This is a genomic window from Amycolatopsis sp. NPDC049868, assembly GCF_044461365.1.
In the GTDB taxonomy this organism is placed as follows: Bacteria; Actinomycetota; Actinomycetes; order Mycobacteriales; family Pseudonocardiaceae; genus Amycolatopsis.
Genome location: NZ_JBITKV010000002.1, coordinates 221,334 through 276,834, shown reverse-complemented (window position 1 = coordinate 276,834; position 55,501 = coordinate 221,334). Strand labels below are relative to the sequence as shown.

General features: G+C 69.6%; 53 protein-coding genes, 2 tRNA genes and 1 other RNA gene (1 of these 56 running past the window's edge). 30 read left to right on the top strand and 26 right to left on the bottom strand.

Annotated elements, in window-relative coordinates:
* Positions 1-63, bottom strand: the 5' end (the start) of a protein-coding gene (locus ACIBTM_RS09420) for a glycosyltransferase family 2 protein (protein ID WP_395876045.1). It extends 954 nt beyond the left edge of the window; the window shows 63 of its 1,017 coding nt (coding positions 1-63); its start codon is at positions 61-63; its stop codon lies beyond the left edge, outside the window.
* Between the two features lie 61 nt (positions 64-124).
* Between ACIBTM_RS09420 and ACIBTM_RS09415 the strand changes: the two genes are divergently transcribed.
* A complete protein-coding gene (locus ACIBTM_RS09415; RefSeq protein ID WP_005166261.1) occupies positions 125-1,237 on the top strand; it encodes a UDP-N-acetylglucosamine 2-epimerase in 1,113 nt (370 codons plus the stop codon).
* A gap of 188 nt (positions 1,238-1,425) precedes the next feature.
* Here the strand turns inward: ACIBTM_RS09415 and recR are convergent, their stop codons facing one another.
* The gene (gene recR, locus ACIBTM_RS09410; protein WP_395876044.1) at positions 1,426-2,022 is read right to left on the bottom strand and encodes a recombination mediator RecR; all 597 of its coding nucleotides are present in this window, start codon (positions 2,020-2,022) and stop codon (positions 1,426-1,428) included.
* Position 2,023: 1 nt separating this feature from the next.
* The gene (locus tag ACIBTM_RS09405) at positions 2,024-2,380 is read right to left on the bottom strand and encodes a YbaB/EbfC family nucleoid-associated protein (RefSeq protein ID WP_007035126.1); all 357 of its coding nucleotides are present in this window, start codon (positions 2,378-2,380) and stop codon (positions 2,024-2,026) included.
* 89 nt (positions 2,381-2,469) lie between these two features.
* Between ACIBTM_RS09405 and ACIBTM_RS09400 the strand changes: the two genes are divergently transcribed.
* Positions 2,470-3,312, top strand: coding sequence for an N-acetylmuramoyl-L-alanine amidase (locus ACIBTM_RS09400; RefSeq protein ID WP_395876771.1), 843 nt, complete (start codon positions 2,470-2,472; stop codon positions 3,310-3,312).
* Between the two features lie 7 nt (positions 3,313-3,319).
* Here the strand turns inward: ACIBTM_RS09400 and ACIBTM_RS09395 are convergent, their stop codons facing one another.
* Positions 3,320-4,879, bottom strand: coding sequence for a helix-turn-helix domain-containing protein (locus ACIBTM_RS09395; protein WP_395876043.1), 1,560 nt, complete (start codon positions 4,877-4,879; stop codon positions 3,320-3,322).
* A gap of 250 nt (positions 4,880-5,129) precedes the next feature.
* On the opposite strand from ACIBTM_RS09395, the gene ACIBTM_RS09390 reads away from it, so the two are divergent.
* Positions 5,130-6,110: an ArsR/SmtB family transcription factor gene (locus ACIBTM_RS09390; RefSeq protein ID WP_395876042.1), complete on the top strand. Its 981-nt coding sequence runs from the start codon at positions 5,130-5,132 to the stop codon at positions 6,108-6,110.
* Positions 6,107-6,868: an endonuclease/exonuclease/phosphatase family protein gene (locus tag ACIBTM_RS09385; protein WP_395876041.1), complete on the top strand. Its 762-nt coding sequence runs from the start codon at positions 6,107-6,109 to the stop codon at positions 6,866-6,868. The genes ACIBTM_RS09390 and ACIBTM_RS09385 overlap by 4 nt, the downstream gene beginning before the upstream one ends.
* A gap of 59 nt (positions 6,869-6,927) precedes the next feature.
* On the opposite strand, the gene ACIBTM_RS09380 is transcribed toward ACIBTM_RS09385, so the two are convergent.
* Positions 6,928-9,006 (bottom strand): DNA polymerase III subunit gamma and tau, encoded by a 2,079-nt coding sequence (locus ACIBTM_RS09380; RefSeq protein ID WP_395876040.1) that lies wholly within the window; start codon positions 9,004-9,006, stop codon positions 6,928-6,930.
* 29 nt (positions 9,007-9,035) lie between these two features.
* Here ACIBTM_RS09380 and ACIBTM_RS09375 point away from each other — a divergent pair, with 29 nt between their 5' ends.
* Positions 9,036-9,869 (top strand): spermidine synthase, encoded by an 834-nt coding sequence (locus tag ACIBTM_RS09375; RefSeq protein ID WP_395876039.1) that lies wholly within the window; start codon positions 9,036-9,038, stop codon positions 9,867-9,869.
* A gap of 7 nt (positions 9,870-9,876) precedes the next feature.
* Here the strand turns inward: ACIBTM_RS09375 and ffs are convergent.
* Positions 9,877-9,973: signal recognition particle sRNA small type (gene ffs, locus ACIBTM_RS09370), an RNA gene on the bottom strand.
* Positions 9,974-10,018: 45 nt separating this feature from the next.
* Here ffs and ACIBTM_RS09365 point away from each other — a divergent pair.
* Complete coding sequence (locus tag ACIBTM_RS09365) at positions 10,019-10,909, top strand: serine/threonine dehydratase (RefSeq protein WP_395876038.1); 891 nt, start codon at positions 10,019-10,021, stop codon at positions 10,907-10,909.
* On the opposite strand, the gene ACIBTM_RS09360 is transcribed toward ACIBTM_RS09365, so the two are convergent.
* A complete protein-coding gene (locus ACIBTM_RS09360) occupies positions 10,910-12,382 on the bottom strand; it encodes a sensor histidine kinase (protein ID WP_395876037.1) in 1,473 nt (490 codons plus the stop codon).
* Positions 12,360-13,109, bottom strand: a complete 750-nt coding sequence (locus ACIBTM_RS09355; RefSeq protein WP_016337950.1) for a response regulator transcription factor — start codon at positions 13,107-13,109, stop codon at positions 12,360-12,362. Before ACIBTM_RS09355 ends, ACIBTM_RS09360 begins: the two co-directional genes overlap by 23 nt.
* Before the next feature lie 169 nt (positions 13,110-13,278).
* On the opposite strand from ACIBTM_RS09355, the gene ACIBTM_RS09350 reads away from it, so the two are divergent.
* Positions 13,279-13,848, top strand: a complete 570-nt coding sequence (locus ACIBTM_RS09350; RefSeq protein ID WP_395876036.1) for a hypothetical protein — start codon at positions 13,279-13,281, stop codon at positions 13,846-13,848.
* On the opposite strand, the gene ACIBTM_RS09345 is transcribed toward ACIBTM_RS09350, so the two are convergent.
* Positions 13,842-14,906, bottom strand: a complete 1,065-nt coding sequence (locus tag ACIBTM_RS09345; RefSeq protein ID WP_395876035.1) for a hypothetical protein — start codon at positions 14,904-14,906, stop codon at positions 13,842-13,844. The two genes, ACIBTM_RS09350 and ACIBTM_RS09345, sit on opposite strands and share 7 nt — an antisense overlap.
* 52 nt (positions 14,907-14,958) lie before the next feature.
* On the opposite strand from ACIBTM_RS09345, the gene ACIBTM_RS09340 reads away from it, so the two are divergent.
* The 3 genes from ACIBTM_RS09340 (at position 14,959) to ACIBTM_RS09330 (ending at position 17,187) form a co-directional block, all read left to right on the top strand.
* On the top strand, positions 14,959-16,128 hold the full coding sequence (locus tag ACIBTM_RS09340) for a sensor histidine kinase (RefSeq protein ID WP_395876034.1): 1,170 nt from the start codon (positions 14,959-14,961) through the stop codon (positions 16,126-16,128).
* Positions 16,125-16,778, top strand: a complete 654-nt coding sequence (locus ACIBTM_RS09335) for a response regulator transcription factor (protein WP_016337954.1) — start codon at positions 16,125-16,127, stop codon at positions 16,776-16,778. Before ACIBTM_RS09340 ends, ACIBTM_RS09335 begins: the two co-directional genes overlap by 4 nt.
* Positions 16,779-16,971: 193 nt before the next feature.
* Positions 16,972-17,187, top strand: a complete 216-nt coding sequence (locus tag ACIBTM_RS09330) for a hypothetical protein (RefSeq protein WP_395876033.1) — start codon at positions 16,972-16,974, stop codon at positions 17,185-17,187.
* Positions 17,188-17,302: 115 nt separating this feature from the next.
* Here ACIBTM_RS09330 and ACIBTM_RS09325 read toward each other — a convergent pair whose 3' ends face one another.
* Positions 17,303-17,755: a nitroreductase family deazaflavin-dependent oxidoreductase gene (locus ACIBTM_RS09325; protein ID WP_395876032.1), complete on the bottom strand. Its 453-nt coding sequence runs from the start codon at positions 17,753-17,755 to the stop codon at positions 17,303-17,305.
* A gap of 117 nt (positions 17,756-17,872) precedes the next feature.
* On the opposite strand from ACIBTM_RS09325, the gene ACIBTM_RS09320 reads away from it, so the two are divergent.
* Positions 17,873-18,562 (top strand): TetR/AcrR family transcriptional regulator, encoded by a 690-nt coding sequence (locus ACIBTM_RS09320; RefSeq protein ID WP_395876031.1) that lies wholly within the window; start codon positions 17,873-17,875, stop codon positions 18,560-18,562.
* On the opposite strand, the gene ACIBTM_RS09315 is transcribed toward ACIBTM_RS09320, so the two are convergent.
* Positions 18,546-19,169, bottom strand: a complete 624-nt coding sequence (locus tag ACIBTM_RS09315) for a TetR/AcrR family transcriptional regulator (protein WP_395876030.1) — start codon at positions 19,167-19,169, stop codon at positions 18,546-18,548. The two genes, ACIBTM_RS09320 and ACIBTM_RS09315, sit on opposite strands and share 17 nt — an antisense overlap.
* Positions 19,170-19,178: 9 nt before the next feature.
* A complete protein-coding gene (locus ACIBTM_RS09310) occupies positions 19,179-19,373 on the bottom strand; it encodes a hypothetical protein (protein ID WP_395876029.1) in 195 nt (64 codons plus the stop codon).
* A gap of 169 nt (positions 19,374-19,542) precedes the next feature.
* Between ACIBTM_RS09310 and ACIBTM_RS09305 the strand changes: the two genes are divergently transcribed.
* Entirely contained in the window at positions 19,543-21,066 is a 1,524-nt protein-coding gene (locus ACIBTM_RS09305; protein WP_395876028.1) for a 3-hydroxyacyl-CoA dehydrogenase, read from the top strand.
* 128 nt (positions 21,067-21,194) lie between these two features.
* Here the strand turns inward: ACIBTM_RS09305 and ACIBTM_RS09300 are convergent, their stop codons facing one another.
* The 5 genes from ACIBTM_RS09300 to ACIBTM_RS09280 form a co-directional block, all read right to left on the bottom strand.
* Positions 21,195-24,017 carry a PQQ-dependent sugar dehydrogenase gene (locus tag ACIBTM_RS09300; protein ID WP_395876027.1) on the bottom strand — a complete coding sequence of 941 codons (2,823 nt, stop codon included), beginning with the start codon at positions 24,015-24,017 and terminating at the stop codon, positions 21,195-21,197.
* 87 nt (positions 24,018-24,104) lie between these two features.
* A complete protein-coding gene (locus ACIBTM_RS09295) occupies positions 24,105-26,927 on the bottom strand; it encodes a PQQ-dependent sugar dehydrogenase (RefSeq protein ID WP_395876026.1) in 2,823 nt (940 codons plus the stop codon).
* Between the two features lie 427 nt (positions 26,928-27,354).
* Positions 27,355-27,990, bottom strand: a complete 636-nt coding sequence (locus tag ACIBTM_RS09290) for a L,D-transpeptidase (RefSeq protein WP_395876025.1) — start codon at positions 27,988-27,990, stop codon at positions 27,355-27,357.
* A 94-nt stretch (positions 27,991-28,084) separates the two neighbouring features.
* Positions 28,085-28,969: a serine/threonine-protein kinase gene (locus tag ACIBTM_RS09285; protein ID WP_038521243.1), complete on the bottom strand. Its 885-nt coding sequence runs from the start codon at positions 28,967-28,969 to the stop codon at positions 28,085-28,087.
* Positions 28,969-30,621 (bottom strand): N-6 DNA methylase, encoded by a 1,653-nt coding sequence (locus tag ACIBTM_RS09280; protein ID WP_395876024.1) that lies wholly within the window; start codon positions 30,619-30,621, stop codon positions 28,969-28,971. The genes ACIBTM_RS09285 and ACIBTM_RS09280 overlap by 1 nt, the downstream gene beginning before the upstream one ends.
* 77 nt (positions 30,622-30,698) lie before the next feature.
* Here ACIBTM_RS09280 and ACIBTM_RS09275 point away from each other — a divergent pair, with 77 nt between their 5' ends.
* The 6 genes from ACIBTM_RS09275 (at position 30,699) to ACIBTM_RS09250 (ending at position 35,371) form a co-directional block, all read left to right on the top strand.
* The gene (locus ACIBTM_RS09275; RefSeq protein WP_395876023.1) at positions 30,699-31,445 is read left to right on the top strand and encodes a PP2C family protein-serine/threonine phosphatase; all 747 of its coding nucleotides are present in this window, start codon (positions 30,699-30,701) and stop codon (positions 31,443-31,445) included.
* Between the two features lie 72 nt (positions 31,446-31,517).
* Positions 31,518-31,602 (top strand) — tRNA-Ser (locus tag ACIBTM_RS09270).
* A 140-nt stretch (positions 31,603-31,742) separates the two neighbouring features.
* A complete protein-coding gene (locus ACIBTM_RS09265) occupies positions 31,743-32,003 on the top strand; it encodes a hypothetical protein (RefSeq protein ID WP_005167132.1) in 261 nt (86 codons plus the stop codon).
* A 1-nt stretch (position 32,004) separates the two neighbouring features.
* Complete coding sequence (locus ACIBTM_RS09260; RefSeq protein ID WP_395876022.1) at positions 32,005-32,250, top strand: hypothetical protein; 246 nt, start codon at positions 32,005-32,007, stop codon at positions 32,248-32,250.
* 15 nt (positions 32,251-32,265) lie between these two features.
* The gene (locus ACIBTM_RS09255; RefSeq protein ID WP_395876021.1) at positions 32,266-35,007 is read left to right on the top strand and encodes an FtsK/SpoIIIE domain-containing protein; all 2,742 of its coding nucleotides are present in this window, start codon (positions 32,266-32,268) and stop codon (positions 35,005-35,007) included.
* On the top strand, positions 35,000-35,371 hold the full coding sequence (locus ACIBTM_RS09250; RefSeq protein ID WP_395876020.1) for a hypothetical protein: 372 nt from the start codon (positions 35,000-35,002) through the stop codon (positions 35,369-35,371). Before ACIBTM_RS09255 ends, ACIBTM_RS09250 begins: the two co-directional genes overlap by 8 nt.
* 172 nt (positions 35,372-35,543) lie before the next feature.
* Here the strand turns inward: ACIBTM_RS09250 and ACIBTM_RS09245 are convergent, their stop codons facing one another.
* A complete protein-coding gene (locus tag ACIBTM_RS09245; RefSeq protein WP_395876770.1) occupies positions 35,544-37,946 on the bottom strand; it encodes an endonuclease/exonuclease/phosphatase family protein in 2,403 nt (800 codons plus the stop codon).
* A gap of 271 nt (positions 37,947-38,217) precedes the next feature.
* On the opposite strand from ACIBTM_RS09245, the gene ACIBTM_RS09240 reads away from it, so the two are divergent.
* Together ACIBTM_RS09240 and ACIBTM_RS09235 are read left to right on the top strand one after the other, a co-directional pair.
* Positions 38,218-39,546: a BNR-4 repeat-containing protein gene (locus ACIBTM_RS09240; RefSeq protein ID WP_395876019.1), complete on the top strand. Its 1,329-nt coding sequence runs from the start codon at positions 38,218-38,220 to the stop codon at positions 39,544-39,546.
* A 124-nt stretch (positions 39,547-39,670) separates the two neighbouring features.
* Complete coding sequence (locus ACIBTM_RS09235; protein ID WP_395876018.1) at positions 39,671-39,841, top strand: hypothetical protein; 171 nt, start codon at positions 39,671-39,673, stop codon at positions 39,839-39,841.
* A 127-nt stretch (positions 39,842-39,968) separates the two neighbouring features.
* On the opposite strand, the gene ACIBTM_RS09230 is transcribed toward ACIBTM_RS09235, so the two are convergent.
* Positions 39,969-40,427, bottom strand: coding sequence for a limonene-1,2-epoxide hydrolase family protein (locus ACIBTM_RS09230; RefSeq protein ID WP_395876017.1), 459 nt, complete (start codon positions 40,425-40,427; stop codon positions 39,969-39,971).
* Positions 40,428-40,520: 93 nt separating this feature from the next.
* Here ACIBTM_RS09230 and ACIBTM_RS09225 point away from each other — a divergent pair, with 93 nt between their 5' ends.
* Both ACIBTM_RS09225 and ACIBTM_RS09220 read left to right on the top strand, forming a co-directional pair.
* Positions 40,521-41,066: a DUF305 domain-containing protein gene (locus ACIBTM_RS09225; RefSeq protein WP_395876016.1), complete on the top strand. Its 546-nt coding sequence runs from the start codon at positions 40,521-40,523 to the stop codon at positions 41,064-41,066.
* Positions 41,067-41,108: 42 nt separating this feature from the next.
* A tRNA-Ser gene (locus ACIBTM_RS09220) sits at positions 41,109-41,196 on the top strand.
* Positions 41,197-41,242: 46 nt separating this feature from the next.
* Here ACIBTM_RS09220 and ACIBTM_RS09215 read toward each other — a convergent pair.
* The 3 genes from ACIBTM_RS09215 to ACIBTM_RS09205 all read right to left on the bottom strand — a co-directional run bounded on the left by ACIBTM_RS09215 (position 41,243) and on the right by ACIBTM_RS09205 (position 42,493).
* Entirely contained in the window at positions 41,243-41,449 is a 207-nt protein-coding gene (locus ACIBTM_RS09215; RefSeq protein WP_063271745.1) for a CsbD family protein, read from the bottom strand.
* Positions 41,450-41,534: 85 nt separating this feature from the next.
* Positions 41,535-41,987 carry a nucleoside deaminase gene (locus ACIBTM_RS09210; protein ID WP_395876769.1) on the bottom strand — a complete coding sequence of 151 codons (453 nt, stop codon included), beginning with the start codon at positions 41,985-41,987 and terminating at the stop codon, positions 41,535-41,537.
* A 23-nt stretch (positions 41,988-42,010) separates the two neighbouring features.
* The gene (locus ACIBTM_RS09205; protein WP_197684721.1) at positions 42,011-42,493 is read right to left on the bottom strand and encodes a tRNA adenosine deaminase-associated protein; all 483 of its coding nucleotides are present in this window, start codon (positions 42,491-42,493) and stop codon (positions 42,011-42,013) included.
* Between the two features lie 76 nt (positions 42,494-42,569).
* On the opposite strand from ACIBTM_RS09205, the gene ACIBTM_RS09200 reads away from it, so the two are divergent.
* From ACIBTM_RS09200 to ACIBTM_RS09170, 7 genes are all read left to right on the top strand, one after another.
* Positions 42,570-43,799, top strand: a complete 1,230-nt coding sequence (locus ACIBTM_RS09200) for a M20 family metallopeptidase (protein ID WP_395876015.1) — start codon at positions 42,570-42,572, stop codon at positions 43,797-43,799.
* Between the two features lie 33 nt (positions 43,800-43,832).
* Complete coding sequence (locus tag ACIBTM_RS09195; protein WP_395876014.1) at positions 43,833-44,303, top strand: heme-degrading domain-containing protein; 471 nt, start codon at positions 43,833-43,835, stop codon at positions 44,301-44,303.
* Between the two features lie 175 nt (positions 44,304-44,478).
* Entirely contained in the window at positions 44,479-45,414 is a 936-nt protein-coding gene (locus ACIBTM_RS09190; RefSeq protein WP_395876013.1) for a dihydrodipicolinate synthase family protein, read from the top strand.
* Between the two features lie 427 nt (positions 45,415-45,841).
* A complete protein-coding gene (locus ACIBTM_RS09185; protein WP_395876012.1) occupies positions 45,842-46,867 on the top strand; it encodes a fatty acid desaturase family protein in 1,026 nt (341 codons plus the stop codon).
* 43 nt (positions 46,868-46,910) lie between these two features.
* Complete coding sequence (locus ACIBTM_RS09180) at positions 46,911-47,069, top strand: DUF6307 family protein (protein ID WP_395876011.1); 159 nt, start codon at positions 46,911-46,913, stop codon at positions 47,067-47,069.
* A 141-nt stretch (positions 47,070-47,210) separates the two neighbouring features.
* On the top strand, positions 47,211-48,554 hold the full coding sequence (gene lysA, locus ACIBTM_RS09175) for a diaminopimelate decarboxylase (RefSeq protein WP_395876010.1): 1,344 nt from the start codon (positions 47,211-47,213) through the stop codon (positions 48,552-48,554).
* 168 nt (positions 48,555-48,722) lie between these two features.
* A complete protein-coding gene (locus tag ACIBTM_RS09170; protein ID WP_016337981.1) occupies positions 48,723-49,217 on the top strand; it encodes an Lrp/AsnC family transcriptional regulator in 495 nt (164 codons plus the stop codon).
* Between the two features lie 79 nt (positions 49,218-49,296).
* Here the strand turns inward: ACIBTM_RS09170 and helR are convergent, their stop codons facing one another.
* Both helR and ACIBTM_RS09160 read right to left on the bottom strand, forming a co-directional pair.
* Entirely contained in the window at positions 49,297-51,501 is a 2,205-nt protein-coding gene (helR, locus tag ACIBTM_RS09165; protein WP_395876009.1) for an RNA polymerase recycling motor ATPase HelR, read from the bottom strand.
* A 180-nt stretch (positions 51,502-51,681) separates the two neighbouring features.
* Positions 51,682-53,493: a LamG-like jellyroll fold domain-containing protein gene (locus ACIBTM_RS09160; protein WP_395876008.1), complete on the bottom strand. Its 1,812-nt coding sequence runs from the start codon at positions 53,491-53,493 to the stop codon at positions 51,682-51,684.
* Positions 53,494-53,570: 77 nt separating this feature from the next.
* On the opposite strand from ACIBTM_RS09160, the gene ACIBTM_RS09155 reads away from it, so the two are divergent.
* Positions 53,571-54,107: a hypothetical protein gene (locus tag ACIBTM_RS09155; RefSeq protein WP_395876007.1), complete on the top strand. Its 537-nt coding sequence runs from the start codon at positions 53,571-53,573 to the stop codon at positions 54,105-54,107.
* Here ACIBTM_RS09155 and ACIBTM_RS09150 read toward each other — a convergent pair whose 3' ends face one another.
* Positions 54,108-54,572: a DUF6328 family protein gene (locus tag ACIBTM_RS09150; protein ID WP_395876006.1), complete on the bottom strand. Its 465-nt coding sequence runs from the start codon at positions 54,570-54,572 to the stop codon at positions 54,108-54,110.
* Positions 54,517-55,479, bottom strand: a complete 963-nt coding sequence (locus ACIBTM_RS09145) for a DMT family transporter (protein WP_395876005.1) — start codon at positions 55,477-55,479, stop codon at positions 54,517-54,519. The genes ACIBTM_RS09150 and ACIBTM_RS09145 overlap by 56 nt, the downstream gene beginning before the upstream one ends.
* Between the last annotated feature and the right edge of the window lie 22 nt (positions 55,480-55,501).

The window sequence follows — 55,501 nt, the reverse complement described above, 5'->3', positions numbered from 1 at the left end:
GTCCTGCTCGTTGTAGACCGGTATCACGACGGACAGGGCCGGGAGGAGCGAATTCGCACTCACCCCGGCGAGGCTACCTTGCGCGGCCCACCAGTATCCTTCGGGCACCGCAGACCCCGACAGAATGGCTCTTCCGGTGATTTCCTTCATTCTCGGCACCACGGCGGAACTGATCAAAATCGCGCCGGTCTACCACGGCATCCTCGAACGCGGGGTCCGGCCGAAGATCTGGTTCACCGCACAGCACGTCGACGAGGTCTCGGACGTTCTCGCCGACCTGAACCTCCCGGAGCCCGACGTCTGGCTCGTGCCGAAGGAGAAGGCGCACAACCTGGAGTCGCCCGCGCAGGTGCCGGGCTGGGCCGCGCAGGTGCTGCGGACCGCGTGGAGCCGCCGGGCCGAGCTGAAGGCCGCGCTGGTCGAGGACGGGCGTCCGCCGCTGGTGCTGGTGCACGGCGACACCTTCACCACGCCGTACGGCTCGCTCATCGGGAAGCGGATCCTCAAGTCGCGGGTCGGGCACGTCGAGGCGGGTGCGCGGTCGGGCAGCATCATGTCGCCGCTGCCGGAAGAGCTGAACCGGAAGATCGCCGCGAAGATCGTCGACATGCACTTCGCGCCCAGCGCGCGTGAGGTGAACAACCTCCGCAACGCCCGCGGCGTCGTCGTCGACACCGAGGCGAACACCGCCATCGACGCGATGCGGATGGCCATCAACGGGCCGCTCGACGTCGAGGGCCTGCCGGAGAAGTTCGGCCTCGCCACCCTGCACCGCTTCGAACTGGTCTCGCGCGCGGACAAGTACCGCGAGGCGCTGGAGATCCTGCGCGAGCAGAGCAAGCAGATGCCGATCCTCTACATGGCGGGCGCGCCCGAGCGCGAGAAGATCCGCGCGCTCGGCCTGGCGAACCTGTTCGACGAGAAGAACTTCATCATCCAGCCGAAGATGCGGTACCTGAAGTTCCTGCCGCTGGTCGCGCGTGCCGAGTACGTCGTCACCGACTCGGGCGGCCTTTCGGCCGAGTGCTACTACCTCGGCCTGCCGTGCGCCGTGCACCGCGAGCGCACCGAGACGCCGCAGCACCTCGGCGAGACCGTCGTGCTGACCGAGATGCGCGGGGACAAGCTGCAGAACTTCCTCGACACCTACCAGAACCGCCGCGGCGAGTCGTGGGTCGACAAGTTCCACCCGTCGGAGATCATCGTCGACACGCTGGCTCGCCTGGGCTACTGCTGACGCTTCGCGCTCCGCTTACCCGCGCTATGAACGGTCCGTTCCTTGCGAAATTTGCAAGGAACGGACCGTTCATAGCATTGGGACCTGCTCTCACGGACGTCATGAAAGGGTCGTTCAGGACATCTTTCGTCCTGAACGACCCTTTCATGACATCTGAGGCCGAGTGCCCAGGTCAGCGACCAGCGCGGCTAAAGAGCCCGCCGGCCCGAAAGCGCGCGGCCCAGCGTCAGCTCGTCCGCGAACTCCAGGTCACCGCCCATCGGCAGCCCCGACGCCAGCCGCGTCACGGTCAAGCCGGGGAAGTCGCGAAGCATCCGCACGAGGTACGTCGCGGTCGCCTCGCCTTCGGTGTTCGGGTCGGTCGCGATGATGATCTCGCTGATCTCCGCGCCACCGATCCGCGCGAGCAGTTCACGCATGCGCAACTGCTCGGGTCCGATGCCGGACAACGGGTCCAGCGCGCCGCCGAGCACGTGGTAGCGGCCCTTGAACTCACGTGTCCGCTCGACCGCGAGTACGTCCTTCGGCTCCTCGACCACGCAGATGACCGTGAGGTCGCGGCGGGTGTCGCGGCAGATCCGGCAGGTCTCCTGCTCCGAGACGTTGCCGCAGATCTCGCAGAACTGCACGCCTTCCTTGACCTTGCCGAGCACTTCCTGCAAGCGCGCGATATCCGCGGGATCGGCGGCCAGCAGGTGGAAGGCGATCCGCTGCGCGCTCTTGGGACCGACGCCGGGCAACCGCCCGAGTTCGTCGATCAAGTCCTGGACGACACCCTCGTACAAGCTAGCCGCCGAGCCCGGGGAAGCCGCCGAGGTCCGGCATCCCGCCGCCGAGGCCGCCGGCGAGCGGGCCGAGCTTCTGCTCGGTGAGCTTCTGCGCGTTGGCCGAAGCGTCCCGGACGGCCGCGACGACCAGGTCGGACAGGGTCTCGACGTCGTCGGGGTCGACCACCTTGGGGTCGATGGACAGCGACTTGAGCTGGCTGTCGCCGGACACGGTCGCGGTGACCAGGCCGCCGCCGGAAGTGCCGGTCACCTCCGTGTTGGCCAGCTCTTCCTGGGCCTCGACCAGCTTCTGCTGCATCTGCTGTGCCTGCTGCATGATCTGCGACAGGTCGAAGCCGCCACCGGGTTGCACCATGATCCGATCGGTCCTCTCCTGGAAAATCCCGTGCCGCCTACCAGCCTAGCCGTCACCCGTGTGGCACCGTGGGCGCCGTGCGACGACGGATGGGCCTTGTGGTGGCGATCGGATTGACGCTGTTCACGGCGTGCGGGGTGGACACCCCCGCGTCGTCGCCGTCGAGTCCGCCCCCGCCCGGCACCACCACGGTCCTCACCACCCTTCCGCAGCCGAGCCCCGCGACGAGCGCTCCGCCGTCGAGCGCGCCTCAGCCGCCGCCGAGCAGCCGGCAGCCGAAGACCGGCAAGGTCGTCGTGCTGGATCCCGGTCACAACGGCGGCAACTCCGGCAGGCCGGGCGAGATCAACAAGCAGGTCCCGGCGGGGCGCGGCAAGACGAAACCGTGCAACACCACCGGAACGTCGACGAATTCCGGCTACACCGAGCACGCGTTCACCTGGGACGTCTCGCAGCGGATCTCGCAGGCCTTGGTGGCCAAGGGAATCCGCGTCATCCTCACCCGGCAGAACGACTCCGGGGTCGGGCCGTGCGTCAACGAGCGCGCCGCGATCGGGAACGAGGCCGGGGCGGACGCGGTGGTGTCGATCCACGCGGACGGCTCGAATTCCGCCGGAGCGCACGGTTTCCACGTCGCCTACTCGGCGCCGCCGCTGAACGCCCAGCAGGGTGAGCCCTCGGTGAAACTCGCGACCGCGTTGCGCGACGGCCTCCGCGCGGGCGGTTTCCCTACCTCGACGTACCTCGGCTCGAACGGGCTCGCCCCGCGCGCCGACCTCGGCGGGCTCAACCTCTCGACGCGCCCCGCCGCGCTCGTCGAATGCGGGAACATGCGCAACGCCGCCGAAGCCGCGGCGATGGCGAGCGAAGAGGGACGGCAGCAGTACGCCGCCGTCATCGCGAAGGCGATCGAGGACTACCTCGCCGGTTAGGCGCCCGCTAAGGCTTGAGCAGCACCGGGCTGCCGGTGACCTCGACGGAGCCCGACTCGATCTCCGGCCGTGTCCCGTCGAGGCGTTCCGCGCTGCCCGGCGCGGACAGCCGCACGCTGCCCGAGGGTGCCCACGCGATCCGGAATTCCGTACCGTTCCGCGTGAACCGGCATCGCCACAGGTTCTCCGGCAGCCCGGCCCGCGTGCCCTCGCCGCAGGACCGGATCTTCGCGCCGTCGAGCCAGCGGCCGAGCCGTTCGACGTGGACGGCGGCGCGGGTCGGCGGCCCGCCCGCCGGCTGGAGCACGATCGGCACGCGGTCGCTTCCCCAGTTGTAGAAGTACATCCGCTTGAAGCGCGCGTAGAGGCCGGTCAGGAAGATGCGGGCGGCGTGGTCCGCGGCGACGGCGGGGTCGACCGGCGGCTGCAACGGGACGTCGAAATCGGGGCCGGTGCTCCACAGGTTCGCGTGCCCGTTGGTGCGGTGGAAGCTCCGCTGGATCTCGTCCGCGACGGCGAGCATGGTCTCCGGCGGGTCCGCCATCCTGCCCGGGTGCAGCTTGACCGCGGCGGCATCGCAGCTCTCGTAGCCGCGGAGTTCGCCGAACCGTTCCATGACCCGCCGATACGCGGGATCGGTGAGGTGCCCCATCGACGGGCAGACCACGATGGCGCCGGGATCACCCGCCTTGATGATCCGGCTCGCCCGCCGGACCATCTCCACCAGCCGTTCGACCGGACCGGTGAAGTACTTGGGGTGGTTGGCCATGTCCCACAGCTCGTAGGACTCGATCCGGCCGCGGTACCGCTCGACCACCTTCCCGACGAACGCGTCCCAGTCCGCGAGGTCTTCGGGCGGCGCCGCCCGGGAGCCGTCCGGGTAGGCCGACGGCGGTCCGCCCGGCGCCGCCCAGCCAGGGGTGCCGCCGAAGACGTACAGCACCGGGAGCTTCGCCCGGTTCGCGCCGTCGACCAACCTGTCCAAAGTGGACCAATCGGGCCTGCCGCGGTACGGTTCGAGGTTCTGCCAGCGGGTTTCCGAATCCCAGAGCCGGACGGCGCCGACACCGAACGTCGGCATCAGCCCGGTCTCGCTGTTCGCCGTCACGCCGAAGAACGCACTGTCCACAGAGGACGGGAACTCGGTCCACATCGGGGCATGGAGCTCGGGCGCGACCGGTTCCGCCGCGGGCATCGCGCTCGCCCCGGCCACGGTGACCATGACGAGAGAGGCCAGCAACGGCCACCACCCGATCCGGCTCCGTCCCCTCGGTTCCGGAACGGGATCCGGGGCGGGAGGCGCGGACGCGACCTCTCCCCGTGCCGCGTCCGCGCGTTCCCACAGCCGGAAGAGCTTCGACAGTTCGTCACGCTCGGCCTCGCAGGCCATCGCGATCCGTTCCAGCGGGCCGAACGCGGCCGGCACGCTGACCCCGCTGCAGTAGCGGTGGACGGTCGATCGGCTCAGATGCGCCTTGGCGCCGATCCGTTCGTAGCTGTGCCCGCTACGCCGTTTCAGCCCTTCGAGCAGTTCCGCCAAGGCCTGGCCGTGTTCTCCTCCTGCCATGGGTCCCTCCCCCGGATGGTGCCTACGAAGCGTCACCGATGCACCCGCGTACGGGACACACCTTTTCGTCCCAGCGAAAACATCGACGCGTCCGGACCGCCCTGAAACGTCTCACGCGCCCGCGTCCCCGCAGGTCAGCACCGGCTCTTCGTCCCACCCTCCCGGATTGGTCCGATCGGCTTGTCTCAGCGCGTCCGGCACGTTTGAGTTACCGCCGGAGAAGAAAATGCCGTCTTGAGGGGGACCAGGCATGACTCTGCGCATGATCTTCGATCGGAAGGATCTCCAGGGGATCCGGATAGCCGACGCACCGGACCCGCTGTGGGAGCTGGTCCTCGGTTCGCATCAGCTGAGAGAGGACCGCCCGTCGGGCTGGCGGCAACGGGTCCAGCTGAACCTGCGTCAGAACGAAGGAGCGGCGCGATCGCTGAAGACGTTGTTCACTCTCGTCCCGCCGAAGGGGAACTTTCCCGACTTCCTGACCCCGCCCACGTCGGCGGGCTCCTTCGAAAGCGGGCTCGAAGCGGTGGCGTGCACACCGCGCGGCCGGCTGTGCGCCGATCTCCGGACCGTGTTCACCGGCACCGCCCCGACCTGGGTGAAACGGCTCGCCGACGGCGATCGCGACGAGGTCCACGGGGTCGTCGGCGCCCTGCGCGACGCGTATGACGTGGTGATCGCGCCGTTCTGGCACAGCATGCGCGAGACCGTCGCCGCCGACCGGGCCCGGCGGGTCCGCACGCTGGCCACCGAGGGGGCGGGAGCGATGATGCGCGGTATCCCCGGCGTCCGCGGCTGGGACGGCGAAGTGCTGGAGATCGCGTACCCCCGGCAGCGGACCGTCCATCTCGGCGGCCGGGGGCTGACCTTGATCCCGAGCCGGTTCTGCGCGAACACTCCGGTCACCTTCATCGATCCGGCGCTGCCGCCGGTGCTGCTGTACCCCGCCAGCGTGACCAGCGCCCGCCCGGTGGACGTGTCGCCCGAACTGGTGGCGCTCCTCGGCCGGACCCGCGCCGAAAGCCTCGGTGCGCTGCGCGTCCCGCGCTCGACCAGCAAGCTGGCCTCATGCCTCGGCACCTCGATCGGCACGGCCAGCAAACAGGCCGCCGTACTGCGCGAGGCCGGGCTCGTCACCAGCGTCCGGCAGGGCAGCGCCATCCTGCACCACCTCACCCGGCTCGGCACCGCACTGCTCGCCGGGGAACTCGACGAAGGGACCGCTCCATGAAATCGGTACTCGCCGCCGTCGCCCTGATCGCGGGCACCGCCGCCCCCGCCGCCGCGGCGACGGATTTCCCGGTGCTGCAGATGAACCTGTGCCGCAGCGGGGTCGCGAACTGCTTCAACCAGGGCGGGACGAACCCGATGGCGAAGGCGGCGAGCACGATCGTCGCGGCGAACCCGGCCGTCGTGACGTTGAACGAGGCCTGTTCGTCGGAGACGACGAAGCTGGCTGCCGACGTCAAAGCGCAGTCGGGCCGGGCGTACACGGTCGTGTGGCAGCCCGTCGGCAAGAAGGAGAACGGCCGGACGACGCCGTATCCGTGCACGGCAGGGCGTGGCGAGTACGGCATCGCGGTGCTGGCCAGGCAGGACCTCGGAGCGGTGAAGGCGCGCGAAGGCGGCTACTACGGGCCTCAGGACGGCGGCGCGGAACAGCGTGCCTACCTGTGCGCGAAATTCGGCACGGTGAACGCGTGCACCACGCACCTCTCGACGAAGCGGCCCGCGGTCGAGCAGCAGTGCCAGGACCTGAAGGGGCTGCTGGCGAAGTACGGCACCGGCACCGTGTTCGGCGGTGACCTGAACCTGCGCTACCCGGGCGATCCGAGCGCGCAGGCCTGCGTTCCCGCGGGCTCGTTCCGGAAGGGCGACGGCAGCGTGCAGCACATCATCGCCGGCGGCGCCTTCGGCTTCGGGAGCTCCGGGAAGACGTCGATCCCCGGCACCGACCACCCGGCCTGGCGGGTCACCCTGACCCGCTGACCACCGCGTTTCGTCCTCCGGATGCGGTCCTTGCGCGGGCAAGGACCGCATCCGGAGGACTACTTGCGCTCGTCGAGCGGACGGGCGTTGAGGTGGTCGGCGAGCAGCTTCCGGGCGATTTCTTCCGGATCCTTCTCGGGCGGGAGCGGCGGAGGCGGCGGCGCGGGGCTCGCGTCCTCGTTGTAGAGGTCCTCGTCCTCCTCGACCGGCTCGGGCGGGAGCGGGATGTCCGGCTCGCTGGTCGCCACCTTCGGCCGCTGGGGCTCCGGCTTCGGCGCGGGAGCCGCCGGAGGGGGGCTGGGCGCTTCGGCGGACCGGCGGGTGAAGGAGCGCTCGGGCGCGGGTGGCGGCGGCGCGGCCTTCGGAGCGGCGGCCTGCCGGGCCTGCGCGGCGCCGTGGACGCAGCGCACCTGCCAGTCGCCGCCGAAGACCTCCTTGAACGCGGCCGCGACCCGCTCCGCGTTGTGCGGCTCGGAAAGCCGTCGAGCCAGCGGTTCCGCGCTGTGCGTGAGGGTGACGGCGTGGCCTTCGACGCTCACCACGCTCGCCTGCGTGAGCATCGCTTCGGTGCTGCGGCCGCCAGGGACCTTGCGGATCGCGGCGAGCACGTGCGGCCAGCGGCCGCGGATCCCGTCCGCGTCCGATGTGGGCGCTGCAGGCGCTGCGGGCGCCGCGTCGCCCGAAGCCGCGGCCGGAGCGGGCGCGGCGGGAGGTGGTGCCTGCACGGAAGGACGTTGCGGGGCGGGCCGCTCGGCGACCGGCTCAGGTCGCGCGGCGGGCTGGGGGGTGGGCTGGGGAGCCGGTGCGGCCTGCTGCGCCGGAGCCGGCGGCTGGGCGGGCGCGGCGGCCCGTTGCGACGGCCGCTGGAACTCACGGACGGGCTCGCCCGAGGGAGGAGCGGCCGGGGCGGGCGCGGACTGCGCCACCGGAGCGGCTTGCGCGACCGGTGCCGGAGCACCGGCGGCGGGCGCCGGAGCCGAAGCGGCACGGCGTTCGAGCCGTTCGAGGCGGGCGAGCAACGCGTCGGTGCCTTCGGCGACCGACGGCAGCAGCATCCGCGCCGTCAGCAGCTCCAGCACCAGCCGCGGCGAGGTCGCGCCCCGCATCTCCAAGAGTCCATTGTGGACGATGTCGGCGTAGCGCGAGAGCGTGGCGGGCTCCAGTTTGCCCGCCTGCTCCTTCATCTTCTTGAGCTCGTCGTCCGGCGCGGAGACGAGGCCGCGTTCACCCGCGTCCGGCACCGAACGCAGCAGCACCAGGTCACGCAGGCGGTCGAGCAGGTCGGTGGCGAACCGGCGCGGGTCGTGCCCGGCCTCGGCGAGCCGCTCGACGGTGCCGAAGACGGCTGCCGCGTCGTCCGCGGCCAGCGCGTCGACCATGCCGTCGATGAGCGCGACGTCGGTGACACCCAGCAGCGACACCGCGCGCGAGTAGTCGACGCCGTCCGGCCCGGCTCCCGCCAGCAGCTGGTCGAGCACCGACTGCGTGTCCCGCGCCGAACCCCCGCCCGCGCGGATGACCAGCGGATACACCGCGGGCTCGACCTTCGCGCCCTCGGCGGCGACGTTGCGTTCCAGCAGTTCGCGCATGGAGCTGGGCGGGATCAGCCGGAAGGGGTAGTGGTGCGTCCGCGACCTGATGGTGGGGAGCACCTTGTCCGGTTCGGTGGTCGCGAAGATGAAGATCAGGTGCTCCGGCGGCTCTTCCACGATCTTCAGCAGGGCGTTGAAGCCCTGCGTGGTGACCATGTGCGCCTCGTCGATGATGAAGACGCGGTAGCGCGAGTCGGCCGGGGCGTAGAAGGCCCTGTCCCGCAGCTCGCGGGCGTCGTCGACACCACCGTGGCTGGCGGCGTCGAGCTCGGTGACGTCGACGCTGCCGGGGCCTTCGGGCGCGAGGTTGCGGCATGAGTTGCACTCGCCGCACGGATCCGGCGTCGGGCCCTTCGCGCAGTTCAACGACCGCGCCATGATGCGGGCGCTGGACGTCTTTCCGCAGCCGCGCGGGCCGGAGAAGAGGTAGGCGTGGTTGATGCGACCGGCGGCCAGCGCGATGCGCAGCGGATCGGTCACATGCTCCTGCCCGACGACCTCGGCGAAGGTAGCCGGACGGTACTTTCGGTATAGAGCTAGAGCCACGCGGCGAGACTACCGGGAAGGCCCGACACGTGAGACCGGCACCGACCCCCGGCAGGTATCCGGTGCGCTTCGGCACCGCCGAACTGCTGCAGGACGCCGACCGTCCCAACGCCTGGATGATCTCGGTCGACGGCGTCGCCCAGTCGCACGTCAACCTCGACGACCCCACGGATCTCGAGTTCGACTACATCCGCCGGATCGCCGACGTCGTCGACTGCCTCGGCGAAGGCCCGCTCGACGCGCTGCACGTCGGCGGGGCGGCCTGCACGCTGCCCCGCTACATCGCCGCGGCGCGGCCGCGGTCGCGGCAGCTGGTCTTCGACGCCGACGGTGAACTCGTCGCGCTCGTCCGCGAGCAACTGGGCCTGAAGGGGCTGAAGGTCCGTGTCGGCGACGGCCGCGAAGGCGTCTCCGGCAGGTACGACGCTTCGGCCGACCTGGTCATCGTGGACGCTTTCGAACGCGGAATCCTGGCCGGCGGGCTCGCGACCGTCGAGTTCACGAACGAGATCGCGCGTGTCCTCCGCCCGGCCGGAACCTACGTCGCCAACGTGTCGGACGGGCCGAACCTGCCGTTCCTCCGCCGGTTCTTGGCGACGCTGGCGGGTTCCTTCCCCCACCTGGCGATCTTGGCCGAGCCGGGCGTCCTCCGCGGGCGCCGGTTCGGGAACATCGTGGTCGCCGCTTCGCGCGTCGAACTGCCCGTCACAGACCTGACCCGCCGCGCCGCCTCGTCGGCGTATCCGGCGCGCTGCGTCGCGGGAGAAGATCTGCGTGACCTGCAGGGCAAGGCGAAACCCATCACGGATGCGGAAGCCCTGCCGTCGCCCGTGCCGCCGAAGGATGTGTTCGGGATCTTCTAGGCCCGGAAAAAGGCGGATCCCGCGCACCCGTCAGAGCTTGCTTATCCTTGCTGCCTTCCGGCCCTGGGGAGGTTCACAAGATGGACGCCGCGCGGGATCCGAGGACCAGTGTAGTCACTCCCGCCCCGGCATGGAGGACAGTGGGGGGTATGAGCACTCCGACCTGGGAAGATGTCCTCAAGGCCGCCGAGGCCGTTCATCCGTTCGTGCGGCGCACGCCGGTGCTGCGCGCCGAGGTCGACGGGCGGCCGCTGGTCCTCAAGCTGGAGCATCTGCAGCGGAGCGGGTCGTTCAAACTGCGGGGCGCGGTGAACGCGCTGGTGAGCGGCCCGTTGCCGGAGCGGGTGCTGACGGCGTCCGGCGGGAACCACGGGCTTGGCGTGGCGACGGCGGCTTCGCTGCTGAATCTGCCTGCGACGGTGTACGTGCCGGAGTCGGCTCCGCAGGCGAAGACGGTCCGGATCGAGGCGACGGGCGCGAAGCTCATCCGTCACGGAGCGACGTACGCCGAGGCGGCCGCGAAGGCGCTCGAAGCCGCCACTGAGCCGGGTACGCGGTACCTGCACGCGTACGACGACCCCGCCGTCGTAGCCGGTCAGGGCACCGTCGCGGCCGAAGTGGTCCAGGACGCGCCGGACGTCGACGCGTTCTTGGTCGCGGTCGGCGGTGGCGGGCTGGTCGCGGGGACGTCGCTGGCCGGGGTGCCCACGTTCGCCGTCGAGCCGGAGCGGTGCCGCGCGCTCGGCGCCGCGCTGGCGGCGGGCGAACCGGTGGACGTGGAGATCGACTCGGTGGCCGCGTCCGCGTTGGGCGCGACCAGGGCCGGGAACGTCCCGTTCGCGGTGCTGCGGGATCGGGTGACGTCCGTGCTGGTCAGCGACGCGGAACTGCTCGCCGCGCGGGACCGGCTCTGGGACGAGTTCCGGCTCGCCGTCGAACCGGCCGCCGCGGTGCCCTTCGCCGCGTGGCTGGCCGGGCGGACCGAGGGCGAGCTGCCCTGCGTCATCCTGTGCGGCGCCAACAGTGAGTGGACCCCTTGATCAGCCCGCCCTGAGCACGACCCGGAACTCCGTACGTCCCGGGCGGCTGGCGACGCCGACCTGCCCGCCGTGCGCGGCGACGACGGCCGCGACGATGGCCAGCCCGAGCCCGGTGCTGCCCGCCGCCCGCGACCGCGAGTCGTCGCCGCGGGCGAAGCGTTCGAAGACCTCCGGGAGGATCTCAGGCGGGATCCCCGGCCCGCCGTCGACAATGGACAGTGTCGCCGTCGAGTCCACTATGGACAGCGAGGTGGTGACCTCGGTGCCCGCCGGGGTGTGCGTGCGCGCGTTGCCCAGCAGGTTGATCACCACCTGATGCAGCTGGTCCGCGTCGCCGAGGACGGTGATCGGTTCCGGCGGGACCTCCAGCAGCCATTTGTGCTCCGGCCCGGCGACGTGCGCGTCGGCGACGGCGTCCGCGACCAGGCGGGAGAGGTCCACCGGCTGGTGCACCACCGGGCGGCCGGAGTCGAGCCGCGCGAGCAGCAGCAGATCCTCGACCAGGCCGGTCATCCGCGTCGATTCCGACTCCACGCGGCTCATCGCGAACGCGATGTCCGGCGGTACCTCGGAGCCCGAGCGCCGGGTGAGTTCCGCGTAGCCGCGGATGGCCGCGAGCGGCGTCCGCAGTTCGTGGCTGGCGTCCGCGACGAACCGGCGCACCCGGGTTTCACTGGCCTGCCGGACGGAAAGCGCGTTCGAGATGTGGCCGAGCATGCGGTTGAGCGCGAACCCGACCTTCCCGACCTCGGTCCGCGGATCGGTGTCCACTTCGGACACTCGCTCGGACAGCGCGACCTCGCCGCGGTCCAGCGGGAGCTCGGCGACCCTGGTCGCGGTGGCGGCGAGACGGTCGAGGGGTTTCATGGTGCGCCGCACGGTCACCGCGCCGAGCGCGCCCGCCAGCAGGATGCCGCCGACCGCGACCCCGCCGAAGATGAAACCGAGGCTCCACAAGGTATCCGTGACGTCCTTGGTGGGCAGCCCGGTGATCGCGACACCGCCGCCCGCCGTTTTCTTCGCCACCACGCGGTATTCCCCCAGCGACCCGAGGTTCACGTCGGTCGGCTTGTCACTCGGCGTCGACCGCAGCAGGGTGGCGATCTGGGTGGGGCTGATCTCGTCGTGCGGGAACGGATCGGTGACCTTGGCGTCGTAGCTGGATCGCAGCACCGCGGCGAGCACTCGTCCGTCCGGGAACACGTTCACGAACAACGAACCGGTGCTCTGCCCGTACGCGCGAAGACCCTCGGGAACCCTTTCCCCGCCGGGACGGCCGGGCGGCGGCGGACGGCTGGCGCGTTCGCTGGTCTCCGCGAGACGGGCGTCGAGCTGGTCGACCAGGAAGTTCCGCAACGCCAGTTCGGTGACCACGCCGACCACCAGGCAGACGAGCGCGAGCAGACCCGCGACCTGCGCGATCAGCCGCCGCCGCAGGGACCACGGCCGCCTACCCGGCGGGTTTGAGGACATACCCGGCGCCGCGCATCGTGTGGATCATCGGTTCCCTGTCGGCGTCGATCTTCTTGCGGAGGTAGGAAATGTACAGCTCGACGATATTGGCCTGGCCGCCGAAGTCGTAGCTCCACACCCGGTCCAGGATCTGCGCCTTGGACAGCACCCGCTTCGGATTGCGCATGAGATAACGCAGCAGCTCGAACTCGGTCGCGGTCAGCGGCACCGGATCGCCACCGCGATGCACCTCGCGGCTGTCCTCGTCCAGGGTCAGGTCGCCGACGACGAGCGTCGACCCGCTCGGCCCGGCGACCCCGCCGGCGCGCCGGAGCAGCGCGCGCAACCGCAGCGCGACCTCCTCCAGGCTGAACGGTTTGGTGACGTAGTCGTCGCCGCCCGCGGTGAGCCCGGCGATCCGGTCCTCCACGGCGTCCTTCGCGGTCAGGAACAGCACCGGCAGGTTCGGCACCTCGGAACGCAGACGGCGCAAGACCTCCAGGCCGCTCATATCCGGCAGCATGACGTCCAGTACCACCGCATCCGGCCGGAATTCCCGCGCGACGCGGACGGCCTCGGTGCCGTCGGCGGCGGTGCGGATGTCCCAGCCCTCCATGCGCAGCGCCATCGACACGAGTTCGGACAAGGTCGCCTCGTCGTCGACGACCAGCACCCGCACGGGGCTGCCGTCGGCACGGCGCAAGCCGGCCTTCGCGGAACCGGACGAAGGGACGTTCACACTGGTCATGGTGCCATCCTGGGTGGCGCCGATGAGGCTTCTCTGTGCGCCGCCTGTGCGGTTCCTGTGAACGATCACCCTGCCGGGGCGGAATCACAGCGCGTGCCCACCGGCGGCACAGCTCCCGCACAGCGACGGCGCCGACCATGGCCGCAACCGAGCACACGGAGGCGTCCAGATGACCGAACCGACCAAACCCGCCGGACCACCGGCGGAGGAGACCGCGGCCTGGGGCGCGCCCGCCCCGGCGGGCGAACCGAAGAAGACCTGGTCGGGTCGCAAGACCGCGATCGCGGCCGGGGTGGCGGTGGTGATCGCCGCCGGCGGCGGCGCCGCGATCTGGGCCGGGACCGCCGCGAACGGCGCCGAACGGGGCGCGATGACGGGCGGTCCCGGCGGCGGCCGGGTGCTCATGGGTCCCGGCGGCGGTATGCCGCGCGACGCGCTGCACGGCGACTTCGTCGTGTCCGACGGCAAGGGCGGCTACAGCACCGAGCGGATGCAGACCGGGGAGATCACCGAGATCAGCGCGACTTCCATCAGCCTGACCAGCAAGGACGGCTACAAGCAGGTCTACACGATCGACGCGTCGACCATGAAGACCGGCGAGCACAAGGCAGGCGAGACGGTGATGGTGACCGCCAAGGTCACCGGGAACACCGCGACGGCGACGAGCATCGGCAAGCCGGGGCAGAACCAGCGCGGCGGGCCGCCCGGACAGGGCCAGGACGGTCAGCGGCGCTACTGAGCCACCTCGGCGAGCAACGCGGCGGCCGTTTCGGCGGGCTCCTGCCCGGAGGTGTCGAGGACGACGCAATCGCCGCCGGAACGCCGCATCCGGGCCGCCTCGGCGATCGCGCGGGCGGCCACCCGGTCCCGTACGCCGGGTGGCGCGCCGCGTAGCTCGTCGCCCGCCAGCAAGGCGGACTCTCCCTCGGCTCGGCGCCGGACCCGCTCGGTGAGCGTGGTGTCGTCCGCGTCGAGGTGGACGACGGTGACGTCCTCGAAGACCCGCCGGTGCTCCGGGCGGAATTCCCGGGCCACGACGATCAGTCGCTTCGCTCCCGCGTCGCGATAACCACGCCAGACGGCCGCCAGCAGCGCCGCTTCGAGGGCCGGATCCGGGCCGGGGTGCGCGAAGCCGAGTTGCGCGAGATCGATGTACGCGACGGGCGCGTCCCGCTCCCACAGGTCCCGCAGCGCGCCGAACGCGGCGGTCGACTTGCCGACCGCCGTCGGGCCGGTCACCACGGTCACCGGTCCGGGCCGCGGCTCTCCGGGGGCAGGCGGCCGAACGGTTCCGGCGGCCACGGCACAGCGACGGAACAGCGCTTCCACGGTCTGCGCGGGCCGCTGGCCGGTCGTGTCCATCGCCTCGCCGAAACCGGCGCGGTCGTAGAGATCCGCCACCGCGAAGAGGTCGGGCAGGACCGAGGCGGGTGAGCCACGCCCGAGAAACCGGCTCCGGAGTTCTTCCCGCTCGCACGTCAGCCGGATGAGCGTGAGGTCGAAGTCCGGGCTTTCGATGTACGGCTTCGCCGGGTCCACCACCCCGGACACGACGAGCTGCGCGGTGCCCCGCGCACGCAGGACTTCCAGTACCCGCAGCAGGTTGGCCGCCTTGATCGCGTGCGCGGCGTCCCCGCCGCCGGGCGGCGGGCCGATCAGCCCGAGCTGGTCGATGTCGACGTACGCGACGCTGCCGCCCGCCTCCGCGAGACGGGTGTACAAACCCCAGGCGGTGGTCGATTTCCCGCTTCCCGGTGCCCCGGTCGTCCAGAGCACGGGCGTCCTCGCTGCCCCCATGGGTTTCGATCTTAGGAACCCCTGTCCAGCGAAATAGGGCAAAGTTGAGCTCGTGCGGGACATCAGTGGTTCGCTGGCGAGGCAGGCCTGCGCGGTCGCGGCCGTCTGCCTGATCGCCGACGCCGGGCTGTTCCTCATCGCCGGGCCGCCGCTGTCACTGGGCTGGCAGGCGTGGGTGCTCCTGATCGGCGGTATCCTCGCGAACGCCGCGCTCGCCGGACCTTCGCGGTATTCCGGCTGGGTGTCCGCCGCGCACGGCGTGCTGCTCACCGCCGCGCCGCTCCTGCTGTTCCCGTACGACCACTACCTGCAGGCCACCAACGCCGGCGTGCTGATCGCGGGTTACCGCGCGGGCGCCTGGCTTTCGACGAAACCCGCGGTCGCCGCCCTGGCTACGATGCTCGCCGGGCTCGTCGCCTGCAACGTCATCCCGGTCGACCGCGGCGACCGGGACTGGCGGCTGCTGGTCATCGACGTCGGCGTGAGCGGGCTGCTGCCGTGGATGGTCGGCCGCTACACGACCGCGCGGCGCGCGTACATCGCCGACCTCCAGCGCGCCGAGGAACAACGGCGGCAGCACGAAGCCGAGGCCGTCCGCCGTGCCGTCGTCGAAGAACGCACGACGATCGCCCGTGACCTGCACGACGTGATCTCCCACCACGTCAGCGCGATCGGTGTGCACGCCGGCGCCGCGCGGCTCGGGCTGCCCGAGGGTGAACCCGCCGTACGGCGTTCGCTCTCGGCCGTCGAGTCGTCGAGCCGGGCCGCGATGGCCGATCTGCGGCGCCTGCTGGATCTGTTGCACGGCAAGGAGAACGGCGACGTCCAGCGACAGCCGGGGCTGGACAACCTCGACGAGCTTCTCGACAACCTCCGCACCGCCGGGCTGCCCGCGCGGCTGACCAGCCACGGCGGGCCGCGCGAACTCCCGGGTTCGGTGGACATCGCGCTGTACCGCATCGTGCAGGAAGCGCTGACGAACGCGCTCCGGCACGGCGACGGCGGGATCGTCGAGATCGACCTCGCCTACCGGCAGACCGAGGTGCTCCTCACCATCACCAACGAGATCGGCCGCCCGAACGCGTCGGCCGAGTCGACGAAACGCGGCCTCGCCGGGATCAGGCAGCGGGTCGCGTTGTTCGGCGGACAGGCCGAATGCGGACCGCTCGACGACGGGCGGCACTGGCGGGTTCGAGTCGGTTTTCCTTTGGAGGCACAGTGATCCGGGTTCTGCTGGCCGACGACCACGCGATGTTCCGGTCCGGGATGCGCGCGGTGCTGGACACCCAGGCGGACTTCGAATGCGTCGGCGAGGCGGCGGACGGACGCGAGGCCGTCGCGCAGGCGGCCTCACTGCGCCCGGACGTCGCCGTCCTCGACGTCCGGATGCCCAAATTGGACGGTCTGGCCGCCACCGAGGCGATCATGTCCGCGCCCGGTAACGACACCCGCGTCCTCGTGCTGACGACCTACGACTCCGACGAGTACGTCTACCGCGCGCTTCGGGCCGGTGCGAGCGGGTTCCTGCTGAAGAGCCTCGCCCCCGAAGAACTCGTCTCGGCCATGCGGGTGGCCGCGCGCGGCGACGCGCTGATCGACCCGACGGTGACCCGGCGGCTGGTGTCGACCTTCGCCACCAGCATCGAACCCGCGGCCGCCGAACCGGCGGAACTCGAACGGCTCACCTCACGCGAACGCGAAGTCCTCCTGCTCGTCGCCGACGCCTCCAGCAACGCGGAGATCGCCGTGCGACTGCATGTCGGCGAAGAGACGGTGAAGACCCACGTCTCCCGGATCCTGGCGAAGCTCGGGCTGCGGGACAGAGTGCACGCCGTCGTCTACGCCTACCGCAACGGATTGGTGGGGAACTGACCCCTCACCTCGGCAGTCACGTCGCGAAAGTGGCTTTCGCGACGTCTGATGTCCCGAAAGTGGCTTTCGCGACATGTACCCGGGGCCGGGGCCGTGCCATCCCGTCGGTGGTTCGGCCGCGCTTGATCGGTTCGCCGGGCGGGGCGCCCGGTGCCAGAATCGCCACAGGGCACGTCGAGGCGGGGAGCTGTGGATGAAACGCTGGGTCACGCTCACGATCGGGCTGGTCTTCCTGCTGGTCGGCGGCGTCTGGGTGCTGCAGGGCGCCGGCGTGCTGACCGGCAGCTTCATGACCGGGCAGAAGCTGTGGTTCCTGATCGGGCTCGTCGCGTTCCTGGTCGGGGTGGTGCTGGTGGCGGCCACCGCCCGCCGCACTCGGCAGACCTCCGGTGACGACCGGGCCGACTAGCCATGGTCGTTATCGCCGAGCACGCGTGATCAGAGGCGTGACACGCGTGATCAGAGGCGTGACACGCGTGATCGGGTGGCGAACACGCGTGATTGGAGAGACGTGACACGCGTTCTCAGGCGATCTTGAAGATCGGGTAGCCGGGCGCGATCTCCAGCAGCTTTTCGTCCGATGCCTTCGCGTCGACACCGTCGAAGAACATACCGACCTCGAACTTCCAGCGCTTGAGGTACGCGCGCAGGATCTCGGGCTTCTCGTGGTCGGCGAGTTCGGTGTAGGTGAACGTTTCGGTGCGGCGCCCGACGCGGAGCTGCCCCTCGCCGGCGACGCGCAGGTTCCGCACCCACTGCGTGACGCCCCGAGGAGCGACCAGGTAGCGCTCGCCGCCCAGCTTCAGCAGGTTGACCGGGACTGAGCGCAGTTCGCCGCTCTTGCGACCGCGGACCGAGAGCACCCGGCTGCCCAGGACGCTGACGCCGAGCTTCGTCAGCTTCAGCACGAACTCGTTGAACGCGTTGGTCGCCTTGGCCGGCTTGACGTAGCGGATCGCGGCGGCGTTGGTGGTCATCTCGTCTCCTCGAAGTCTGCGAGAGCAGCGCTCTCTGTTAAGAGCAGTGAACACCAGAGCGGTGCGCCATGTCAAGAGCAGTGCTCTCTTTTAGGTGCGATGCTCTACAGTGAGAGCATGGCCGCCACTCAGACCGCGCGCGAACGTGCCCGCGCCGAGCTCACCCGTGAGATCAAGGACGAAGCCCGCCGCCAGCTCGCCGAAGTCGGCGCGCTCGGCCTCTCACTCCGCGCGGTCGCGCGAGAACTGGGCATGGTCTCGTCAGCGCTCTACCGGTACTTCTCCAGCCGCGAGGAGCTGCTGACCGCCCTCATCGTCGACGCGTACAACGCCGTCGGAGAAGCCGCGGAGGCCGCCGACGACCCCAAGAAGGCTCCGCTGGAACGGTGGGAGTCGATCTGGCACGCGGTCCGCGCCTGGGCGAAGGCGCACCCGCACGAGTACGCGCTGATCTACGGCTCGCCGATTCCCGGCTACCAGGCGCCGCAGGACACCGTCGCTCCCGCCGGCCGGGTGGCCTTCGCGCTGGTCGCGGTCCTGCGCGACGCGAATCTCCGGATCGAGACCGAGGTCGGCGAGATGCCGGTCGAGCTGCTGCACCAGCTCGACGCGCTCACCGAAATCCTCAAGGTCAACCTGGGCCCCGAGACCGCCTCGCGGCTGATCATGGCCTGGACCCAGCTGTTCGGGATGATCAACTTCGAGTTGTTCGGCCAGTACGTCGGCTCCGTCGACCCGTCGGACGCCTTCTTCGGGCACGGGGTCCGTCAGATGGCCGAGTTCGCCGGGATCAAGATGACCGGCTGAGCGCGGTCCACGAACGCATCAGCAGCTGGACGGCGTCCACCACGTCCTCGTCGCCGGTTCCTTCCGGGCTGAGGAAGCGCTGGAACAGGAGACCGTCCTCAAGCGCGTGCAGGATCAACGCGAGGAAGGCCGGGTCGGCCGGCGGTTCCGCGCCCCGTGCGGCGAGCTCGGTCCGGATCGAAGTCTCCAGCAGCGCTCGTGTCGACTTCTCGCCTTCGCCGACGAGCGGGCGGGCGTCGGGATTCCGCAGCGCGTAAAGGGCCAGCTCGGTGCGCAGCGTCAGCCAGCCGGCGAGGTGTTCGGCGCGCTCGACGTTCCAGGCGCGCAGCCGGTCCATCATCTCGGCGAACGAACCGACGCCTTCACGCAGCGCGGCGACCTCCTCGGCCTCGCGCTGGGTCCGGCGGCGCAGGAGTTCGACGACCAGCTCGTGTTTGCCGTCGAAGTTGCCGTAGAAGGCACCGCGCGTGAAGCCTGCCCGCTCGGCGATCTGCTCGACGGACGTGCCGTTGACCCCGCGTTCGGAGAACAGCTCGGCGGCCGCCGCGAGCAGGCGCTGCCTGGTCTGCTCGCGGCTTTCCTCCCGCGTCAAGCGTTTCGCCGTCACACGGCGATCTTAGAGTTCGGGCTGGGGCTTCCGGCCGGACAGCCACACCCCGCCCGCGAGGACGGCGGCGGCGACCACGACGGCCAATGCGGTGAGCGACCACAACGCCTGGCTCGCCAAGAACGCGGCGACCGCGCCGAAGAGAACGGCGACGAGGAGCAACGGCGTGGTCCGGACGGCTGCGGCGGCGGGGACGGTGTCCATGGGAGCTTTCCCTTCGGGGGTGGTGCGCGGAACACTCGGTTTTCGCGGAGGTGACCTCGCCGGCTCGGTGGCCTTACGCCGGGCGGGGCACGGATCACCCGTCCGGGCGAGATACCGGCGTGGCGGCTAGCGTCACGACGGGACGACATCGACGGAAAGGCGGCTCGCGGTGGAGAAGTGGGCGGAGCAGGTCGGCAGGATCCGGGTCATCGGAACCGGGGTGATGGGCCGGGGCATCGTCCAGCTCGCCGTGACGGCAAGGCTCGAAGTCGAACTGGCCGACGCCCGGCCCGAGGCGGTCGGCGAGGCCATCGAGCACGTCGGCGCGATGCTGGGCAAGCTCGCGTCGAAGGGCAAGATCACCGAGGAAGCGGCCGAGTCCGCGAAAGGCAGGCTGATCGCGGCCGAGGGTCCGCTGGCCCCCGCCGACGGCGTCGACCTCGTCGTCGAAGCGGTCCGCGAGGATCTGGAGATCAAACGCGCGCTGTTCGCCGAGCTGGAACGGGTCTGCGGCCCGGACACCGTTTTCGCCACCAACACCAGCTCGCTTTCCGTCACCGAGATCGGTGCCGCGCTGACCGATCCCGGCCGGTTGCTCGGCCTCCACTTCTTCAACCCGGTCCCGCTGATGCGGCTGGTCGAGGTCGTGCCCGGTGCGCGGACCGCCGCCTGGCTGCCGCCCGCCGTGACCGAACTCGTCCGCGGCTGGGGACACGAACCCGTCCTCGCCCGCGACGCACCGGGTTTCCTGGTCAACCACGCCGGGCGCGGGCTCGGCACCGAAGCGCTGCAGATCCTCGCCGAAGGGATCGCGAGCCCGGCCGAAGTGGACCGCGTCGCCCGTGACGTGCTCGGCCTGAAACTCGGCCCGTTCGAACTGCTCGACCTCACCGGTCTCGACGTCTCGCACGCCGTGCTCGAAAGCATCTGGAGCGGCTTCCACGGCGAACCGCGGTTGCGGCCGTCGTGGCTGACGCGTCCCCGAGTCGCCGCCGGGCTCTTCGGCCGCAAGAACGGCGAAGGCTTCTACAGCTATGTCGACGGGCAACAGCAGGTCGAGCCGGAACCGGCCGCGCCGGAAGCCCCGAGCACCCCGGTGTGGGTCGACGACGAACGCCTCGGCACCCTGCTTTCGGCGGCAGGCATCCAGGTGGTGCACTCCGCCTATCCGGACACGGTCCTAATCGTCAGCCCGATCGGTTCATCCACTGTGGACACCGCGCTCGCGGCGGGTCTCCCGGCGGAACGGGTCGTCGGCGTCGATCCCCTCGGCGGCTACGGGAAACGCCTGACGCTTTCGGTCCACCCCGCGCTCGACCCGGCCGCCGGCCGCACCGCCTGGGGCGCGCTCGCGGCGACCGGCCTGCCGGTGACCGTGGTCCGCGACGGCCCCGCGCCGATCGCGCAGCGGCTCCTCGCGTCGATCGTCAACACCGCCTGTTTCATCGCCGGGCAGCGGCTCGCGACGCCGGAAGACATCGACACCGCCGTCCGGCTCGGCCTCGGCTACCCGCGCGGGCCGCTGACCTGGGGTGACGAAGCGGGCGCGGATCTCGTGCTGCGGGTCCTGCGCGGTCTCGTCGCGAGCACCGGCGACCAGCGCTACCGGCCGAGCGCCTGGCTCACCGAACGCGTGGCGCTCGGCCTGCCGCTGACGTCGACCGGCACCTCCCCAGCGGATCTGCTGCGCTGATACCCCGAAGCGCGTGAAGGCCCCCTTCCTCCATCCATGCCCCCGCCACCGCCCTCAACGGACGCGCTGGCGCGCGCATGCCTGATTCCATGAGCCGAGGGAAGGGGGCCTTCACGCGCGTTTACCGCTTACCAGCGGCCGTCGGTCACGGTTCCGTTGGAGGCGCTCCAGAACACGTAGCCGCCCTGGAAGTTGTTCTGCCGTCCTCCCGTGACAGCCATCTCGTCGGTGGTCGGGTAGCCCAGGTACGAACGCTCCCAGCCGAGCGCGGCCCAGCGCTTGCGGATCTCGCCCCACACGCCGTGCGAGTCGGTCGCCATCGACCAGTAGATGGAACCACCCTTGGTGAAGTGGGTGTACCGGCCGGCACCGTCCGGCGTGGCCGCCTCGTCCATGGTCGGGTACCCCATGGGGCCGGATTCCCAGCCGAGCGCCGCCCACCGGGCGCGGATCCGGCCGTGGATCGCCCTCGCGTCCGTCTGGACGGTGTAGTAGATCGACGCGTCCTTGCTGAAGTGGTTGTAGCGGCCGAGCCCGTCCGGAGTGCCCGCCTCGTCGGTGCTCGGGTAGCCCAGCGGTCCCCGCTCCCAGTCGAGCGAAGCCCACTTCTGCCGGATCCTGCCGTAGATCGGGTGCGCCCCGGTGTTCACGGTGTAGTAGATCGACGTCTGCAGGACTCCGGGCCAGACCGGGAAGTGGTTGAACCGGCCGACACCGTCCGGAGTGGACTGTTCGTCGGTCGCGGGCGGCCCGAACTTCGCGTGTCCACCGGCGGCGAGGTACTTCTTGAGGATCTCGCCCTCGATCTGCTTCACCCCCGTGTCCTTCGACCAGTACAGCCGCCCGCGTTCGTAGGTGCGGAAGCGGACCGTGCCGTCGACGGCCTCGGGCGCGGTCGGCGCGCCGAGTCGTTGCGCCAGCGCGGGCTCGTCGCGGTAGCGCTTGTCGATCGGGGTGATGTAGTTCGCCGTGATCGTCTGATCGCTTGTGCCCATGGTGATTTCGGTCAGCCGCCCGGTCGCCCCGTTCGACCAGCCGGTGAAGGTCGACGCGCCGTCCGAAGCGACCTCGGCCGCCTGGATCTCCACCTTCGCGCCTTCGACCACCATCGCCGACGAGGCCCCGCCTTCCGGCGTGATGCCGAGCGCCGCGGCGACGTTGCTGGTCAGCGTGAGCCGGTGCTCGCGAGGCTTCGCGACGTAGGTCTTCGAGACCTTGACGCCGGCGCTGTCGGTCGCCGTCGCGGTGAACTCCAGGTTGGAGTCCGTGTGGTCGGTGAACGGCATGGCGAACTCGGGTCCGGTGCCGCTGCGGTCCGGATGCGCGTGGCAGACCGCGTTCTCGGGGCAGTGCCGGACCAGGGTGGTCCAGGTGACCGGGAGGTCTCCGTCCTCGGTGTCGGTCACGGTCGCGCCGGCCTTGACCTCCTCGCCGACGGCGAACAGGCGCTCACTAGGGTCGGTCATGGTCAGCTTCGGCGAGTGGTTCCCGGGCGCCACGGCGATGTCCGTGCTCCCGGACGCCTGCAGGCCGTCCTTCACCGTCAGTTTGGCGGTGAACTTCTCGGTGCCCGCCGCGTAGGTGCGGCTGACCTTCACACCGGTGCCGGTGGTGCCGTCACCGAAGTCCCATTCGTAGGTCAGCTGGTCGCCGTCGAAGTCGTACGAACCGCTGCCGTCGAAGGTGACCGTGCGGGTTTCCGGGTTCGTTTCTGACGTGGCGACCGCGACGGGAGCCTTGTTCCCCGTGGTGTAGCTGAGTCGTCGCAGCAGGCCGCTGTAGATGTCGGCGTAGACGATGTCACCGTTCGCCGCGGCCAGGAATTTGACCGGGCCACCGATACCGGTGAACTTCGGCGGCGTCTCCTGCGGGCGGACGACGCGGCCCTGCGTGTCGTACTTGGCCGTCCAGAGCTTCTGGGTGGCGTAGTCGCCGAAGAAGTACGCGCCCCGGTATTCCTCCGGGTACGACTCTCCATTGTAGACAATTCCGGCGGTGACACTGTTCCCGTTGTCGACGCCCTGTCCGTGGCGGATCGCGAGCATCGGCGGGGTGTTCACGGCCGACGCGCACTGCGGCATCGCGGAGAAACCGTCCGCGGGCTGGTTGCCCTCGAAACAGGGCCAGCCGAGATTCGCGCCCTTCTGGACGAAGTTGATCTCTTCCCAGGTGCCCCAGCCGACGTCGCCGACCACCGGGAGGCCGGTGCCGGCGTCGAGGCTGAACCGGAACGGGCTGCGGAAGCCGCTCGCGAACACCTTGGAGCGCAAGGAGTTCGGATTCGCCGCGGTGTAGTACGGGTTGTCGGGAACGCCCGCACCGTCCGCGGTGATGTGGAAGATCTTGCCGAAGATCTTGTCGAGGTCGTACACGTTGAGCGCGAACGGGTCGGCCGCGCCCTGGAACCGGGAGCTGTCGCCGGTCGAGATCCACACCGTGCCGTCGGGGGCGGCCACGACACCGGTGATGCCGTGGATGTCGGTGTTGGCGGCGCCCTCGACGAGTACCTTTTCGCCGGTCAGCCCGGTCGGCTCGGCGGTACCGGTGACCGTCCAGCGCGAGGCGCGCAGGGCGATCCCGCCGCCGGCGACGTCGACCGCGCGGGCCGTGTAGACCGTGCGGGAGGTGGCGTAGTCGGGCGCGATCGCGAGTCCGACCAGCCCCAGGTCACCACTGCTGCGCACCGGCAGGGTGGCGATGCTCCGGGTCTGCCCGGTGGTGGACACCCAGGCGACGTTGCCCTCCTTTCCGGTGGTCAGCATCGAGCCGTCGGGCAGGTAGGCGAAGTCGGTCAGGTCGTACGGAGCCTGCCCGCTCTGCTGGTCACGCAGGACGAAGCCGGGTGGCAGCACCGGCGCCGCGGACGCCGGAGTGGACGTCAACGGCACCAGCAAGGTCACTATCAGCAACGTCACGAGGGCGTGACAGAGCGCACGGAAACTCGAAGGCATGCAAGGGCCCCTTTCCCCAGTCGAACGTCTCATCGAGGGGTCCCAGGTGGACATTTCACACTTTCGAGTGCCTTTATCGAACTGTGATCACCACCGTCGGTCGATCACCTGCCCCGTGCTCCGGTTCCAGGTGATGTAGCCGCTCTGGAAGCTGCTCTGGCGTCCGATCGGGATGCTGAACTCATCCGTCGTCGGGTAGCGCAGGTACGACCGCTCCCAGCCGAGCGCGGCCCACCGCTGCCGGATCGCCCCGTGGATCGCGCGCGAATCGGTGGCCATCGTCCAGTAGATCGAGCCAGCCTTCGTGAAGTGGTTGTAGCGGCCGGCACCGTCCGGCGTCGCGGATTCGTCCGTGGTGGGGTAGCCGAGCGGGCCGGTCTCCCAGCCGAGCGCCTCCCACCGGACGCGGATGCGCCCCCAGATCGCGTGCGCGTCGGTCGGCACCGTGTAGTAGATCGACGCTTTCTTGCTGAAGTGGTTGAACCGGCCGATCCCGTCGGGGGTCGGGAGCTCGTCCGTCGCCGGATACCCCAGCGGCCCGCGCTCCCAGCCGAGCGCCGCCCACTTGACCCGGATGCGCCCGTACACCGGATGCGCACCGGTCGACGTCGTCCAGTAGATCGAAGACTGCATCGTGCCGGGCCAATTCGGGAAGTGGTTGTAGCGGCCGACGCCGTCCGGGGTGGCGGTCTCGTCGGTCGCGGGCGGCCCGAACTTCCGGTGCCCGCCCAGCGCGAGGTACTTCTTGAGGATCTCGCCCTCGATCTGCTTCACGCCGGTCTCGGCGCTCCAGTAGAGCCTGCCGTTCGCGTACGGCCGGTAGCGCACGGTCCCGTCGGCGACCTCGGACCCGACCGGTGCGCCGAGTCGTTGCCGCAGCGCGGGTTCCTCCTGGTAGCGCTTGTCGATCGGGGTGAGATAGTTCGCGATCAGGGTCAGGTCGTTCGCCGGGACGGTGACGGTCACCGTGCGCGAAGTCCGCCCGTCGGACCAGTTCGCGAACGTCGAAGCGCCGTCCGCGGCGATCTCCGCCGCCACGACCTCGAATGTCGCGCCCTCGGTCACCATCGCGGTGCTGACCCCGCCTTCGGCCGGGATGCTCAAGGCCGCGGCCACGTTGCCGGTCAGCGTCAGCCGGTGCTCACGCGGCATGGCGACGTACGTCTTGCTCGCCGTCACCCCGGCGCTGTCGGTCACCGACGCGGTGATCTCGACGCGGGAGTCCTGGTGCTCGGTGAAAGGCACGGTGAAAGCCGGTCCGCTGCCCGGCGAACCGGGGTGCGCGTGACAGGTCGCCTCCTCCGGGCAGTGCCTGATCAGCGTGGTCCACGAGACCGGCAGCACGCCGTCCTCCGCGTCGGTGGCCGTCACCTCGACGACGACCGGTTCCCCGACCGCGAACGTCCGGGAGCCGGGATCCGTCATCACCGGCTCCGGCGAATGGTTTCCCGGCACCACGACGACGTCCGTGCTCCCGGCGGCACCGAGACGGTCCGTGACGGTGAGACGCGCTGTCGCACTCGTGAGCCCGGCGCCGTAGGTGTGGGTCACGCGGACACCGGTCTGGCTCGTGCCGTCGCCGAAATCCCAGTGGTAGGTCAGCGGATCGCCGTCGAAATCGTAGGAACCGCCACCGTCGAAGGTCACCGTCCTCGTCGACGGCTCGGTGCTCGACGTCGCCACCGCGACCGGTTCCGCGTTCGTTCCCGGATAGCTGAGGCGCCGCAGGTTGCCCGTGTGGATGTCGGCGTACACGATGTCGCCGTTGGCCGCGGCCGCGAATTTGACCGGCCCGCCGATGCCGCTGAACTTCGGCGGCCGCTCCGGTGCCCGGACGAGCCTGCCTTGGCTGTCGTACGTCATCGTCCAGATCTTCTGCGTGACATAGTCGCCGAAGAAGAAGGCGCCCCGGTATTCGTCCGGATAGGACGTTCCACTGTAGACGATCCCGGCGGTGACGCTGTTGCCTTCGTCGACGCCGGAACCGTGGTGGTACGCGGTGATCGGCGGCGTGTTGACCACTCCGGCGCAGCCCGCCAGCCCGGAATACCCCGGCGTGGGGGCGTTTCCTTCCCAGCAGGGCCAGGCGTGGTTCGCCCCCGGCCGCACGACGTCCACCTCTTCCCAGGTGTTCCAGCCGACGTCGCCCACGACCGGCAGGCCGAGCCGGGGGTCGAGGGAGAACCGGAAGGGGCTGCGATAGCCGCTGGAGAAGACCTTGGAGCGATGGGCATCCGGTGCCGCGGCGGAGTAGTACGGATTGCCGGGGACGCCGGCTCCGTCCGGGGTGACGTGCAGGATCTTGCCGTAGAGCTGATCGAGGTCGAGCGAGCGCAACGCGCCCGGATCCATCCTGGTGAAGTCGGCGGCGTCGCCGATGGAGATCCACAACGTGCCGTCGGGCGCCGTGACGAGCCCGGTGATGCCGTGGACGTCGTAGAACCCGGGAAGGTCGACGAGCACCCGTTCGTTCGACAGACCGGTGGGGATGTCCGTGCCGGTCATCGTCCAGCGCGCCACCCGCATGGTGAACGCGCCGCCGCCCGTGTCGAACGACCACGCGAGGTAGATCCGGCGTGACGTGGCGTAATCCGGCGCGATGGCGAGACCGACGAGCCCGAGGTCGCCGTCGTCGTGGACGGGAAGGTTCGCGATCGTCCTGGCCGGGCCGGTGAGCGGAACCCAGGCGACCTTGCCGCTCTTGCCGATGCTGAGCACGGAACCGTCCGGCAGATAAGCGAAATCGGTCAGGTCGAAGGCGGCCTGGCCGCTCGGCTGGTCACGCAGGACGAAGCCGGACGGCAGAGTGGGCGCTCCGGTCGCTTCCGGAGCGCCCACCCATCCCGGGAGAAGCAGGATCGAAACCGACAGTGCGACGAGTAGACGTGTGAGAGCCCGGCTCCTGATCATCGGCGCTTCCCCATTTCCGGCGTGTCCTTGGCACGTCGCCGGAAACGGGGAAGTCATTGCCGCCGGAAGCTTTCATTTATCTCAAAGCAACCGAACCGCAATGATCCGCACGGGAGCGCTGCCACACGGCGATTCGGGTCAGGGCCAACGGTTTGATCGCGGGCCAGGTCCGTGAAGGCCTCCTTGCCTACCCTGAAGGTAGGGAAGGAGGCCTTCACGGACTACGCGATCGCCACACTCGCCCCAAGTACACCAGCAACCACAACGATCACAAGCGCCGCGCGTGAAGGACCCCTTCCCTCGGCTCAGCCGAGGAAACTCGACCTTCACACCTTCCCAAGTACATGAAGGCCCCCTTGCTTGCGCCTGGCGCAAGGAAGGGGGCCTTCATGTACTGGGGCGTGACGACCAGCGGTCCCGACGCGGGTCAGGCCACGACCTGCACCACGTCGCCGTTCTGCAAAGTCGTGAAGTACTTCTGCGAAGCCGCCGCCGACAGGTGGATGCAGCCGTGCGAGTACACCGAGAGGCTGCCGGTGTGGAACGCGATACCCGGCAGGAAGAACACCGAGTTCGGCATCGGCGCGTCGAAGGCCTTCGAGTGGTAGTTCTTGACCTTGGCCGAAACGCGGAACACACCGGTCGGCGTGGCGTGCCCCTTCTTGCCGGGCAGTTGCTTGACCGGCCCGTAGATGACCTTGCCGTCCTTCAGGAGCCACGTCTTCAGCGCGGAAAGGTCCACGCAAGCGCTCACACCCGGTGAGGCCAGCGCGGCCTTGCAGGGCACGTCGGCGGCGTTCGCGGCGGGCTTGGGCGCCGGTTTCGGCGTCGGCTTGGGCTTCGAAGACGTCGGCTTCGGCGTGGAACTGCTGCTGCTCGGCGTCGGCGTCGGCGAGGAGGTCGGCGTCGGGGACGCCGAAGACGGCGCCGACGTGGTCGTGGCCGCGGGCTCGCCCTGCGCGACGGCGCCACCCCCGGGCGCGCTGCCGCCGGAGCCGCCGGAACACGCGGTCAGCACCAGCGCGGTCGCCAGTGCGGTCACCCCCACCAGGAACTTCTTCACGACCCGTACCCCCGTTTGCCCGTAGTCCTTCTGACATGGGTAAAGACGGAGGTCACCCGTCCGGGGTTGTTGATCGGAAGGTCACGATCACGTCTCAGGGAACGCGGCCGACGACCCTCGCGTACATGCGGCCCGGATTGGCGCCTTCGTCCAGATAGCCGGGCAGCGGCGGCAGGTCCCGCGCGAACACGGCCAGGCGCCCGAACAGTTCGTCCGCGTCGCGAGGGCGCCGTTCCGGGTCCTTTTCCAGCAGGTCCGCGAGCAGGACGTTCAGTCCACCCGGGACACCGTCCACTTCGGCCGGGCTCTCCTTGACCTGCTTCTCGAACACCGCGTACGCCGTCGGGCCGGTGAACAGCTGCCTGCCGGTCAGCATTTCGTGCAGGACGCAGCCCAGCGCGTACAGATCGCTGCGCGGCCCGGCGATCCCGCGCTGGATCTGTTCGGGCGCCATGTACGCGGGGGTGCCGAGGATCTGCCCGGCGCGGGTGAACTGGGCGACGTCGGTCTCGCGCAGCATCGCCAGCCCGAAGTCGAGCACCTTCACGCTGCCGTCGGGGCACAGCATCAGGTTGGTGGGCTTGAGATCGCGGTGACAGATGGAGAGCGCGTGCGCGGCGGACAGCACGGCGCAGGCCTGCGCGGCGATCGCGGCCGCCCACGGCACCGGCAGCGGGCCGTGTTCGGCGGCGAGATCGGCGACGGTCACGCCCTCGATGAACTGCATGACCTGGTACAACCGCTCGTCGTAGGTGCCGAAGTCGTACAGCGTCGGCGCGCCCGCGTGTTCCAGGGTGGCGAGGATCCGCGCCTCGCGGATGAAGCGCTGTTCGAGTTCGGCGTCCGGGCCGCCGGGGAGCCCGAGGAACTTCACCGCCACGCGGCGGCCGAGATGCCGGTCGTGGCCCGCGTACACCGCGCCCATCCCACCCCGCCCGAGCGGGAGCTCGTCGAGTTCGTAGCGATCGGCGATCAGCACTAGTTCTCCGGGATCAACTGTCCTTCGGTAAGCCCCGCCAAGCCTAGCCTCACCAGCTCCAGGCCCGATTCCGCCGCCTCACGGAGGGCGTCCTCGAAGGCGGCGAGCCGGGTGAACGCCGCCCCGTGCGCGCGTTGCGTCTCGATCGGCAGGCGCGGGATCCGGGTGCGTTTGAGGTCGATCCTGGTCGAGGAGGTCGGCGTGATCTGCCCGGCCGCGCGCAGGCAGCCGGCGAGGAACGCGGCGTCCAGCCGTTCGGGGTCGGCGCGGTACTTCGACATCGTCGGCTCCGCCGTGAAGGGCTTTCCACTGTGGACATACGCGGGCACGGCCGGCGACGCGACGACATCGCCCTCTTCCACCAGATCCGGGACGGTGAGCACGCCGGACTTCAAAAGCTCCCCGATCGTGACGAACGAGGGCTTCTCGTCGGAAACCACCAGCGTCGGCAGTTCCGGCCGGATCCCTTCGAAATGCTTTCGTACTTCAAGGAAGGCTTCGCCCGCGTGTTCGTCGCGCGCCTGATACCTGGCGGGGGAAAGGTCGATCTCCTCGTCGAGCAGGTCGATGATCCGGACCGCGCCCGGCACCTCGGCTCCGCGCAGGTGTGCCCGCCACTGTTCCTCCACAGTGGACGGATCGGCCAGCAGGAGAAGCCGGGACGGCGGCCGTTCGCCGGATTCCGGCCGCCGCAGCAGCCAGAGATCGGCACCGCCGACCGTGACCACGGCACGCAAAGCACCGGCACGCAACAGGTTCCCGCGAATCCTCCGTCCCGTGCGACGGCCGGCCGCGGCGGGCGGCATGCGGATCGCGACGAGCCCGCCGGGTTTCACATGCGCGAGGCAATGCTGCACCCACGCCAGTTCCGGTTCGCCGCGTGGCGGCTGGCCGTACTCCCAGCGCGGGTCGCCGATGAGTTCGTCGTAGCCCCATTCCCGTTCGTTGAACGGCGGATCGCAGACGACGGCGTCCGCGAGAACCCCTTCGTAGGAGTCCATCGACAGGGCGTCCGCGCCGTACATCTCCATGTCCGCACCCGCGAGCAGGAGCCGGTGCGCGGCAATGCACGACGTCGCCGGATCGTCGACCTGGCCGAGCAGCCTGGTCCCGCCGGAGGCCAGCAGCAGCGTCCCGAGCCCGCACGCGGGGTCGAGCACGACGCCGGGTCCGGGACCGATGAGCCGGGACATCAACGCCGCCACCGGTTCCGGCGTGACGGACAGCTGGCGCGAGTGCGCGTCGACGTAGCGTTCGCACAGGAACTCGAAGGCCTCGCGCGCGCCTCGCTCCTCGACGAAGCGGTCCAGCAGTCCGAGCAGTTCGGCGTCGTCGTAGCGGGGCGAGAAGGTCCACACGCCTCGCCGCGACAGATACGACCCCACCCGGCCGACCCGGTCGCCGAGCGCCAGATCGTCACCGAGGTTCCGCAGCCGTTGCCAGATCCGGTCACCGAGCGAGATCTCCACCGGCTTCCCGCGCTCACGCAGCCAGTTTTCGACGGCGAACAGGGAAAAGAGGGGGCTCGACGCCGTCCCGCCGACGGGCGGCGGAAAATCGCCGTAACGTCGGCGCCAGTTGCTGACGGCGGCGCGGCCGACGCCGGCGATGCGCGCGATGTCCGCCGCGGTGACGGTGGCTTGCTCCTCCATCGCCGCATCGTAACCGACAGCTGACCATTCCAACCCTTTGTTTGTGAACTCAGTACACAGCTGCTTTACTGGGACCCATGAGGTACACCCTTCGGTACGCCGCCGGCTCGGACGTCGGACGGCGCCGCCAGGTCAACCAGGACTCGGTCTACGCCAGCGCCAGGATGCTGGCGGTCGCCGACGGCATCGGCGGGCAGCCGCACGGCGAAGTGGCCAGCGCCCAAGCGGTCGGCGTCCTGTCCCGGCTCGACGCGGACCTCCGCGGCTTCGACCTCGCGGAGGTCGACCTGGTCGAGGTGCTCACCGGCGGCCTTCGCGCCATCGACGACCGGCTCGCCGCGACGGCCGAGCAGGAGCCCGAGACGCGGGGCATGGGCACCACCCTGACCACTTTGCTGTTCGACGGCTCGCATTTCACGGCCGCCCACATCGGCGACTCGAAGGGGTACCTCCTCCGCGGCGGCACGCTTCAGCGCTTCACCCGCGACCACACGCTCGCGCAGGCCCTCGCGGACGACGGTCGCATCGACCCGTCAGAGGTTGAGGGACACCCCCGCGGCTCGCTGTTGATGAAGGCGCTCCTGAGCACCGGCAGCGGCGAAGCGGACATCTGGACCTTCGACGCCGCCCCCGGCGACCGTCTCCTGCTGTGCTCGGACGGGTTAACGGCAACGGTTGCCGAAACCGTTATCAAGGATGTCCTGGGCGCCTTCCGCGATCCCGCCGAGACCGTCCCGCGACTGATCGACCTGGCCAACGAGGGTGGCGGACCGGACAACATCACCTGCGTCGTGGCCGACGTTCTCCCCCCTGCGGCCGCCTGAGCCCGCGAAGCCGCAAACGCAGGTCAGACCCACCTTCGTGGGGGTGAAACGGCATCCGGTATCGTTCCCCACGGAGGATTGGCCGAGCGGCCTAAGGCGCACGCTTGGAAAGCGTGTTGGGTTCACGCCCTCGCAGGTTCGAATCCTGTATCCTCCGCCGTCAGCAAGGCCCCGGACGTTCCGACGTCCGGGGCCTTGTTGATTACTTAGCAGGACCTTCACTTAACAGAGTCAGTTGATCACGCTAAGTTTTATAGTGGTCGTTCCAGCCCCCGACGTCCCAAGGAGTCCGCCAAAATGGCCGGAGTCGAAGAGATCCGCGCTGGTATCGCGCTCGCGAACGAGAAGGCATCCGCGAGCATCGCCGCACTTCAGCAGGCAGCGCAGTCTCTCGAAGAAGCTCAGCTTTCGCTTTCCCAGGCCACCCAAGGCAGTACCCAGCACGAGGTGAGCCAGGCGCACGGGCTTCTCGCCGAAGCCCTGCAAGGCATCACCGGTATGCAGAGCACCATCCAGGCGGGCATCTCGTCGGCCGAGTCGTACTCGACCCGTCTCTGACATGTACCTCGAAGAACTGCACCAGCTGCTGACGGCCGTCCAAACCGGCCTCGCCGACGGACGCGCCCATGCCGAGCGGGCCAGGGGCCTGCTCGAAGAGTCCAGACGCGCCATCGTGGAACCCCAGGCCCAAGCCGTGCCGTGGGTACCGCCGCAGCTGGCGCAGGCCGACGAGGGAATGGAAAATCTCCTGACGCGCCTTTCCGCCGCTGACGACCTGGTCAGCGGTTACCAATCCCGCCTCTGAGATCGGCGAGCCGGTATGGGCAGCAAAGCGAGTGAACAGCGCAATCGCGTCGCCACGGCGCTCGAGCGGGTCCGGCACCAGATCGGGCTCGTCCTCGGCGCCGCCGCCGGCGCCCGCCAGGCCGCCGAGGCGGAACTGGCCAAACTGGAACTGGAACGGCACATCGTCCGGGTGGGGATGAACAACTCCACCTCGGAGCAGTACACCGAATGGTCGCGACATCCCGCCGCGAACGAGGTGTTCGGCCTGCTGAGCAGCGTGCGCGGCCAGTTCTACGCCGACTGGGAAGCGGGCCCGAACGCGTTGCGCGAACTCGTCGCGAGCAACGCGCCGGGGCCCGCGAGCCGGCAGCCGGGCAACTGGCTCGGCCGCGTCGGCGGGAATCCCGGCATCACCGCGCCCGGGCTGTGGCGCATCGGCTCGGCGACCGTGCCGGGCAAGGACGTCCCGCGCACGTTCGACGTCGCGCTCCCCCTGCTCGACGAGTCGCATCTGTCCATCACGTCGGCGCCGAAGACCAGGGCCGCGGTGGACGGCATCGTGCAGAACCTGCTGATGCGGATCCTGAGCACGTTCGAACCCGGAGCGGTGCGCATCCATTTGTGGGACGTCGGGCAGCTGACCGCGATCCTCCCCGACCTGTACCCGCTGAGCCGCACCAGCGCGCTCACCCTGTACGACCCCGGGCGGCTTGAGGACCTCCTCGACGAACTGGCCGGGCACATCCGCCGCATCCACGCGACCGGGATGCAGGCGGGGCACACGTCGCTGCGGGAGATCCGGCGGGCGAGCGGCCAGCGCGTCGAACCGTTCCGCGTCGCGGTGCTCTACGGCAACGGCGAGACCCTCGAACCGGAGCGCGCCCGCGAACTGAAACGGGTCGCCACCGGGGCGCTCGCGGCCGGGATCTGCCTGATCCTGATCGACGTGCCGACCATGCTGTCGACGTCGGTCGAATCGCTGAGCCTGCACGACGAACGGCGTGCGATGACCAGCATGACCGGCCCCGACCTGGTCGTCGACCTCGACCCGCCGATGCCGTCCGGGCAGGTCATCCGCGCCGCCGGGCGGATCGCCGAAGCGCTGATCGCCAAACAGGGCGGGCCGCGCGCGTTCGCCGACCTCCTGCCGACCGAGCTGGGCAAGGAGAGCTCGGCGCGGGAGCTGCGGGCACCGGTCGGGTTCTTCGAGGGCGAGCCGGTGGAGGTCGTCATCGGTGACGCCAGCCCGCACGTGCTCATCGGCGGGCCGAGCGGTTCGGGGAAGACGAACTTCCTGTACTCGCTGCTCGGCAGCTTCGCGGCGCGGTACTCGCCGGACGAACTCGCGCTGTACCTGCTGGACTTCAAGGAAGGCGTGTCGTTCGCCGGACTCGCGCCGGGGCGGCGGGACGCCAGCTGGCTGCCGCACGCCAAGCTCATCGGGGTCAACGTCAATACCGACCGCGAGTTCGGCCTGGCGCTGCTGCGCTATCTCGCCGACGAGCTGCGCCGCCGGTCGGCCGCGGCGAAACTGCACGAGGTCACCAACCTCGCGGACCTGCGTGAGCAGGACCCGGGCGGGCACTGGCCGCGGATCGTCGCGGTGATCGACGAATTCCAGTACCTGTTCGCCGGCCGCGACGGCGTGACGGCGACCGCGACCCAATTGCTGGAGGACATCGCGCGGCGAGGCCGGTCCCAGGGCATCCACCTGGTGCTGGCGAGCCAGGACGTCGCCGGGATCGAGGCCTTCTGGGGCAAACCGGCGGTGTTCGAGCAGTGCACGCTGCGGATCGCCATGCCGAAGGCGCGGCGAGTGTTGTCCGAGACCAACAACGCGGCCGTCTCGGCGCCGAAGTGGCACGCGGTGATCAACCACGATTCCGGTGTGGCGCACGGGAACCAGCTGGCCCACGTACCGGACGCGAGCAGCAAGGACGTCTTCAACAAGCTCCAGCACCGGCTCTGGGAGCGATACTCGGAGTCGTTCAAGCGGCCCAGGTTGTTCGACGGCGCGCATTCCCCGGTACTGGAGCAGTTCCCGGCGTTCACCGACCTGAAGCCGACGGACAAGCCGCGGGCGCTGCTCGGCCAGTCCATCGACGTCGACGAGGCCGCCTGCGGGGTCGAACTGCCGAAGGCGCCGGGGCGGAACGTCGCCGTCCTCGGCGCGGCCACGGCCGAGGCACTGTCCATCATGGACTCCGCCGCTCGTTCACTGGCTCGGCAGCATCCGCACGGCTCGGTGGAGTTCGTGCTCTCGTGTCCCATCGAAGCGTCCGTCCCCGCGGTGGCCGAACTCGCCGAGCGCCTGCGCACGGAGGGACACCAGGCGAGCCTGGTCGACGATCTTCCCGCCCGGGTAATCGATATCGCGGAAAATCTGTCCTCTTTGGACAGAGCGCAGGTGTTGTTGCTGTACGGCGTCGACGCGTCGATCCCCGCGCTGGAGGCGAAGGCACCCGGACAGCTCAAGAGCGGCTTGGATCAGTTGCGGGTGCTGCTGAAGCAGGGCCCGGCGCACGGTGTCCACACCATCGGCTGGTGGCGCAGCATCGCCCGGCTGAAGGACACGCTCGGTTTCGCGGGCACCGACGACATCGGAAGCTGGGCGGCGTTGGACGTCCAGGGCAACGAACTGTCACCGTTCGCCGCCGGTCAGGTCGTGCACTGGTCGCCGCGGCCGGGCCGTGCGCTGTTCTTCGACCGCACCACCCACGGCGCCCCTGAGGTGATCATCCCGTTCCAGCGTCCGGAAGGGCTTCTCGATGGATGACGGCATCACCGCGGCCATGCGGTACAAGGAGATCGTCGGCCTCGCGCGCGCTTCGGCGGAGAACCTCCGCGACTGGGAGATCGGCCGCGCGGACGAACTGGAGGCCCGGCTCGCCGAGGCGCACCAGGCCGTCGCGGACGCCGCCGAACGCGAGCAGCGCGCCGTCGACCGGTGCACGCGCTGGTGGAAGATGGCGCAGCACAACGTCGAAGGACTCTCGTGGCTGCCGGAGGACGAAGAACCGCGTCCGGTACCGACCGCGCGGGCCGGGTACCTGGAGAAGTACCTGGAAGAGGTCAAGCCGAGCTACCAGGAACTCGTGCAGGCCGTCCTTTCCCTGGGCTGGCGCGCCAAACGCTCCTGACCCCGCGAGTCGTCCCTCCGATCACGCGAGTTCGCCTTCCAATCACGCGAGTTACGCCTCCAAGCACACGTACTCGATCGGTCACCAGTGACCGGACGGACGACTCGCGTGACTGGATGGACGACACACGTGATTGAAGGCGTAACTCGCGTGATTGGGGACGGAACTCGCGCTACGCCTTCGGCAGGTAGGGGCCGAAGATCCTCTCCAGGTGGTCCGCCAGGTCCCAGAACGTGTCCTGGACCGGGTTGCCCGCGCTCGGCCGGAACCGCAGCACCTGCGGATCGTGGTCGCTGGCCTGCGTCGCGAACTCGGCGTTCAGGTGCACGACGTCGTAGTCGAGCCCGCGCGGCGCCCTCGACGCCAGGATGTGGTCCAGCACCTGCGACTGACCCTCGAAAACGTAGCTGTACCGCTCGTTTTCGGGCAGCGACGCGATGAGATCCTTCAGCGCGCCACCGGCGGTCAGCGTCCGCACGGCGGGCGAGAACGGGTAGTCGTTCAGGTCACCGGCCACGACGATGTTCGCGTTCTTGTCCGAAGCGAGCAGCTTGTCGACGAAGCCGCGGAGCAGGGTCGCCTGCTTGGCCCGCTGCACCTCGGAACTCCGGACCGGCGGCTGGTTGCGGCCGTGCGTCGGCTGGTCGCCGCCCTTGGAGTTGAAGTGGTTCGCGATGACGAACACGGTGCGGCCCTGGAAGACGAACTCACCGGCCAGCGGCTTGCGGCTGGCTTCCCACGCCTCGTTCCCGGGCTCGACGCGGCCGGGCGAGACGGTCAGGTGGGTCTTGCCGCGCTCCTTGACCACGCCGACCGGAGTGGTCGCGTCGCCACCCTTGCGGTCCACAAAGGACACCCGAGCCGGGTTGAACAGGAAGCCGACGCGGATGTTGCCGCCGGGCTGACCGCCGTCCTTGCCGTTCTCCGGATCGATCTGACGCCACTCGTAGCGCGGGCCACCGGCGGCGACGATCGCGTCGACGAACTTCCGCAACGTCTGATCGGCGGCGACGGTGCCGTCGTTCGCCGGCCCGTTGTTGTCCTGGATCTCTTCCAGGTTCAGGATGTCCGGCTTCGCGAGGTTGGAGGCGATGGCCTTCGCCAGCTCGCCGAACTTCTCGTCACTGTCCAAAGCGGACAGGTTCTCGACGTTGTAGGTCGCCACGGAAAGCTCACCGCCGCGCTGCGGGCGGGTGCTCTCGCGCTGCAACCCGTTGTCCTTGGCGGCGCCCAGTTTCGTCGCGAACAGCGTGTAGCCGCCGAAGTTGCTGTACTCGACCGGGCCGGCGGTCTCGCCGGTGAGCACGTCACCGGTGTTGACCTTCGGGAACGGCTGCTGGGCGAACGGGATCAGCGACGCGACCTTGAGCACGCCGGTGTTGAGCCGGTCGTAGTCCAGGTACACCGCGCCGCCGCGGACGCTCGGGTTCTGCTTCGGCTTGGTGGTCACGTAAAGCTCGTTGAACCGCGACGTCGGGCCGACGACGCGCGCGTCGGAGACACTGACGATCTCGCTTTCGTGCGTCTCCCAGAAGTCCAGCGAGTACTTCGCGGGCTCCAGCGGCAACGGCTCGATGCTGCCGCCCGGCGCGGGGGCGACGGTGTCCGGGACCGTGTCCGGCGTGACGACGGTCGGTGCGGGCAGGGCGTTTCCGCTGGAGTCGACCGTCCACTGTGCACTGGTCAGCTCGGTGAGCGACTGGTACGGCGAGGTCGCCGGAGCGTCCGGGTAGAACTCGCGGACGGTGCCGGTGGCGGTCACCGCGTCACCGACGGCCACGGCGGGCGTGGTCGAGCCGGTGAAGACGAACAGCCCCTCGCTGGTGCGCGGGTCGGCGTCGGGAGCGGTGTCGGTGATCCAGAACCCGCGCGCCGAACCGAAGCTCCGGATCGCGGTGACGACGCCGGTGACCCCGGCGACCTTCCGGTCCTTGAGCGGCGAGATCCGCGTGGTGCCCTGGATGTCGTGGATCTTGGCGTCGACCGGCGGCGGGCCGGTCTCGCCCGGCGTCTCACCCTTGCCGTTGGTCGGCGTGGGCGCGCCGGAGGTGAAGTCGGCGGCGTTGTCGTCGGTGTCCGCGAGCGTCGCTCCCCTGGCGACGGACGCGGTGTTGGACGGCGCGGGTGCCGCGGCCCCCTCGCGGATGACGGCGGTGGAGCCGAAGCCCACCAGATCCTTGATCCGGCTGTCCGCCGCGCAGTCGGCGGCCGTCTTGCAGGTCAGCGCCGTGGTGCCCTGGACGAGCGCGATGGTGCCGGCGGTCGCGGACAGGGCCAGCGAACCGGTGGCGTCCGGCGTCGGCAACGCGACCGTGCCGCCCGAGCCCTTCGCCTGCGCGACGAGATACCGGGCGCCCGGCGCGACGCTGCCGGTCAGCGGCGTGACCTGCCAGCTGTTCCCCGACGCGGGTGCGTACTGGACGCTGAAGCCGTCGAGGCTCACGGCGGCCGCGCCGCGGTTCGCGAGCTCGACGAAGTCGTTGGTCAGCGTGGCGCCCGAGTTGCCGCCACCGCCGTAGACCTCGGCGATCACGGCGTCGGCGCTGGGCGCGGCGAGCGCGGCCGGAGCGGTCATGCCGCTGACGACCAGGCCCGAGGCGAGGGCCACGGTCAGGGCCCGTCTCCGGGCAGCACGTCGGGATGTGGTCACGCTGAGTCCCCTTTTCACAAGATCGGTCGAGGCATACTCCCCCGAACAAGTGAAATGAGGAAGACGTCAAGGCAACGATTCGTCACCGCTAGGCCGTTCGGACCCCTGCTTTCGCAGGTTTCGGGGCTGGTTTCGCCGTGTTCCTCCGTGAGAGGATCGGGATCCGCCGCCTGTTACGCACCAGGAGGCGTTTTTCATGCGCAGACTGCTTTGCGCGCTCATCGCGGCCGGTCTCGTGATCCCCGTTCCCGCGGCGGCCGCCGGACCACCGGGGAAGGCCGCGTTCGACGTGATGACCCCGGCGAGCACGGTCGCGTCCCGCACCGACCGGCGGCCGAACGCGGGCGGAGTCTTCGACCCGGTCGCGCACAAGACCTTCATCTCGTGGTCCGGCAAGGCCGCGGACACCTACGTCCAGGCATACGACCACCGGACCGGCGTCTGGACGGCACCGAAGAAGATCGCCGACGGCGAATCCGATCCGCACAACTATCCGGCGATGCTGCTGGCGGGCGACGGGCATCTGCTGATCTTCCGCGGTATGCACAACACGCGGACCGTGATCAGCCGCGCGCCGCTCGCCCATTCCCTCGATGGCACCTGGACCGCCAGCGAGGTGCCCGAGGGTGATTCGGCGAGCTACCCGATGCCGGTGAAGACCGTCGACGGCACGCTCTTCCTGTTCTATCGGGAGACCACCGGCGAACTGGATCCGACGGCGAACTCCGACTTCCGCCCGATGAAGTACCTCGTTTCCCGCGATCACGGGAAGACGTGGAAGAACTCCGTGCAGCTGACCGGGAAGCGGTGGGCTTTCGGCTCACTGGGCCGGGCGGACCACATGGACGAGGTCTACGTCGGACAGCTGCGATACCTGCCGTCGTCCGGGCGGATCCACTTCGTCTACACGCTCGCGGGCGGCGGGCCGGCGCAGCACAAGCACGACGTCTACCACCGGAACGTCTATCACCTGTCGTTCGACGTCCGCACCCTGCGCTTCTTCTCCGCGGCCGGCCACGACCTCGGCACGCAGGTCGACGACGCCGAGCAGGAGCGGTATCTCAAGGTCGTCGAAACCCCGCTCGAACTCCCCGGCGGGCTCAAGTCGCCGGACTACATCCTGCAGGTCGGCACCCAGCGCGACGGCAAACCGTTCGTCACCTGGTTCCGGTTCGACGCCGCGGGCACGCCGCGCGATTTCGCGGGCGCGTGGAACGGCCGGAACTGGGAAGTGCGCGAAGTCGCGAACGGACTCCGATTGCGCGAGATCGAACAGCTCAATGGCGGCACATGGCGCGTTTACGGAACGCGCGACGGACAACCGAACATCGAAACGTTCTTGCTCGAGAACGGCCGCGTCTGGCGACCGGAAACCTTGATCACCACGCCGAAACCGGTCCAGCGCGTCGAAATGATCACCGGTTTCCGGGATCCCGCCCGCATTCTGGCGACCGGCGCGTCCAGTGCCCGTGACGTCTCCGTGGCCGACGGTGACATTTATGTCGCGGGCATCCCGCGGAAATAGCCCATTGGTGTTCCGCTGCCTTAAATGAACCTCAAGTCCGGGTACAACCCGGCATTTCCGGAGCTACCTTGGCGACGTGAGCGAGGACACAAATCCTCCCTCACGTCGCCGGAGGAGGTGTCCGATGAACTGGCTCATCGTCGGTACGGCACTGGTTCTGCTGCTGAGCATCGCCTTGGCCGTCGACCTGCGCGACCGGAAACGCGGCGGACGCCCGGTGGCCCCTTTCGGCGGGGCACGGCTCGACGCCGTCCTGCGCGAGGCCGACCTGGGCGAGCGGCACATGACCTCGTGACGCTCGCCGGGGAGGGCGAGCAGGGGGAACTGGGGGCGCACCGCCGGTGCACGGGACCCGTCGGGGGAGGACGGAGCCCGTACACCGGCGGTGCGTCATTTCCGCCTCGCGAGCGGCAAAGACGGCTCTAACCGTCCTTGCCGCTCGCGAGTTCCTGCCGCGCCTTGTACTTGCCGATGAGCGACTTCGCGCCGGCGACCGCCGCCTTGCCCGCGCCCTTCGCGCTCGCCGCGAGGAACGTCGTCCAGTCGAAGTAGTCGCGCCACAACACGATCCGGCCGTCGCGCACTTCGAACGTGCCGCATACCCAGAACTCGGCCTCCCACGCGCCGCGCCGCAGGACGTCCGTGCGCTCGGTGAGCACGATCGGGCCGTCGGCGGCGATGTGGTGGGTGCGCGCCTCGAACCCGCTTCCGTAGCGGGCCATGGTGCGCAACTGCTTCTCCACCGCCGAAAGGCCGCGAGCAGGAGGCAGCGGAACGTTCTGATAGACGATGTCGATCGCGACGAAACCCAGCGCGCGGTCGATGTCGAGCTCTTCGAGAGCCTGAAGGAAACCGGTCACCACAGTCTTCGGATCCGTCATGTCCGCCAAGGCTAATCCGGTTTTGAACCACCGGAAGGTCACAGCCGTATCACAGGAGGAGAGGGGCCGCTTTCCCTGACAACGGAGGTATCGATGCGACGGCGACTGCCGATGGCCCTGTTCGCCCTGGTCGCCTGGGTGCTCGCGGGCTGCTCGACGGCCACGGGCGCGGCCCCGGCGGCACCGGGTGCCAACCAGGCCGACATCACCTTCTCCCAGCAGATGGTGCCGCACCACCAGCAGTCGATCCAGGTCGCGAACCTGGCCTCGGAACGGTCGGCGTCCGAGTACGTGAAGGCCACCGCCGCCAAGATCGTCAAGGCGGAGTCGGCCGAAGTCCGGACGATGACCGCCTGGCTCCAATCATGGAACGCTGCCGTGCTCCCCGCGGCGGGCCACGCCGGGCACGCGATGCCGGGGATGATCACCGAAGGGCAGGTCGCGTCGCTGCAGAACCTGACCGGCGCCGAATTCGACAAGGTGTGGCTCCCGCTGATGGCCGAGCATCTGCGCAACGGCGTCGCGATGGCCAAGACGGTGCTCTCCTCCGGCGAGCACGCCGAGACGAAAGCGCTGGCACAGGAGATCGTCGAGAACCAGACGGCGGCGATCGGCGAGATCACCGCGCAGCTTCCTTGACCCCCTGAAGACCCCGGAAGACCCTCCGGTATTGTTCTCGGCGGTGGCGTGTCCGAGCGGCCGAAGGAGCACGACTCGAAATCGTGTGACGGTTAATACCCGTCCGTGGGTTCAAATCCCACCGCCACCGCAGCGAAGAGCCGGTCTCCACGGAGACCGGCTCTTCTGCGTTCGCGCTACTTGTTGAACTTGTCCTTGAGGTCCTGCACGCCGCCTTCCGCGCGGTCGCGGAGGTCGTGCCCGGCCTCCTTGACCTCACCCTCGGTCTGGTCGGCCCGGCCGGAGTTCGCGAGGTCCTGGTTGTCGGTCTTCTCGCCGAGCTTCTCCTTGGCGGCGCCGATGGCCTGCTCGGCCTTGTCCTTCGCCTTGTCGAAAACGCTCATGGCGGATGTTCCTCCTTCGACTGCGGCCACCGTCTGCGGCCGCCTGTCCGGAGAGTTACCCGTGAAGCGGGGTCCGACACATCCTTCACCCGGTGCGGTTACCCCGCTGCCCGTGGAAGAAGTCTTCGAGCAGGGCCGCGCATTCGGCCTCCAGGACACCGCCGACGACCTCCGCGCGGTGGCTGAGCCGCCGGTCGCGGACGACGTCCCACAGCGACCCCACGGCCCCGGTCTTGGGCTCCCAGGCGCCGAAGACGACCTTCGCGACCCTGGCCATCACAAGGGCTCCTGCGCACATCGTGCACGGCTCCAGCGTCACCGCGAGCGTGCAGCCTTCGAGCCGCCAGCCGTCGCCGTAGATCTTCGACGCGGCCCGCAGCGCGAGGATCTCCGCGTGCGCCGTCGGGTCGCCGAGTTCTTCGCGGGCGTTGCGCGCCGAAGCGAGCGGTCTCCCGTCCGGTGACAGGACGACCGCGCCGATCGGCACGTCTTCGCCCGCACCTCGCGCCGCGACGATCGCCGCCCGGACGGCGGCGATGTCGGCGGTGGAGGCGGCGGGGCTCAGATCTCGTCCAGGATCTTGGTGAACTCGGCGGCGAATCCACACCGCTGCGCGACCATCTGGAGCTGTTCGTCCGGATAGAGGTCGACCTCGCCGACGATCACCTGCAGTTCGGCCCCGGGCAGTCCGAGGTCGGACAGGATCTCCAGGTCGCCTTCCGGCCAGACCGCGTCGTCGTCCTCGTCCGGCGGGTCGACTCTCAGCACGTCGAGGACGTCGGCGGCGATGTCGTAGTCGAGCGCCGCGGCGGCGTCGGACAACAGCAGCGACGGGCCTCTCGGGCTCGGCCGGACGATCACGAAGAACTCGTCGTCCACCGCCAGCAGCCCGAACGCGGCCCCTGTCGAACGCAGTTTGCCGAGCTCGGTGATCGCAGCGTCGAGCTCGCCGAGCGCCCCCGGATCAAGGGAACTGCACCGCCACCGACCGTCCTCCCGCACCACGGCCACCGCGAACCCCGTGATCGGCTCTTGCACCGCCATGCGCACACCGTATTCCGCCCGCATTCGGAACGCACGCACGGTGCGCCCGAAGCGCCGCATGCGCCACTATCGAGACATGACCGGACCCACCGACCTGCCCACCCTCCCCGACGCGCGCTTCGCCGGATTGCTGGACGAAGCCCGCGCTCTCCAGACGAAAACCGTAGAGCTCCGCCGGGAGATCCACCGGAATCCGGAGATCGGCCTCGACCTGCCGAAGACCCAGGCCTCGATCAAAGCGGCCCTGGAGGGTCTGCCGCTGGAGATCACCGAAGGCAAAACGACCACCTCGCTGACCGCCGTCCTCCGCGGCGGGAAGCCCGGCCCGGCGATCCTGCTCCGCGGCGACATGGACGCGCTGCCGCTGCACGAGGACACCGGGCTCGACTTCGCCTCCGAAGACGACGGCGCGATGCACGCCTGCGGGCACGACACCCACGTCGCGATGCTGGCGTCGGCCGCGCGGCTGCTCTGCGAGCACGCCGACGAGCTGGCCGGGTCGGTGGTGTTCATGTTCCAGCCCGGCGAGGAAGGCGAGCACGGCGCGCGCCACATGATCCATGAGGGCGTTCTCGATGCCGCGGGTGAGCGCGTCGAGAAGGCGTTCGGCCTGCACATCTTCACCTCGGCCGCGGCCGGCGTCGTGCAGACGCGACCGGGCCCGATCATGGCGTCGGCGAACAGCTTCCACGTCACCGTCACCGGCCGGGGCGGGCACGGCTCGGCGCCGCACCAGGCGATCGACCCGGTGCCGGCGGCGGCCGCGATGGTGAGCGCGCTGCAGACGATGGTGACCCGCAAGGTCAGCGTGTTCGAGCCCGCGGTGGTGTCGGTCACCCGTATCGAGACGGGGACCACGACGAACATCATCCCGGAGACGGCGTTCCTGGAGGGCACGATCCGCACGCTGTCCGAGCGGACGCAGGCGTTCGTGCGCGAGGAACTGCCGAGGGTGTGCGAGGCCGTCGGCGCGGCGCACGGCGTCAAAGTGAGCGCCGAGGTCCTCCCCGGCTACCCGGTCACGGTGAACGACCCCCAGATCGCGGCGCGGGTGCTGGACCTGGCGGGCGAGGTCCTCGGCGCCGGCAACTCCGAGGTCATGGAGAACCCGGTGATGGGCGCGGAGGACTTCTCGTACGTCCTGCAGCGGGTGCCGGGCGCGTTCGCGTTCCTGGGGGCCTGCCCGCCCGGCGCCGATCTGGCCACGGTGGAGGCGAACCACTCGAACCGGGTGGTCTTCGACGAGGACGCGATGGCCAACGGTGTGGCGATGTACGCCGCCTTCGCGCTGGACGCCCTTCGCTAGTCATTACACAACAGCGTTGATTTAATGGGTGCCATGAGCGATGACACCCTGGCCGTTCTGGCCGCACAGGAGGAGCGCCTGGTCTTCCGCCGGTTCGACAACGAGACCGCGCTGGAGTTGGGCGCCCACCTGCTCGCGGCGGCACGGGACCGCGCCCTCCCGGTGACGGTCTCCGTGCGCCGCGGCGGGCAGCGGCTGTTCCACGCGGCGTTGCCGGGCACCTCGGCCGACAACGACGCGTGGATCGACCGCAAGAGCCGCGTCGTAGACCGATACGGGCACAGCTCGTTCTTCGTCGGCGAACAGTTCCGCGCGAAGGGCACGACGTTCGAAGCCGACTCCCGCCTCGACCCTGATCGGTACGCCGCGCACGGCGGCGTGTTCCCGGTGATCGTCGCGGGAGTGGGCCCGGTCGGCACCGTCGGCGTCTCGGGACTGCCCCAGGCCGACGATCACGCGTTCGTCGTCGAGCAACTGGAGCTCTTTCTCGCCGCTTTGTCCTAAGTAGACACTTCGTACCGGCGGCGCGCACGTCGCGAAAGCCACTTTCGGGACATCAGATGTCGCGAAAGTGGCTTTCGCGACACGCGCCCCGGGTCAATCGTCCCGACTCTCAGGACAACTGTCCCGGTGATCGGCCATGCTAGCCTGAGGCGTCACATCATATATCAGATCGGACATGCCAGTGATCTTCTCTCCACGGTTCGAAGAGCGGAAACGGCGGCTGTCCGGGGTGGTGGCCATCCCGGTGACCCCGTTCGACGCCGACGGCGCCGTGGATCCCGAGACCTACGGGCACCTGGTCGACCGGGTGATCGCCGCCGGGATCGAGGTCGTGACGCCGAACGGGAACACCGGCGAGTTCTACGCGCTGGACGAGGCCGAGACCCGGCGCTGCCTGGAGGTGACGGTCAAGGCCTCGGCGGGACGCGCGAGTGTGGTCGCCGGGGTCGGGCACGACGTCCGGACGGCGATCGGCGCGGCACGGCACGCCAGGGACACGGGTGCCGACCTGGTCATGATCCATCAGCCGGTGCATCCGTACGTCTCGGCGGAGGGCTGGGTCGAGTACCACCGCGCCATCGCGGCGGCGGTCCCGGAGCTGGGTGTCGTGCTGTACGTGCGCGACGCGCGGATCGAAGGCGAGCGGCTGGCCAGGCTCGCCGACGCCGCGGAGAACGTCATCGCCGTGAAGTACGCGGTGCCGGATCCGGTGCGCTTCGCCTCGGTGGCGCGGGACGCGGGGATCGATCGCTTCGGGTGGATCGCCGGGCTGGCGGAACTGTCGGCGCCGGGCTACTTCGCCGTCGGCGCGACCGGGTTCACCTCAGGGCTGGTGAACGTCGCACCGTCGCTCTCGCTGGAGATGTTCCGTGCGCTGCGGGACGGCGACTTCGCCGGGGCGATGACGGTCTGGGAGCGGATCCGGCCCTTCGAGGAGCTGCGGGCCGCGGACGGCAACGCCAACAACGTGAGCGTGGTCAAGGAAGCGTTGGCACAACTGGGTTTGTGCCGCCCCGACGTCCGGCCGCCGAGCCGGCCGCTGACCGGCTACGAACGTGGCGAGGTCGCCGCGATGCTCGAAAAGTGGGGACCGCGCCAGAGGTTTTCCTGACCGGGCGCACGCGTGCTGGGCGTGCGCCCGGCGACAGGTCAGAGGTCGTGGCCGTCGACGATCGCGGCGTGGCCCTGATGGGCGCCTCGGGCGTGCCATACGGCGCGGCGGGCGGCTGCTCACCGGCGAAGCCGGCGGGACCATGAGCGCGAAGAACGAGGTCTTGGCCGGTGCTCCTGTCTCCGGCCGTAGCTCGCGACCGGACGGAATCGGGGGAAATTTCCCTCGATGTCTTCGACTGTACGCCGAATCGTGCTGTTTTGGTGAATTGCTTCCGCTCCACCGCCGTGGCACGCTGGACGCAGACCACGGATCGACCGTGGCGTGTGGCCATCAGTGCCTTTCTCGGCGGAACCAGACCTCCTCGGTGATCTGAAGACCGTTGCCGGATTGCCCACCTCCACAGACCGGAACGGTGTGATCTCCCATGACCTCCACCCAGACGAGGCAGGGCAGCGACTTCGCCGAACTGTCCAAATTGGTCAAGGACGCCAGCCTCCTCGATCGGCGGCGCCGATACTACGCGGTGAAGATCTCCTTGAACCTGCTCGCTTTCGCGGGCGGTTGGGTCGCCTTCGCGCATCTCGGTGACTCTTGGTGGCAGCTGTTCCTCGCCGCGTTCTTCGCGATGATGTTCACGCAGCTGTCCTTCATCGGCCACGACGCGGGACACAAGCAGATCTTCCGCGGCCGCAAGGCGAACGACGTCGCCGGGTTCGTCCACGGTGGACTGACCGGGCTGAGCTACGGCTGGTGGATCGGCACGCACACCCGCCACCACGCGAACCCCAACCACGAGGACGAGGATCCGGACGTCAACCTCGCCGCGCTCATCTTCACCAAGGCGCAAGGCGCCGAACGGCGTGGTTTCCTGCGCTGGATGGCGAAGTACCAGGCGTTCCTGTTCTTCCCGCTGCTGTTGCTGGAAGGCCTGAACCTGCACGTGTCGAGCGTGACGGCGATCTTCCAGCGCGGCTTCAAGCGACGGAAGCTCGAATCGGTGCTGATGCTCGCCCACCTCGCCGCGTACCTGACCGCGGTGTTCGTGGTCCTCTCACCCGGCGTCGGCTTCGTCTTCATCGCCGTGCACCAGTGTCTCTGGGGGGTGTACATGGGCTGCTCGTTCGCCCCGAACCACAAGGGCATGCCGACGCTGTCGGCCGGGCACAAGCTCGACTTCCTGCGCAAGCAGGTGCTCACCTCGCGCAACGTGCGCGGCGGGCGGGTCGTGGACTTCGCGCTCGGCGGGCTCAACTACCAGATCGAGCACCACCTCTTCCCGAGCATGGCGCGGCCGAACCTCAAGCACGCCCAGGTGATCGTGCGCGAGTTCTGCGCGAAGCACGGCATCGACTACGCGCAATGCGGCTGGGCGGCGTCGTACGGATACGTCCTCCGGCATCTGCACGAAGTCGGAGCGCCGTTGCGTGCTCGACCGGCCGTCGCGCGCTGATCGTCCGCCCCCGAACCCCGAAACAACCGAATAGAGGATCACCATGAACGCCGACACCGTCCCCGTCTCCCGCTACGAGATCCGGGTCGACACCGTGAAGAAGATCGTCAACGAACACACCGAACTCGACAACGAGGCGGCGTTCGCGCTGGCCGTGCACATGGTGCGGGCGCTCGACACCGTCCCGGAGCCCGTCCGCTAGGACCGTGACCGGGGTTACTCGCGCGTTAACAAGGCGTCAGCGAGGCGTCGCGAAGCGTCAGGGAGACGTTGCCGCGACGGCCGGGCCGCGTCGATCGGAGTTGTGCTGAGGAGGCACTGACCGATCGACGCGGAGGTAACCGTGACGCTCAGCGAGCTCCTGCCCAGCCTCGGCTGCGAGGCCGCCGACCACCTCGAACCCGGGGTCTGGCCACGGAGCACCCGGCTCGGGCCGGGCGGGGAACTGCTGTTCGCGGGCGCGCCGGTGTCCCACCTCGCCGCGAGGTTCGGGACGCCGGCGTACCTGCTCGACGAGGACGAGGTCCGGCAGAACGCCCGCGCGTACCGGAAGGCGCTGCCGGACGCCGAGGTGGCGTACGCGAGCAAGGCCCTGTGCACCCGCGCGGTCCTGCGCTGGGTCGCCGAGGAAGGTCTTTCCCTCGACACCTGCTCGGCGGGCGAGATCGCGGTGGCGCGGTCGGTCGGCTTCCCCGCCGAGCGGATCCTGCTGCACGGCAACGCGAAGACCCCCGAAGACCTCAAGGCCGCCTTGTCCTACGGCGTCCGACGGATCGTGGTGGACTCGCTCGACGAGATCGAGCAGCTCGGCGCGCTGGCCACCGGCGCGCAGCAGGTGCTGATCCGCGTGACCCCCGACGTCTCGGCCGGCACGCACGCGGCGATCACCACCGGCACCGAAGGGCAGAAGTTCGGCTTCTCGCTGCGCGAGGAGGTCCGCGACAACCTCGCGCGCGCCGTGTCCGCCGTGCTCGCGCAGCCCGGGCTCCGGCTCGCCGGGCTGCATTGCCATATCGGTTCCCAGGTGTCGCGGGTGGACTTCTACGAACTGGCCGCCCGCAAGATGGTCGGGGTGCTCGTCGCACTCCGCGAGAGCCACGGCGTCACCCTGCGGGAACTGGATCTCGGCGGCGGGCACGCCGTGCGCTATCTGCCCGGAGACACGGGTTTCGACATCGACGGTTATGTGCGCCGTCTGCGGGTCGCGCTCGCTTACGAATGCACCTCGCACGGCTTCCCGCTGCCGAAGCTGACGATCGAACCGGGCCGCGCGATCGTCGGTCCGGCGGGCATCACCGTGTACCGGGTCTGCGCGGTGAAACGCGGCTCGCGCACTTTCGTCGCCGTCGACGGCGGGATGAGCGACAACGCGCGCCCGGCGCTCTACGGGGCGGCGTACACCGCCCGGCTGATCGGCAGGCGCAGCCGCGCCGCCCGACGGCCGATGACGGTGGTCGGACGGCACTGCGAATCCGGCGACGTCCTCGCCGACGGGCTCTCGCTCCCCGACGACGTCCACCCCGGAGACCTGCTCGCCGTCCCATGCACCGGGGCATACCACCACTCGCTCGCGTCGAATTACAACCTCGTCGGGAGGCCGCCGGTGGTCGGCGTCTCCCGCGGCACCGCGACACTGCTCGTCCGCCGCGAGACCGAGGAGGACCTGCTGAAACGCGACCTCGGCTGACGCGTCATCCGAAAACCTCGGCGCTCGGCCTATCGCACGACAGAATCCTCCGCGCGAAGGCGCCGAGAAAGAGAATCACGACAAACAACTTAACGGCGGTAGCATTCTGGACACTTATCGATACGCTGCGCGACAAGAATCGCATGCCGAAACAAAGGGAGGGACGGCATGGGTGACGAACCACGCGCGCAGATGGAGCAGCGCACACCTAGAGGTTTGGACAATACCGATCGCACTCTGATCGCTCTACTGCAAGTCGACGGGCGGGCCTCGTTCACGGCCTTGGCCAAGGCCGTCGGGCTGTCGGAGGGCGCCGTGCGGCAGCGCGTCCAGCGGCTGCTGCGGGACGAGACGATGCAGATCGTCGCGGTCACGGATCCGGCGAACGTCGGGCTCGGCCGTCAGGCGATGGTCGGGATCAAGGTGCAAGGCGATCCGCGGGCGGTCTCCGACCAGCTCTCCGGAATGCCGGACATCCACTACGTCGTGCTGACCGCGGGAGGCTACGACCTGCTCGCCGAGGTCGCCTGCCGGGACGACGAACACCTCTTGAGTGTGCTGAACGACGACATCCGGCCCATCCCGGGTGTCGTCAGCACGGAGACCTTGGTCTATTTGAAACTCGCAAAACAGACATACGCCTGGGGCAACCTGACCCGATGACAACACGCCCCACGCCATGAACGGGACGTTCCTTGCAAATTTCGCAAGGAACGTCCCGTTCATGGCACTCGTTCGAGGGTCAGACGCAGTGCAGGTACGCGTCGGGAGTCCGCCGCCCGGAATCAAGACCGCGGAGGACTTTCGGCAGCACCCCGCTGTACAGGACCCCCAGCCGCTGCGTCGCCCGCGTCAGCGCGACGTACAGCTCCGCCTCACCGCTCGGGCCTTCCGCGAGGATCCGCTCCGGATCGACCACCAGGACGGCGTCGTACTCCAGCCCCTTCGCCGCGGACGGCGCGATCGCGCCAGGCACTCCCGGCGGCCCGATGACGACCGCCGTCCCCTCGCGCCCCGCCTCTTCACGGACGAACTCGGCGACGGCATCTTCAATGTCCAATTCGGACAGTCGCCGCGCCCACGGCCGCACCCCGCACGAACGCACCGATTCCGGCGGTACGACGTCTCCCGCGAAACTCGCCAGCACTGACGCCGCCACCGCCATGATCTCCGACGGCGTCCGGTAGTTGACGGTCAGTTTCCGGTACAGCCACCGATCGGCGACGTACCGGGAGAGCATCGCGTCCCACGACCGCGCGCCGGACGGCGACCGGCGCTGCGCGAGATCCCCGACGACGGTGAACGACCGGCTGGGGCAGCGCCGCATCAGCACCCGCCAGTCCATTTCGGACAGCTCCTGTGCCTCGTCGACGACCACGTGGCCATAGGTCCAGTCCCGGTCGGCGGCGGCGCGTTCCGCCAGGTCCCGCTCGTCGCGTTCGGCGAACCGGTCCGCCAGTTCCTCCGCCATCAGCACGTCCGTCGGCCGGAGCGCGAACTCGTAATCGTCGTGGTCGTCTTCGACCTCGACGATCTCCAGCACCCGCTCGGCGTATTCCTTGCGCGCCAGCCGCCGCCGTTCCTCCGCCCGGCGCTCGGCGGTGCGGTCCCGGCCGAGCAGTTCGACGGCTTCGTCCAGCAACGGCACGTCGGACACCGTCCACGCGTCCGCGGCCTCACGGAACAGGGCCGGATCGGCCCCTGCCGCCCGCAACCGCTCCGGCGAGGCGTAGAGGTCGGCGAGCAGCCGCCGCGGCGTCAGCGACGGCCAGAGCCGATCGAGCACCGCGCCGAGCTCCTCACTGGCTTCCAGGTCCCGGCGGGCGTTCTCGATCATCTCCGGGCGGGTGTGCTCGTCGTCCGCCGGCAGCCAGCCCGCGCCGATCCGGTCGACCGCGCGCACGACGAGCGCGGCGATCACCGTGCGGTCGAAAACGGCCTTGGCCTCGTTGTGCGGCAGGCCGCTTTCCCTGGCGACCTCGCGCGCGGCCGCCGCGACCTCGGCGTCCAACGGCACGGTGACGTCGTCGAGTTCGATCGGCTCCGCTTCGGCGGGCAGTTCCTGCCGGTCCGCCACCGCCGCCGCGAGCACGTCCAGGATCTCCAGCGAACCTTTGATCCGCTGGACCCGCGGCGGATCCTCGCGTTCGGTGTGCAGACCGGCGACAAGGTCACCAGGTGTCGCGAAGACGGCGCTGGTCTCGCCGAGCGACGGCAGGACACGGCCGATGTGGTCGAGGAAGCCGCTGCTGGGCCCGACCACGAGCACGCCGCGGCGTTCCATGCGTTCCCGTTTCGTGTACAGCAGGTACGCCACGCGGTGCAGCGCCACCGCCGTCTTCCCGGTGCCAGGGCCGCCCTCCACGACGACGACACCCGCGTGGTCCAGCCGGATGATCTCGTCCTGCTCGGCTTGGATCGTCGCGACGATATCCCGCATCCCCTCGCCGCGCGGCGCGTTGACCGCGGCCAGCAACGCGGCGTCACCCCGTTCCCCCGCCGATTCCGGACGGCCGAAGACCTCGTCGGTGAAGTCGAGGACCTCGCGCCCGAGGGTGCGGAATTGACGGCGCCTGGCCATTCCTTCCGGAGACGCGCCCGTCGCGCAATAGAACGCCCGCGCCGCCGGCGCCCGCCAATCCAGCACCAAGGGTTCGTAGTCGTTCTCTTCGTCGAAAAGGCCGATCCTGCCGACGTACGAACGTTCTCCCGAAAGGGCGTCCAAACGGCCGAAACAAAGACCCTCGTCGGCGATCTTCAGCCTGGCCATCTCACGGGCCTTGACCCCGACCGAGTCCTCGCGCTCGACCAGCGCGAGGCCTTCTCCCCGCAGCGCACCGGCGTACGCCTCCTTCACCCGTGTACGTTCCGCGTCCAGCCGTCCGTAGAGCGACGCGACGTACCGCCGCTCCGATCGCAATTCCTCGTCGTACCCCTGATTTGACAAGTTCCCCTCACAGCGGTTAGACTGACAACACATTCGGCGCATCGATCAGTAATTCTGAATCGGGCGTCGATTTTTTATTGTCCCCCGCTTGTCAAGAGACCCCCGGTATTCCCCCGGAAAAGACCGTGCGCGACAATGGGGACGAACATCCACCATTACCGCGCACGATCCGCGCGACACTCAGCCGAGCATGAACTCGCGGGGGTCCAGCGCCCTGCCCACCACGCGGACGTCGCCGAGCCAGCCGTGAAACGCCTGCTCGACGATCGAGTCATAGGCGTAGGCGCCGATCAGCCACGAGCCGCCGGGATTCGCGATCCCCGCCGCCGGCGTCTTCGGGTTCCGCAGCACCGGGCAGCCGTCGACGTAGAGCATCGTCCGCCTGCCGTCGTTGACGGCGGCGACGTGGATCCATTCCTTCAACGCCAGTTCGTGCCCCCAGCAGGTGGAGATCCCGTTCTGGTTCACCGGGAACACCGCCCATTGGAACGCGGCACCGTCCGAAAGGGACAGTGTGGCCGACGGCTCGCCGGGATCGTCACCGGTTTTGCCCGCCTTGCCACCCGAGCCCTGCCTGCCGAAGATCGCGGCCCAGGAATGCTTGCCGTCCTTGAAATCCTCGGGCAGTTTCACGAACGCCTCGACGGTGTAGCCGCGCGCGAACGTCTCCGCGTTCATCGGCGCGGAGTCCGCCGTGCGCAGATATCCGCCGCGAGCCGGTTTCTTGCCGCCGTCGAACCGGAGGCTCGACCTCGACGGCTGCCGCGTGGAGAACTCGCCGGAGAACCGCAAAGCCTCGGGCGCGCTGCCGGGCAGGGTCACCCGGACCAGGTCGTTGCCCCGGCCCGAAAGGTCGCGAATCCCATCAACGGGCGCGCCGTCACGGCCTTCGAACCGCCAGTACGCCACGGTCCCGCGGATCAGCTGGCGTTCGGCGGGCCGCGCGGGCGGGACCGGGACCGGCGCGAAACCCGCGAACCTCGACTCGAAGTCGATCTCCAGGCTGAAGTAGTCCGCCGGCCCGGTGCGTTCGATCTCCTGCCGCTGCAACTCGTTCAGCCGCGGCGCCTGGTCCGCGAGCCACGGCGAGACCGTGCGCACGTCGATCACGTTGCGCGCGAGGTCGAACCGGTAGAGCCGGACCATCGCGCTGCCGCCGTAGTACCGGTCCTGGTAGTTGGTGATGTGCAGATGGACGTCGTGGCCCGCTTTGTTCTGCTTCACCATGCGCCCGGGCGGCCAGTAGTGCCCGTTGAGGGTCAGGAAGATCTGGTCGTTCCCGGCGACCAGTTCGTCCCACACCTTCTGCCCGAACTCCGAGAACCGCGCCTGCCCGGCCTCGTCGGCCCATACCAATTCATGGATGGTCAGGATGGCCGGAAGCCGCGGATTCCGCGCGAGCACCGACCGCGCCCACTCCAGCCCGCCTGCCGACGGCCGCCAGTCGAGCGCGAGCAGCAGCCACTCACGACCGCCCGCACGGAAGACGTGATGGCTGTTGTAGCCGTCCGGGCTCGCGCCGCGGAAGGTCCGCGAACCCCGCTGCCGCTGCGGCCCGAAAGCGTCGAGGTACGGCGTGCGGCCACGCTGGTCGTCGGTCGAGGACTTGATGTCGTGGTTGCCCGCCAGCGTGCTGTACGGGAACCGGCGCCGGTCCAGGTGCTGGAACGACCGGCTGATCTGGTCGAACTCGCCCGGCTGCCCGTTCTCGGTGAGATCGCCGAGATGCGCCAGGAAGACGATGTTCTCGTCGCCGCCGGTGACGTACCGCAGCGTGGCGTCCAACGGCGCGGGGTCGCCGCGGTCGGCGTCGAAGAGGTACTGGGTGTCGGGCAGGACCGCGAGGGTGAAGCGGCCGTCTTCGGTGTCGGGGCCGCGACCGAAGGCCGCCGAGGCGGCGGGGGCGCCGAGGGCGGGTAACGCGGAGACCGCCGCACCGGCGCCGAGCAGGCCCGCGCCGCGCAGGAAGGTCCGTCTGGATGAGTCGTTCACGGCCGAAACCTACGGTCGCGGAGGCAACGTGTCCCGAACCGCGGGTGAACACTTGCCCCGCTCGGTAGCTTCATCCCATGGGGAACGTCAAACGCTGGCCCGTGCTCGCCGGGGTCGGTGTGGTGGTGGCCGCGGCAGGCTGGTGGATCGTGGACGAGATGCCGACGGTGGACGACGCCGTCGCCCGCGAGGCGCTGCCGCCGATCGACGAGCATCTGCGCGAGTGGCTGCGTGCGACCGCCCACTCCGGCGCGGACGTCCGCTGGGTGTGCACGCAGAAGGTGATCGAGACCCGGGCGGACCACGAACAGGTCAAGATCGGCCTGGTCGCGAGCTGCGACGAGGTCGAGAGGGACGGTGACGGGCTCGTCACGCTCGGCGGATTCCGCCGTCAGCCGATGGTCTACCGCGTCGAACGCACTCCCGGTGGGTTCCGCGTGCTCGATCGGAAGGTCGCGGAGGACGGCGCGGGCTACTCGCCTTCGGTCAAGGCGCTGTTCTCGTGGACCGGCGCCCGCCGGGTGCTCGACGGGGCGAGCCCGGACGACCCTCGGAGCGTGTCGGCCGCCGCTTTCGGCCTGCCCGAAAGCACCCCGGTGCGCACCGGCCGGTGATCAGTCGCCGTTGCGGTCGATCTTCTTCGGCACGACGAGCCACATGACGACGAACAGCACCGCCGACACCACGCCGAGGATCGTCATCGCGATCGGGCCGAAGACGACCTTGGCGATGAGCGCGACGGTCGTGGTGATGGCGGCCGCCAGACAGCCGAGGCCGACCAGGACGCAACGATTACCGACAGTGAGGATCTGCTCACGGTTCCCGGTGCGGAACAACAGCCGGTGCCACGCGGCGGGCGCCGTCAGCAGCACGGTCGAGCAGACCGTGAGCAGGACCGCCGTCAGATGAACGGACTTCTCGAACCCGCTCGCGTTGTGGAACTCGTCGGTGAACACCACCGTGAGCAGGAAACCGAAGAGGATCTGGACACCGGCCTGCGCGACCCGCAGCTCCTGCAGGAGCTCACTGACGTTGCGGGTCAGGCGCTCGTTCTTCGTCTCGCCGGTGTGCTCGACCATGCGGCGACTCCAAGACCATCGGTTGACGCCTGACCTTTTCATGCCAGCCGAGCGACGTCACTGACGCGACCACCACGGCGAGGCCCAGCCACTGGGTACCCGACAAATCGGCGTTCAAGCACAATACGCCGATCACGGCCGCGGTGACGGGGAACGCGAGCTCGGCCAGCGTCGCCCTCGCGGCGGGGGTCGACCGCAGGCCCAGGTAGTACAGGCTCAGCGCCAGCAGGCCGGGGACCAGGGCGAGCAGGCCGAGCCCGAGCGCGTTGTCCCAGCCGACCGCGAACCGGCCGCCCTGGTACGCCACGATGCCCGCCGCGACCGGGAGCCCGACGGTGAAGCGCAGGGTGGTGACCTCCTTCGGCGCCAGTTCGGTGGAAAGCAGCCGTCCGAGCACCGTGCCCGCCGCCCACAACGCGGCCGCGCCGATCGCCAGCAGCGCCGCTTTCGCCGCGGCGAGCTGGATGTTCAGCGGATCCTTGAACGCCAGCAGCCAAGCGCCGAGCAGCGCCGGGATCGCGAAGAAGGCGTACCCGGGGCGGACCCGCTCACGGAGTACGAAATACGCCGCCAGCACGGCGAACACCGGCTGGAGCTTCTGTAGCACCAACGGCGTCACCGGGTCGCCCAGTTTGAAGGCCGCGGTGAACATCGCCGTCGCGAGCGCGGAGGATCCGCCACCGATGGCGAGCACCGCCAGCCATTCCCGCGGGCCGGTCCGCCGCAGTGCGCGGAAAGCGCCGGGAATGAAGGGACTCAGCACGAGCACCACCAGCAGGTGCTCCCAGAAGACGACCGTGGCCGCCGGGAGCGCCTCGGCGAGTGGAAGCCGCAGAAGCCCGTCGGTACCCCACAGCGCGGCGGCGACCGCGACCAGCCAGGTGCGATCCGGAGGATTCGTACTCACATACCCTGCCCATAGTTTGAGA

What these genes read in the sequence shown, in the direction of transcription:
- ACIBTM_RS09415 (WP_005166261.1), top strand. Translation starts at nt 125, where the DNA reads ATGGCTCTTCCGGTGATTTCCTTCATTCTCGGCACCACGGCGGAACTG.
- ACIBTM_RS09405 (WP_007035126.1), bottom strand. Translation starts at nt 2,380, where the DNA reads ATGGTGCAACCCGGTGGCGGCTTCGACCTGTCGCAGATCATGCAGCAG.
- ACIBTM_RS09400 (WP_395876771.1), top strand. Translation starts at nt 2,470, where the DNA reads ATGGGCCTTGTGGTGGCGATCGGATTGACGCTGTTCACGGCGTGCGGG.
- ACIBTM_RS09395 (WP_395876043.1), bottom strand. Translation starts at nt 4,879, where the DNA reads ATGGCAGGAGGAGAACACGGCCAGGCCTTGGCGGAACTGCTCGAAGGG.
- ACIBTM_RS09390 (WP_395876042.1), top strand. Translation starts at nt 5,130, where the DNA reads ATGACTCTGCGCATGATCTTCGATCGGAAGGATCTCCAGGGGATCCGG.
- ACIBTM_RS09385 (WP_395876041.1), top strand. Translation starts at nt 6,107, where the DNA reads ATGAAATCGGTACTCGCCGCCGTCGCCCTGATCGCGGGCACCGCCGCC.
- ACIBTM_RS09365 (WP_395876038.1), top strand. Translation starts at nt 10,019, where the DNA reads ATGAGCACTCCGACCTGGGAAGATGTCCTCAAGGCCGCCGAGGCCGTT.
- ACIBTM_RS09360 (WP_395876037.1), bottom strand. Translation starts at nt 12,382, where the DNA reads ATGTCCTCAAACCCGCCGGGTAGGCGGCCGTGGTCCCTGCGGCGGCGG.
- ACIBTM_RS09355 (WP_016337950.1), bottom strand. Translation starts at nt 13,109, where the DNA reads ATGACCAGTGTGAACGTCCCTTCGTCCGGTTCCGCGAAGGCCGGCTTG.
- ACIBTM_RS09350 (WP_395876036.1), top strand. Translation starts at nt 13,279, where the DNA reads ATGACCGAACCGACCAAACCCGCCGGACCACCGGCGGAGGAGACCGCG.
- ACIBTM_RS09345 (WP_395876035.1), bottom strand. Translation starts at nt 14,906, where the DNA reads ATGGGGGCAGCGAGGACGCCCGTGCTCTGGACGACCGGGGCACCGGGA.
- ACIBTM_RS09330 (WP_395876033.1), top strand. Translation starts at nt 16,972, where the DNA reads ATGAAACGCTGGGTCACGCTCACGATCGGGCTGGTCTTCCTGCTGGTC.
- ACIBTM_RS09325 (WP_395876032.1), bottom strand. Translation starts at nt 17,755, where the DNA reads ATGACCACCAACGCCGCCGCGATCCGCTACGTCAAGCCGGCCAAGGCG.
- ACIBTM_RS09320 (WP_395876031.1), top strand. Translation starts at nt 17,873, where the DNA reads ATGGCCGCCACTCAGACCGCGCGCGAACGTGCCCGCGCCGAGCTCACC.
- ACIBTM_RS09310 (WP_395876029.1), bottom strand. Translation starts at nt 19,373, where the DNA reads ATGGACACCGTCCCCGCCGCCGCAGCCGTCCGGACCACGCCGTTGCTC.
- ACIBTM_RS09300 (WP_395876027.1), bottom strand. Translation starts at nt 24,017, where the DNA reads ATGCCTTCGAGTTTCCGTGCGCTCTGTCACGCCCTCGTGACGTTGCTG.
- ACIBTM_RS09295 (WP_395876026.1), bottom strand. Translation starts at nt 26,927, where the DNA reads ATGATCAGGAGCCGGGCTCTCACACGTCTACTCGTCGCACTGTCGGTT.
- ACIBTM_RS09280 (WP_395876024.1), bottom strand. Translation starts at nt 30,621, where the DNA reads ATGGAGGAGCAAGCCACCGTCACCGCGGCGGACATCGCGCGCATCGCC.
- ACIBTM_RS09275 (WP_395876023.1), top strand. Translation starts at nt 30,699, where the DNA reads ATGAGGTACACCCTTCGGTACGCCGCCGGCTCGGACGTCGGACGGCGC.
- ACIBTM_RS09265 (WP_005167132.1), top strand. Translation starts at nt 31,743, where the DNA reads ATGGCCGGAGTCGAAGAGATCCGCGCTGGTATCGCGCTCGCGAACGAG.
- ACIBTM_RS09260 (WP_395876022.1), top strand. Translation starts at nt 32,005, where the DNA reads ATGTACCTCGAAGAACTGCACCAGCTGCTGACGGCCGTCCAAACCGGC.
- ACIBTM_RS09255 (WP_395876021.1), top strand. Translation starts at nt 32,266, where the DNA reads ATGGGCAGCAAAGCGAGTGAACAGCGCAATCGCGTCGCCACGGCGCTC.
- ACIBTM_RS09250 (WP_395876020.1), top strand. Translation starts at nt 35,000, where the DNA reads ATGGATGACGGCATCACCGCGGCCATGCGGTACAAGGAGATCGTCGGC.
- ACIBTM_RS09245 (WP_395876770.1), bottom strand. Translation starts at nt 37,946, where the DNA reads ATGACCGCTCCGGCCGCGCTCGCCGCGCCCAGCGCCGACGCCGTGATC.
- ACIBTM_RS09240 (WP_395876019.1), top strand. Translation starts at nt 38,218, where the DNA reads ATGCGCAGACTGCTTTGCGCGCTCATCGCGGCCGGTCTCGTGATCCCC.
- ACIBTM_RS09235 (WP_395876018.1), top strand. Translation starts at nt 39,671, where the DNA reads ATGAACTGGCTCATCGTCGGTACGGCACTGGTTCTGCTGCTGAGCATC.
- ACIBTM_RS09230 (WP_395876017.1), bottom strand. Translation starts at nt 40,427, where the DNA reads ATGACGGATCCGAAGACTGTGGTGACCGGTTTCCTTCAGGCTCTCGAA.
- ACIBTM_RS09225 (WP_395876016.1), top strand. Translation starts at nt 40,521, where the DNA reads ATGCGACGGCGACTGCCGATGGCCCTGTTCGCCCTGGTCGCCTGGGTG.
- ACIBTM_RS09215 (WP_063271745.1), bottom strand. Translation starts at nt 41,449, where the DNA reads ATGAGCGTTTTCGACAAGGCGAAGGACAAGGCCGAGCAGGCCATCGGC.
- ACIBTM_RS09205 (WP_197684721.1), bottom strand. Translation starts at nt 42,493, where the DNA reads ATGGCGGTGCAAGAGCCGATCACGGGGTTCGCGGTGGCCGTGGTGCGG.
- ACIBTM_RS09200 (WP_395876015.1), top strand. Translation starts at nt 42,570, where the DNA reads ATGACCGGACCCACCGACCTGCCCACCCTCCCCGACGCGCGCTTCGCC.
- ACIBTM_RS09195 (WP_395876014.1), top strand. Translation starts at nt 43,833, where the DNA reads ATGAGCGATGACACCCTGGCCGTTCTGGCCGCACAGGAGGAGCGCCTG.
- ACIBTM_RS09190 (WP_395876013.1), top strand. Translation starts at nt 44,479, where the DNA reads ATGCCAGTGATCTTCTCTCCACGGTTCGAAGAGCGGAAACGGCGGCTG.
- ACIBTM_RS09185 (WP_395876012.1), top strand. Translation starts at nt 45,842, where the DNA reads ATGACCTCCACCCAGACGAGGCAGGGCAGCGACTTCGCCGAACTGTCC.
- ACIBTM_RS09180 (WP_395876011.1), top strand. Translation starts at nt 46,911, where the DNA reads ATGAACGCCGACACCGTCCCCGTCTCCCGCTACGAGATCCGGGTCGAC.
- ACIBTM_RS09170 (WP_016337981.1), top strand. Translation starts at nt 48,723, where the DNA reads ATGGGTGACGAACCACGCGCGCAGATGGAGCAGCGCACACCTAGAGGT.
- ACIBTM_RS09155 (WP_395876007.1), top strand. Translation starts at nt 53,571, where the DNA reads ATGGGGAACGTCAAACGCTGGCCCGTGCTCGCCGGGGTCGGTGTGGTG.
- ACIBTM_RS09150 (WP_395876006.1), bottom strand. Translation starts at nt 54,572, where the DNA reads ATGGTCGAGCACACCGGCGAGACGAAGAACGAGCGCCTGACCCGCAAC.